Genomic DNA, 57,671 nt, shown 5'->3' on the forward strand with positions numbered 1-57,671 from the left:
GCATTAACTACTTTTAAAAGCACAAGGCCTTTTTTTGCCTTCTAACATCATTTTAGCCAAGGAGTTCAGTTTTATTTTCGTATAAACATCGTTAAGTGATACACGCACACTCGCAACACAAGACAACACAAGACAACACGCTGCTCAATTTCGGGGGAGGCGGGCTGCTATGCAATGTTGTCAGGCCAACAACAGGTAGTATCAGGTTAACATGAGGCTAACTAGCAAGTGGAGGTTTGGATTTCCCAATTAGAAGGGCAGGCCCAATCCGATGCGGCAAGTGAAAAAATTAGTTGACGGGAAATTAATAATTTTGTATGATGTTTTCAACAAAGTGAATATTTATTCACTGATATTGGTCGACCGGATCACTGGAGACTGCCGCAGCCACTTTATGCAAAGAGCTGCAGGAGTCCTTTTTTTGTTATTAAAATCCGATTTAACCTATGCGAAATATAAGATTTATAATTTATAAGGTTTATAAGATCTATAAGATTTATAAGATTAACAGGTGAATTCGGTAAAAAGGGGAATGTACGTGGAATTATTTTGGTTCATACCTACATATGGAGATGGACGCTATATCGGCACGAACATAGGCGCCAGGGCAACTACACCTGCTTATTTTCGCCAAATGGCGATGGCAGCTGATGATCTGGGTTATAGCGGGGTGCTGCTTCCCACTGGCAGATCTTGTGAGGACGCTTGGGTGACGGCTTCCACACTTATTCCGCTAACGCGCAAGCTAAAGTTTCTGGTAGCTGTAAGGCCTGGACTGATGTCGCCGACTTTGGCAGCACGGATGGCAGCGGCTTTTGACCGCAGCTCGGAAGGACGTTTGCTCGTTAACGTGGTTGCTGGAGGCGACAGGGAAGAGCTGGAGGCGGATGGCTTGTTCCTCGACCATGACAGCCGCTATGAGCTGACCGATGAGTTCATGACCATCTGGCGCAGTGTTCTGCAGCAGGAAAGTGTGAGCTTCGAGGGCAAGCACCTGCGGGTCCGTGAGGCTACTAATTTTTACGAGGCTAAGCAGAAGCCGTATCCTCCTGTTTTCTTTGGGGGTTCATCACCAGCAGCGATGAATGTGGCCGCCAAGCATACGGATGTATACCTGACCTGGGGAGAGCCGTTGGAGCAGGTTGCCGAGAAGCTGCAGGAGATGCGCAGCCGTGCTGAAAAAGAAGGCCGGTCAGTCCGCTTCGGCATTCGCCTGCATATTATAGTGCGTGAGACCACGGAGCAGGCTTGGGCCGCAGCCCATGAGTTAATTCGTCACTTGGACGATGACACGATTGCCAAAGCGACGAAAATTTATGCCCGTATGGACTCCCATGGGCAAAGAAGGATGACCGAGCTCCATCAGGGGGATCGCAGCAAGCTGGAAATCAGTCCGAATCTGTGGGCTGGCATTGGTCTGGTGCGGGGCGGGGCAGGTACAGCGCTAGTTGGAGATCCGGACACAGTGGCGATGAGAATGAAAGAGTATGAGGCACTGGGGATTGACACGTTTATTTTATCGGGGTATCCACATTTGGAAGAGGCTTACCGTGTTGCTGAGCTGCTCTTTCCCAAGCTGCCCTTACAGGCTGCCCCACAAGAAAGGCGGGATTATCAAGGAGAAATTATTGCTTATCAGCACAAACCTGAATTGAAAAGCACATAATAATAGGCACATAATACTAGGCACTAGAGCGATCAATCCATGGTCACCCTACTGCTCCAACAATTAATGAGACCACCACCAGGTTGAAGGGGGGATTAAGCATGTATACGAATAAAAATGGACTGCGGTCGCTATCTCTGCTTTCTGTATTAGCTGTCTTCCTGCTTTGGTGGATCGTTGCAGCTAATGAATGGGTCAGTCCCTTGTTTCTCCCCTCGCCTAAACAGGTGTGGTTCGCTTTTCTGGACATATGGAGCACCGGATACAAGGGAAGCTCATTAGCGCTGCACATTTCGGAGAGCTTATTCCGGTTGGGATCTGCCTTTCTTCTCGCGCTGCTGACAGCTATTCCGTTGGGCCTTATCAGCGGCTACATTCCTGCCGTACGGGCTATATTCGATCCTTTTATAGAGTTTTACAGGCCTCTGCCGCCGTTGGCTTACTACACGATGCTCGTGCTGTGGCTCGGGATAGGAGACTCCTCCAAAATTGCGCTGCTATTTCTTGCCTCCTTTGCTCCGCTCTATCTCGCTGCTGTAGCAGGGGTGTCAAGGATACCGAAGGATCGGATTCTCGGGGCACGCTCCCTCGGTTCGAGCAGATGGAAGCTGTTCGTATATGTAATCTTTCCTTCCAGCTTGCCGGAGCTGTTCACAGGTATCCGTACTGCAGTTGGTGTCACCTATACAACGTTAGTGGCTGCAGAAATGGTAGCAGCGATATCAGGAATAGGATGGATGGTACTGGATGCAAGCAAGTTTTTGCGAAGCGATATTATTTTTGTCGGCATCATAATTATGGGCTTAATTGCCATATGTGTAGATTTTATTGTTCGCTGGCTGGAGCGTAAGCTGGTGCCATGGAGTGGTAAAGAATAAAAAAGAGGAGTGGAAACGATGGTCTTAGCTTATAAAAAAAGCATACTTATGGCATTTGCCCTGATTTTAATGTTCATGTTATCCGCTTGTGCAGGCAAATCGAACGAAACGGTTAAATCTGTTGAAGCATCACAAACTCCTGCTGCCACGAAAGCGGCAGATGCGGCTAAGGCAACAGCTTCGCCTGCACCTGCCCCGGCTCAAGTGGAGCAGCCTAAAGAGGTGAAGATAGGCTTTCAAGTGATTCCGAACGCCGAGCTTCTGACCAAAGCGTTAGGGCTGGCCGAGAAGCAATTTCCTGATACGAAGATTACTTGGGTTCAGTTCGATTCGGGACGTGATGTGAATACGGCGATAGCCTCTGGCGGGATCGATTTTGGGCTGGCTGGTTCAGTTCCGGTAGCCATTGGCGTTTCCAGCAAGCTGCCGTATCAAGTGTATTTCTTGCATGATATTATCGGGGATAACGAGGCCTTGGCAGTTCGCAAGGAATCGGGTATTCAAAGCGTCAAGGATTTAGCCGGCAAAAAAATCGCCGTTCCCTTTGGCTCTACCACCCACTTCAGCCTGCTGTCGGCCTTGAGCTCTGAAGGCGTCGATGCAAGCTCTGTGACGGTGCTGGATATGCAGCCTCCGGATATTTTGGCCGCTTGGCAGCGCAAAGATATTGATGGCGCATTTGTATGGCAGCCTTCGCTGGCGAAGCTGGTTGCCGATGATGGGCAAATCATCACGACAGCTAAGAAGCTGGCAGAGAAGGGCATTGTAACAGCTGATGTAGGTGTGGTGCGGACAGCATTCGCGGATCAATACCCGGGATTTCTCAAGCAATACGTTGCCTTGCTGGACGAATCGATCAAGCTTTATCGCGACAAGCCTGGTGATGCCGCCAAGGCGCTTGCACCTTTGCTAAGTCAAACAGAAGCGGAAGCACTGTCGCAAATGAATGAGCTTGTATGGCTGCTGGCTTCAGAGCAGCGGGATGCCAAATATTTAGGCGCAGATGGTCAAGCGGGCGGCTTTTCCAAAGTCTTGAAAGAGACAGCCGAATTTCTGGTCACACAGAAAGCCATTTCCTCAGCCCCGGATGATGCCGCATTTCAGGCAGCCATTCGTACGGACGCCTTGCAGCCTTAGCCGAATAGAGGTTAGACGATGAATATGCTGTCTATTGATTTGCAGCAAGTAAGCTTGAGCTATCCTGCGCGTAATAAACGTACGGAAGTGCTGAAAGACATTCAACTGCGCGTTACAGAAGGGGAGTTTATTAGTGTTCTGGGTCCATCAGGCTGCGGGAAAACCTCATTGTTGCGGCTGATCGCCGGTTATGAGCGGCCTACCTCAGGTGAAGTGCATATTTTTGGCAGAAAGCACACCGAGCCGAATGCGGATGTAGGGGTCGTGTTCCAGCATGCGAATTTATTTCCTTGGCTGAATGTTCGATCCAATGTGGAATTTGGGCTCGTTATGCGCGGCCTAAGCAAAGCGGAGCGCAGGGCAGCCGCTGCCTATCATATCGAGCAGGTTGGGCTTACGCCATATGCATCTATGCTGCCCTATCAGCTTTCAGGCGGCATGAAACAGCGAACGGCTATAGCCCGTTCGCTGGTGATGGATCCCCGCCTGATTTTGATGGATGAGCCTTTTGCTGCATTGGATGCCATAACGCGGGAAGGACTTCAGGCACAGCTGCGCAGCATTTGGCTTCGTACCGGCAAGACGATCTTTTTTATTACGCACGATGTCGACGAAGCGCTCCTGCTTTCCTCCCGCATACTCGTGATGAATGGTTCTTCAGAAAGCGGCATCATGCTTGATTTCAACAATCCGCTTCATTCCGGCACGGAAGCTTCTTTGTCGCAGGGCTTCTCGCATATACGTAAGCATCATGATTATGCAGAGCTGAGGGAATCGCTTGTTCAGGCATTAAGAGTGCTATAAAGGTGCTATAAAGGTGCCATAAGCATAGAAGGATGATTGGGATTCGGATTATTTCGGCTCAAGTCCTTCTATGACAGCTCGGCTCCAGGGAGCAACCTTGACTCTGGCGACTAATTCCCCTACCTGATTTTCCAGCTCTTTACCTGTATTTTCTGGCACATAATATTTTTCCAAGCCATACTCTAAGCGGAGCGTGTCTCCATGGTTGAATTCGACGCGTGCCTTGATGATCGCTTCTTCCGCCGCGGCAGAAGGCTTGCTGGTATAAATGCCCACAGCATCATAAGTTCCAGCCTTATCTGATGCATTCAGTTTGAGCAGCACATAGACAGTATCTCCCCTCTCGGGAAATTCACCTTTATTTAATAGCGATGTCGGCAGAGTGCTGATTTCATAATTCAAAATCACATAATCGCCATACAGCAAGTCCCTGGGATCCACGGGCAAGGTTTGCAAGCGGATTTCTTTACCGAGCCAGCGGACCGCATATGAAGAACCGGCAGTACCTAACAGGAATAATACCTGTAAGATCACGAGTACGACCAGCAGCTTGGTGCGGTGGAGCTTCCAAAAGGTTGAGCCAGCCTGCAGATCAGTTGTTGGTTTCGTCATGATCGTTATCCTCCTTCGTTTCCTCGATAAATTGCTTCCTGCGCCGATTTAAAAACCAGCTGAGCACGAGCAGCAAAATACCGCCAAAAATGAAAAATAAAGATTTATCCATGAAATCCCAAGCGAGCTTGCCGTAAGCCGTCATCGTAATAATAAGGAATAGAATTGTGCCTAAATTTACTTTGAAGCGCCATTCCTCGATATAGCCCCTCCATAGAACGAATAAGGAGAAGAAGAACAGAATGAACAAGTAGAGCACATCTACATACAAGGTTGCGTACAGCAGGACGGGCATTACAATCCATTCAACCCCGGAGATAAGCCGTCCGGAGCGGGCCTTCAGGTATAAAGACAAGGCCAGGAAAGCGGCTGCCAGCAGTAAGAATGAGAACGGCTCCGCCAAAATATGTGCCCGGGTTTCGAGGTAGTCCATATCTCCTTGGAACAATACAAGGAATAAGTCAAATACATAGGCAGCGATCAAAGCTGCGCTTTGAATGGGGGCTGCAAAATCACGATTTCTAATCCAATCCCCCAGCGTATAGAGCAGCATGACTGGAACAAATACCCATAGAAATTCCCATTCATGAACGACAGTGAGCATAATAACCTGAATAATGAAGTTGATGCTGAACAACCAAGCCAGCAGTGTATTCTTATTTAGCCAAGTGTAGTAGCCCAAGCCTGCAACTGAAAGAATAAACGCCGCATAGCTAAATTGATTAAATTCCATCGTACTGTTCATTTGCGCAACTGCATACAGGACCAAGGTGATCAAGTACAAGTAACGGCTTTGATATAAATACGTAAGCAGCAAGCCCGCTGTTCCCCACACGATCCAAGAGGTAGCGTTATAAGCTTCCAAATGAAACATTTGGGCAATCAGGATAATACCAGCCCCGAACATAACGAGACCCAGAGAAATGAGCGCAATGCCCAGCTTGTCATGATCCTTCCTCAGCATCGTTTCCCCGGCAAAATAAAATCCGATCATTCCTCCTAAAATAACGATAAGCCGCAGCAGCTCAGGAATTGCTTGCCAGTTCGCTGCCATGAAGCTGAGAATGCCCAGCCCTACAAGAATGCTTCCGAGAATAGGAACAAGACCGATTGCACGCTTTTTTTCTGTATATAAGTTCATGATCTGAGCATACTGGGCCGACGTAATAATCCCCATCTCTGTCCAGCGATGCGCTTCCTTTTCAATGATCTTTCTGCTCATTTGGCTCACCTCTCAGGCGTTTATTAACTTTAGTATAGTCTTTCCATATTAAAAATATAGTGCTATCTTTTAATAGTACCTATGTATATATAAACACAGATCCCATTTTTACAACTTTTTTATTGCAAAAGACAGCACGAGAGGAGGAGCCTGTTTGCCGGATTGGTCCTATCGCACGATATTTCGTCCCTTGTTGTTTCGCCTTTCTGCAGAACGTGCACGTGATTTCACACTGCATGCCATGGGCCTTATTAGCAAGCTGCCCGGAGGCTCCCTACTGATTCGAACGCTCGGGCATATGGAATCGTATCCGATTTTAGAAAGCAAGATGTCTGCAGTTCATATAAAATATCCTGTTGGCGTTAGCGGAGCATTGGATATACATGGTTCTGCTCCCAGAGCTTTGGCCCAGTTTGGGCTAGGCTTTATGGAGATTGGACCTGTAACCCTACATCCGGTTTCCTCCAATATGTCTATTCGCAGAGAAGTAAGTAATGAAGCTCTTTTGTATCCAACTCCTTATGCGAACGATGGAGTGGACGTGGTAGAGGAAAGATTAAAGGATAGAAGGAACTACCCGCTCCCGCTGATGATCCGAACCCGGCACACTTCCGCCAGTACGCCAGTTGAGGCTCTTGAAGAGCAGCAGCAGCTGATCGAACGTCTGTCTCCGTATGCTGATGCGCTATATTTGGACGTGATTGATCGTGGTTGGACGCTGGAAGAAACGGTTTGCTACTGCGAAGACGCTGCGCGTATGGCACATTCTATAAATAAAGATTTCCCTGTATTTATATATGTAACCTTGGATTGCCCGCAACAATGGCTGGAGCAGTTGGCTGCAAGAGCGGATTTCCATCTGCTGCAGGGAATGGTCATCGGCGAAGCTATTCATACCGCTGACGGGGACCTTATTGGCAAGGAGGGGAAAGCTCTAAGTCTGGAGCGTGTAAGGCTTGTCCGTGAGATTGCCGGAGATTCATTGATTATCGTAGCCGCGGGTGGTGTCCATGAGCCCCTGGATGCATTAGAGCTTATGGATGCAGGAGCCAATTATGTTCAGCTGCACAGCGGACTCGTGTATTCAGGACCTGGCTTGCCTAAGCGGATTAATGAAGCCATTATTTACAAGCGGATAGAGTCAGCCGATCATGAACCTTTGCCTTTGCGCAATGGACATTTTCAGCACAGCATAGATGCAGCTGCGCTTATGAAGCTGCCCTCTTTTTGGCAAGGCTGGGGCTGGATGTGGCTGCTCGGCTTGGGGATGGTGATTGGCGGCATATTAGCTTGGATCATCGCTGCTACCAGTGTTGTTCTGCCTTACGATATCCGCTTTCTAGGCATCGGCCGTGAATCAATGGAGAACTTGAATGAGCGTTTGCTGCCTTTTATGTCGCATGACAGAGTCACATTGGCAGGGACCATGATATCCATTGGCATCCTGTATGCTCAGCTTGCCAGGTATGGTCTTGGCAAAGGGCTTCATTGGTCTAAAACAGCGCTCTTTATCTCATGCCTGGTGGGCTTCAGCAGCTTTTTCCTATATCTTGGTTACGGATATTTTGATCCTCTGCATGGACTTGTAGCGATTCTTTTGCTGCCAATGTTTATATTGTCTATGCGTACGAAAGCGAACCGGCCATCACTGGATCCGCCAAACCTTGTGAACGATCGCAGCTGGCGGCTGGCTCAATGGGGACAGCTTATGTTTGTCAGTCTTGGAAGTGCGCTTGCTGTTGGAGGCATAACAATCTCGTTCATTGGTGTGACTGATGTATTCGTAGCGACCGATCTTGCCTATCTGTGCACGACGCCAGAATTTTTGGCTATGTATAATGAACGGCTTGTTCCCCTAATTGCCCACGACCGCGCTGGCTTCGGCGGTGCTTTGTTCTCGAATGCTTTAGTCCTGCTTACAATTGCATTATGGGGGATAAATCAGGGGCAGCGGTGGCTCTGGTGGACCTTGCTCGCAGGCGGAATGCCTGGCTTTATTGCAGGCTTTAGTGTGCATGCGGTGATCGGCTACACGGATTTTTGGCATCTGCTTCCCGCTTATTTTGCCTGCGTCCTCTATGTTTTGGGCTTGATTTTTCTGTATCCATATTTGATGAGCGGCAGGAGGATAACAAGAAAAAAAGACCCTTTCGGAAGGTTGCAAGCTCCTTGAGGGGTCTTCTGAGGTTTATGAAATTGAGGATTGTGTTTTCGTATCGAGTTTCGTATCGATCGCCTGCACGTCTTCTTCCGCCTCGGAACCGAACCAGGCCGCGATGCGATTATGTGCCTTCTCCTTGACATCCTTGTCCACATACATGGCAACAGATACAAGAGCTCCTAACAAAATACTGAAATCATCGGCGTAACCGATTCCTACCATAATATCGGGGATAGCATCAATAGGGGCTATGAAATACCCCAATGCTCCAATTATTACCGCTTTTGCTTTAAGTGGAACATTCGAGCTCTGGAGCACATAATAAAGCAATAGCGCCACATAGACAACCTTCGTTCCAGCATTTTTGGCGAATTTTTGCAGCTTGCGCCAAAAGGAGCTTTCGGTATATTTTCGGGAAAAAGATAGACGGGTATTCATAATCTCACCTCTTCGGGTTCATTTTTATTTAGCAGCCTTTATTTAGTTATCGTACAGGAGCTTTAGCATATAGTCAAACATTACACAAAGGGGCGTTTAACAGTAAAAACAGCATGTAAAACAGCATGTAAAACAGCATGTAAAACAGCATGTAAAACAGCATGTAAAACCGGCTATAGCTTTCTTCGCTTGCTCATACTTTCCTTAATGTTTACTAACGTTTTCTTGTTAATATAGAATACACAGTGAACGGCTCGAACCATTTTACCCAATGAAAGGGGACAAATTGATGACAGAAGAAGCAGGATCCGTTGATCAGAACAAGACGGATAATGAGATGCTAGGGGGGCTGGCTAATATTAACTCTGCTTTGGATGAGTCTTCCATAGTGGCTGTTGTCTCTCCAGACGGGGAAATTATATATGTGAATTCGAAGCTGTGCGAACTTTCTCAATATACAGAGCAAGAGCTGTTTGATCCGAGTTCTGCCCACCCCTTCTTGCTGGACAGTGCATTTCATAATGCGGAATTTTCAGCGGAAATATGGAGAACGATTACAGGGGGAAACGTCTGGAGAGGTGAGATCAGGGGGAGGGCCAAGGACGGCAGCTCTTACTGGGTGCATACGACGATTGTCCCTTACATGGATAAAGCGAACCGGCCGGAGAGGTTTGTAGCTATTGGTCATAATATTACGCAGCTTAAGCTGGCTGAAGAGGCTCTCAAGGAAAGTGAAGAAAGGTACCGCTTCCTGGCCTATTACGATGCACTAACTGAGCTTCCTAACCGTGATTATTTCAAAAGAGAGCTTGGGGACTTTCTCGAGAAGAAACAGGGCAGGCCCTTATCTATCCTTTGTCTGGATGTGGATCGCTTTAATATTATTAACGATTCGATGGGCCAGCATTTCGGAGACACTTTATTAAAGGCAATAGGCATAAGACTGGTTCAAAGCTTAAGTGCGGGAACGCTAATCAGCAGACAGAGCGGCGATGCGTTTCTGGTTATGCTTCAGGAGAGCACAGAGAATGAAGCTTCACAAATAGCTAAATCGATCCTGCATGCCTTCTCACAGCCCTTTGATTTTGAAAAGCAAGAGGTATATATATCGCTAAGCATAGGTATCAGCACCTTTGGTGATAACAGTAAGGATTCCGACTCATTAATCAAAAGTGCTGAAATGGCGATGTATCGTGCCAAAGAGCATGGGGGCAATCATTACCGCTTTTACTCTGCAGAGATGGCGAGGCAGCTCCTGCAGGGCATGTACATGGAGTACGGAATGAGGAAAGCTTTGGAGAAAGGACAGTTTCGCGTATACTACCAGCCGAAGATCGATTTGCAAACAGGCGAAATTGTCGGCTCCGAGGCTTTGATCAGGTGGAACCACCCCGAGAAAGGGATGATTCCACCTTCTGACTTTATCCCGATTGCAGAGGAAACAGGATTGATAGTACCGATTGGCGAATGGGTGCTGCGGGAAGCCTGTTTGCAGAACAGAAAATGGATGGATCGGGGATTTACTCCCCTGCGCGTATCGGTTAATCTTTCTTTGCGGCAATTTCTGCAAGCTGATCTGGTTCAGAAGGTGGAAGGGATACTCCAAGAAACGGGGATTCATCCGGAAAATCTGATGCTTGAAATTACAGAAAGCACCGCCATGCATCATGTGGAGCAGGTTGTCTCTACTTTAATCGCGCTCAAAAAGCTGGGCCTCGGGCTGGCGCTCGATGATTTCGGAACCGGCTATTCTTCACTCAGCTATTTAAAAGCTTTTCCATTGGATATGATAAAAATTGATAAATCATTTGTCCATGATATGCTTCTGGATTCTTATGACGAATCTTTAATCGAAGCGATTATCAAGGTTGCGCATAGCCTGAATATTTCCGTACTGGCAGAAGGGGTGGAGAATAAGGAGCAATGGAAAGCACTGAAAGCTAAAAAATGCAACGAAGCGCAGGGGTATTTATTCAGTCACCCGCTGTCTCATCTGGATTTTGAATCCTATTTGAGAGGACTTGGCAGCAAAAGAATCGTTGTTGAAATTGCGTAACAACATTGCAAAAAAGCCGGCAGGATTTATAACCCTGGATGACGAAGTCCTTCTGCAGCGTATGCAAGCTAGGTGTCAGCAGGGTGAAGGAGGAAGACAATGATCAAAATATTTGTAGTGCTCGGCAGCTTGAATGCTTTTCTGGCTGTTGCTCTAGGGGCTTTCGGGGCCCATGCTTTGAAAGCAAAATTAAGTAAAGAGATGCTGGAAATTTATCAAACCGGGGTTCAGTACCATATGATTCATGCGGTCGGCTTGATTCTTATAGCACTCTTGGCAGATAAACTGGGCAACAGTACGCTCGTGAACATTTCCGGCTGGTCCATGATGATCGGAATTGTTTTGTTCTCAGGAAGCCTGTATGTGTTAAGTTTATCCGGAATTAAAATTCTGGGGGCGATCACACCACTTGGTGGTGTCGGCTTTTTGCTCGCTTGGGTGTTAATCGCTGTTGCTGTCATGAAATCATGAAATAAGGTGCCAAGGCCCATTCGGGTCACAAAGAAACAGGGTGTTCTTCCTAAGAAGAGCACCCTGTTTCTTTCGTTATCCAGTTACAAAGTCGTCAATTTCATTAAGCTTGAACAGATAAACCTTCTTCTCATCTACATGGTAAACGGTCACATTCTGGGTTTCGTTATCATAGTTGAGAATGCGGCAGGGAAGGTTTAACTTGATTCCCTTAGCTTTAATAACGGTCATTCGAATTAATAAATTATTTTGCTTGAAAAATTCCAGCTGCTCAATGATCGGTAAGTAGCTGTCCTCATAAGCGGGGGCGGGAGGTGGAGCGGACTGCTTTTTTAGTTTACTGTCTGCCTCGTTCTTTTTCTCGGATTCTTTATGTTTAGCAAGAGTCAGCTTTTCATTCTCTTGGACACTTAGATCAATCAGCTTGCCGAGCTCAATGCCGCTTTTTACTTTATAATCTTTGATGACCTCAGTATTTAGGAGGTGGAGGAGCTTTTCAAGGGCTAGTCCGTTAGTCCCATCTTCAATTAACAAATCTACTGTGAATAAGTATGATTTTGTGGGATTTTCGCTTTTATCCGATTCCATATGCCCTCCGTAACAATGTCTTTTAAGAAAACTATATGATAACTATATCATGAATGCTTACCCAAAAATAGCAAAATCTTAACACGGGAACGTAAAGAAAAGGAGAAAATGAAAAAACTTTATTCTTTTCACCCTCCGGCTTTCTGCAACATATAATGGATGGAGAACTGACAAAAGGGGAGTGACGAACATGATCCGCGTTGAACCCATTATCCTTGAAGGCCATACGGTGCTTGCGATTGAAGTTCTTTTACCCAAAACGACCTTAATTATTATTACGACAAATAAGGGATATATCATGTGTGGAGCCCTCGATGTAAATTTGTTAAATGAGCGTCTTAGCGAGCGGAATATTGTTGCTGCAAGAGCTACAGGTGTAAAGACTGTTGCCGACCTTTTGGATGCTCCTTTGGAATCAGTTACTCATACGTCTAAAGACCTAGGCATCGAGGTGGGGATGATAGGCCGTGAGGCTATACTCAAGATGATGTGAACATTCAGGGGGGAGATTATATAGAAAAAATAAACGAAACATTCATTATCAAATATTTACATATAAATGCTGCTGCAAAAGAGCAACCAAAAGATCGGATGCGGTTTTGGCCAACGGATCTTTTGGTTTTTTTGTGCGTTTGGGCTTGCTGGGGCGAGATTCTGAAAACGACAACGCACGCAGGATATGGCATTAAACTTCCTAGATCTCTGCCTGTTCATTCCCGCATGGAAATCATTCGCTGCTGCTTTGAACAGGAACAAAAGACGATATATACAAATCCTACGAATTTGCTGCAATCCGCACCCTCCTCGTCCATTGATTGGCTCGAACGAAATGTGTATGGAAGTGGCCCCGCCTATTTGGAAACCAAAGTGGATCTCGATGTGCCTGTTGAATATGTTTCTTCTATAGAAATGAAAGGCAGTGGGGCCATAAGGATAATGTATCCGCCCGTTTTTCAGTAATGCCCGGCTCGCTGCTGCTCGTAGAAGGATGGACGAAAATAACTGCAAATGCAAGCAATACTCTCGGCAGCGATTGGATTGAGCATCGGATCTTGGTTGATCACAAAGGATAAATACCGAATAACTGAGCAATGAGAAACAGAGTAACAGAGAATATTGAGAAAAGCAGCTTGAATAAGCTGCTTTTTTTGTGCTCAACCTACGGGAAGGCGCGTGCTCTGGTCTTATGTTTTTGTTTGCTCAGAAAAGCAAATATAGGATATAATTATAGAAGTGAATGTTCACGTGTGCATAAAATAAGAAGTTTTTAATACCTTAATAATACTTAGAATAATGAACCCGAGGAGATGTGCCCATGGAAATCAATACCAGCGAGCAACTTGCAGCTGTAGTTAAAAATGCTGTTCAACAACAAAAGATTACGGATATGCACACACATTTGTTTTCCCCTAATTTTGACAGCCTGCTGCACCGGGGTGTGGATGAGCTGTTAACCTACCACTATCTGGTGGCAGAGGTGATGCGTTGGAGCGACCTGCCGATTGAAATTTTTTGGCAGTTAACGAAGAGTGCGCAAGCGGATCATATTTGGCAGAAACTGTTTATCGAACATTCCCCGGTTAGCGAAGCTTGCCGGGGTGTGCTTACTACGCTGCAAGGTTTCGGCATCGATCTTCGTTCCCGCGATTTGGATGCTTTTCGTCAAATTTATGCGCAGTATGATGCTTATTCACAAGTTGACAAGGTGCTGGAGCTCGCTGGGGTTGATCATGTGGTAATGACAAACGATCCGTTCGATGAGGAAGAGCGTGGCATATGGTTAAGCGGCACAAAGCCGGATCCGCGTTTTCATGCGGCTTTGCGTCTGGACCCTCTGCTAAATGATTATGCGGCCAACAAGGACAAGCTGCACGCATGGGGCTATCAGGTGGAGGATGTGTGGGGAGAGCAGACGGTGCGTGAAATAAGCCGATTTTTGCAAGATTGGATTGTCCGGATGAACCCGCTGTATATGGCTGTCTCGCTTCCGCCCGATTTTGCGTTCCCTGAGGATTCTGATCGCAGCCGCATAATCGAACACTGCATTCTGCCTGTATCCCGGGGAAAATCGATTCCTTTTGCCATGATGATAGGTGTAACAAGGGCTGTGAACCCAGCGCTTCGCTCTGCTGGAGATTCACTCGATAAGGCAAGTCTTGAGCCGCTGGCCTATATGCTGCGAACCTACCCTCATAATAAGTTTATGACAACCTATCTTTCCCGCGAAAATCAGCATGAGCTTTGTGTGCTTGGCCGCAAGTTCCGGAATTTATTCGTTTTTGGCTGCTGGTGGTTTTTGAACAGTCCGGCGCTAATTGAAGAGGTGACTCGAATGAGGTTTGAACTGCTTGGCTTAAGCGTGACTCCCCAACACTCGGATGCCCGCGTGCTGGACCAGCTCATCTACAAATGGAAGCATTCCAAGGAGATCATTTCCATGATTTTGCTGGAGAAATATAAGGATATTTTGCGTACCGGATGGGTGCTGGACTGTACAGAAATTGAGCGCGACGTTGCGGATCTGCTGCACAATAATTTTTGGCGTTTCTTGGACAAATCTGACAGGATTCTCTCCTAGCCGATAATTGACGGAAGGGAGCCGTCCGCGCTAGAATGGAGTATGCTTTTTTTGGAAAAGGAAGTGTAGCGTGATGCGGGGAATGCCTCAACAACAGTTAGACGAACGGGCACTGGCGGTATGGAAATGGTCCGGGTTGATTTCATCTTTGATTTCTTGGATAGTTACTATTTTTTTGGTATTCGCTGCCTTTCGGTTCAATTGGCCTTGGTGGATTGCAGTAATAGCTGGCGTACTTACCTTATTGGAGACGCTGCTTCTTGTTACAGTTCTTCCCAAGCGCAGATGGCAACGCTGGCGTTATGAGATCCGTGAGAATGAAATTGATCTCCAGCACGGATTTATTTTTCAGAAGCGGACGGTTATTCCGATGGTACGGGTTCAGCATGTCGACACCAATCAAGGGCCAATTATGCGTAAATATGGCTTATCGAGCGTGACGTTCTCAACAGCTGCTGGGAATCATGAAATCCCGGCGCTTGCGAATGAGCTCGCGGATAAGGTGCGAGACCAGATAGCGGAGCTGGCGAGGGTATCCCATGAAGACATCTAATGGAAAACGGATGCACCCGGTGTCTGCGCTGCTCGCGGCACTTAAATCGATGAAAGAATTGATCCTTCCCCTACTTATCCTGATTATAAGCCGCGGCTTTAATCGGGTGGAGGATGGAACGGAGCTGTTTTGGAGATTGGCGCCAGGTGGAGCATTTTTTGTATGGACGATCGTATACGGTATTTTTTACTGGCTGATGTACCGGTATAGCATTGAAAATGGGCAGCTAAAAATCGAGCTGGGTGTGCTGGTGAAGAAAAAGCAGTTCATCCCGCTGGAACGCATTCAGACGATCGATTTGACGGAGGGGCTGCTTCACCGGTTATTTGGCGTGGTGCGGGTGCAGATCCAAACGGCAGGAGGAAAAAAACCGGAGGCGATCTTGACTGCTGTAACCAGGCAGGAAGCCGCAAGGCTGCAGGAGCTGCTGCACCCTTCTGAAGCTTTCCAGAATGAGCGAAGCAGACTGGTGGATCAATCTGGGCCAACTGTTCAGGCTGATCTAGCTGATCAGGTTGATCATTCGGAGCATTCGGGGCATTACGAACAGTCGCTGGATTCGGCACACAAACAAATATCGCAGCCTAAAGAGGAAATGGGCGCGCCAATTACAGGAAAAACGGCTCCAACCCGTCCCGCCAGCAGGTCGTATCGCCTTTCGACCGGCCGGCTCATCGCTGCTGGAATGACATTAGGCAGTATTGGAGTTGCAGTACCAATCATATTCGCGGCATTATCACAGCTGGATCAAATCATGCCAAATATGTACAGCCGAGTGTGGAATTCGCTTAATCTGGGTGCGATCCCTATGCTTATTGCCGCTGTACTGGTAATTGCCTGGCTGATTTCCATTGTTGCTTCTATCCTTAAGTTTGCTAACTTCTCGCTGACTCGTACAGGCGATGATCTGCATATTGAACGTGGGCTGCTGGAAAGGCGGAGAGTGACACTGCCGATCAAGCGTATCCAGGCAATCCGCATCGTTGAGGAAGTCTTATGGCAGCCATTCGGGTTTGCCGCGATTCATGTTGAGAGCGCAGGCTACGGGAAACAAAAAGGGGAGTCAACGCTGCTGATGCCCTTGCTGCATAAACGGGAAATCGAATCATTCCTGCGGGAAGCAGCGCCGCATTTCGCACAGCCTGTTGATTCGGAGCTTACACCACTACCTAAACAAGCCTGGGCAGGTTACCTTTTACCGGATGCGATTTTCTTTGCTGTGCTAAGTGCTGCGGTAGGCTACTTTTTCACCTGGGGCTGGTTTGGCTTACTGCTCAGTCTGATTTCATTCCTGCTTGGCATTTGGAGGTTCAGGAATGGGGGCTGGAGATTACAGGGGGAAATGCTGCTGCTACGCAGCCGGCAAATCAGCCGGACTACTGTGCTGCTGCCGAAGGGAAGGATTCAGTTCTGCCATATTGCTACGAATCCGTGGCAGCGGAGAAAAGAGCTGTCCACATTTAGTGCTTCTATTGCTTCGGGTCTTGCAGGTTCAAAATTCCACCTGAAAGGCTTGCTGCTCAAGCAAAGCGAGGAACTGCTTAATTGGTTCCATCGTGCAGGAAAGAATGTTTAGTAAGGCGTACTCTTGTAGATGTTACAGGGGTACGTTTTTTTTACAGGTATAGTTTATCGAATTACAGCGATGAAGCTTATGGCGTGAGGCGTAAAGCGAAAAGCAAAAAGCAAAAAGCAAAAAGCAAAAAGCAAAAAAGTTAAAAGTTAAAAGTTAAAAGTTAAAAGCAAAAAGCAAAAACTGGTTACCTTTTTCTAATTGAACTGCCAGTAAGTATAAGTGTTTTGGGGGAGCTTGGAGCAGTGGTAAATTGGAAGATATGACCTTCATTCACCAAGGGAAGCAGAAAGGGGAAAACAACTTCTGATGGTAGTCCGTTATCGGTTGGAGTGTGGAACATTCGGTAATTTGCTGCTGAGAGGATGGGATATGGGAGGAAGAGCGTTAGTAGTAGCCTAGTGGAAGCCCACCCATCCGCCGAAATGAGCGTGCTCCACTTAGCGATGTTTTTCATCGTTAAAGAAAGGATGTGGCGCGGATCTGATGCTTTAACGATGAAAAACATCGTTAAAGTTCGTTAAAGTAGCTGGATCCGCTCCGCCCTCTCCCAGCGTCTTTGCCTGTGGGGGAAATCTCCTCCAATCAAGAGCAAACACCCAGCTGGCTGCCGGTTTGAGGATGGTGTTCGTGAATTTGTGAGCCCGCAGCCATTCCCTCCCTCCATGCACCAATGTCACGAACACGCATATCAAGGAACGCCCAAGGTGTTTTTTTTTACTGGATGAAGGAACTTTTCTTTACTTTGCAGCTCATTCAGGAGGGGAAACAGCGGGCAGGTTTTGGATACATATTGTATAGTTTATTGCCTGCAAAAGCAGGGCTGTTTGAATTCTATATTTCTTCTTGCAAAATCATTTTATTCACGGTAATCTCTTATATAGAATACATCATATATTTCTTTTTACTATCCCTTTGGGAGGCCATGGCGATTACTATTTATGAGAAATTAGGCATGAAGAAACTGATCAATGCAGCTGATTCCTACACCATATTGGGGGGCTCCCTAATACCTCCTGAGGTATGGAAGGCGATGGAGGAAGCGAGCCAAAGCTTCGTCTGGATCGAGGAGCTGCATAACCGGGTAGGTGAACGCCTGGCGGAGCTGACCCGTAATGAAGCAGCTATGGTGACAAGCGGCGCAGCTGCCGGATTGTCCATTGCAGTAGCGGCTTGTATTACGGGAACTGAGAGGAAGAACACCCGCAAATTTCCCAAGCTTAAAGGCTTGAAGAAGGAGGTTATTCTACTCCGCTGCCAGCGCAATGGGTTTGATATGGCTATTAGCCAAATTGGCGCCCGCATCATCGAGGTTGGTGATGTGGAATCCACTTCTGCGTGGCAGCTGCAGGATGCAATTAACGCTAAGACCGCTTGTATCGTTTACTTTACTTCCACCTATTACAGCCGGGGTGCGCTTTCCCTCCAAGAAGTTCTCGACATCGCCAAGCCATTGGGCATTCCGGTTGTGATTGATGCGGCAGCACAGCTGCCACCTGTGGACAACCTATGGCTGTATACGCAAATGGGAGCCGATTTGGTCATTTTCTCCGGAGGCAAGACCCTCCGCGGCCCGCAAAGCGCAGGCTTAATTGTTGGGCGCAAAGCTTTGATCGAAGCTTGCCGGATGAATGTTGGTCCGCAGATTTCGGTCGGAAGGCCGATGAAGGTGGGCAAGGAGGAGATGGTTGGGCTGCTTGCTGCTGTAGAACGCTATGTCACATTAGATCACGGGCAGCTTAAGCTTCAATATGAATCCTTCGTGGAGATAATCCGTGAGGAGCTGTCGACTTGTGGTTATGAGGTTCGCCGGGTTTATCCGGGTCCTACTGGACAGGACTATCCCCGTGCAGCGGTCAAAACTCCGCTGCTCCAATCCGCAACTTTGAAAGAACAGTTGGAGCATTCGACTCCTTCTATTATAGTGGCTCTATCAGCAGACAATGAAGAAATTTTGATTAACCCGCTGCATCTTGAGCGAGAAGATCTCGACTTAGTGCTTCAGGTGATGAGAGATATTTCAACTACATGGGAGGCTAAACAATCATGAAACAAAAAAAACGGGTAGCTGCAATCATTACGGAATACTGGGATATTTGCCATGCGGACGTGGTTATTACGAAGATGCTGGAAGGCTTCCAACTGGATGGCCGTCACTACGATTCGACGCTCGATATTGTTTCCATGTACGTAGAAAAGTTTCCGGAAAATGATATGAGCCGGGATCTCGCGGCCAAACATGGCTTGAATATGTACGGCACCATGAGAGAGACGCTATTATGCGGCGGAACTGATTTTGATCTGGACGGTATTCTGATTATTGGTGAGCATGGGGATTATCCGGACAATGAACTTGGACAAACGTTATATCCAAGAAGAATCATGTTTGAGGAATGTCTCAATGTAATGCTTGAGTTCAACAAAATTGTTCCTGTGTATTCGGATAAAGGCTTTGCGGTTATTCAAGAAGATATCGAGTGGATGTATGAGAAGATTAATCAGCATAACATTCCGTTTATGTCGAGCTCGGTTATTCCTTATGCTTTCCCTTATCCGGAACACAGACCGTTCCCGACCGGAGCTCCACTGCACAAAATGTTTGGCTTCGCTTTCGGCGCTCTGGAGCGCTACACTTACCATGCACTTGAAATGATGCAGTCCGTAGCCGAAAACCGCGCATATGGTGAATCAGGAATAAGCAAAGTTCGCGCCTATAAAGGCAAGGAAGCTATCGACCGGATGCTGTCCGAAGATTGGGAGTATATGTACCGCAAGCTTGGAGGTTTTGTCAACTTAATCAATGTGAACAAATTTCCTCATGATCTTCCAGACCCGGTTTTCTTTGAGCTTGATTATTACGATGGTCTGAAGTCTGGTATTTTGTACATTGATAATTTAGAAGTAAGAAGATTTGTGGCGACTTATCAAGTCATGCCTGATGAAGAGCCTATCTGTCATGAATATCGCATTCAGGATCAAAAGCCATACATCCATTTCGGCAAACTAGATCTAGAGATCGAAAGATTCATTCATACTGGCCGGTCCCCACATGCGCTGGAACGCTCCATGCTTACAACGGGCGCGATGGATGCACTTATGCAGGCCTATCACTATGAGAAAGAAATTGAGACACCGCATCTAAACGTTCAATACTAACAATACTAAGCACTAAGCTTCTTATTCCTTATTGAGATTAATTTGCTTCCAACAAAAGGGCAGCTTGAATACGACATGTATTCCGGCTGTCCTTTTTAGCTGCCTAAAAATAGACAAAACAACTGAATAAACTTGGCGCAGTTTGTATGAATAGGATTAGCATGAGCTTATTACTCATAGACTTATAGCGGACAGCATGAGGACATACTTAATATTATTTGGACGTACCCGGCAAGATTGTGAGATACTAAACATATATACATAATAACTAAACACACTAGTGCACAAATATAAGGTAAAATAAAAATAAAACAATACCTAACATCATTTACCCTAAAATGGTATAATGTCTAAAATCAACCATTGTGCCCGACCATGGTCCAGTAAGAATCCCATCGCAGGTCGGTTTTGAGAATAGCTTTCTGATATTACAATAATACTAGAAGATTAAGAACAAGTTGAATTTTTAAAAAATGAATCTTAAAAACGAATCTTAAAAACGAATCTTAAAAACGAATCTTAATAAAATGAATGTTAAAAAAAGAAACGATTATAGCATATGGGGTGAGCTTTATGAAACAATTAAAAAGACAAAAAATCTTGCTGCTATCCGGAGCTCTGGGGGACGGTCACAAGCAAGCAGCGCGGGCCATTCTGGAAGCATCCAAATTGTACAGGCCGGAAGTGGAAGTGGAAGAGATTGACTTCATGGAGTGGACTCACCCCCATTTGCATTCTGTAGGCAAGTACTGCTATACCCAATGGATGAAAAAATTTCCTTCTGTTTACGGGTACTTATTTCAAAAAACAAGGGATGACAATTCGTTATCTAATTTATTTAAAAAGATGAAATCATTTAGTCTAAGCAGAATGCTCAAGCTTCTACAAGAGGTACAGCCTACGGTCGTGGTAAGTACATTTCCTTCCGCAGCAGCTGCCATGTCGATATTAAAGGCTCATGGCTTGACGGAAGTTCCCACAGTAACGGTTATAACAGACCACACGGACCATAGCTACTGGATTCATCCTTATACCGATCAATATATTGTAGGCTCAGAGCCCGTACGCCAAGCATTGCTGCGCCGCTCCATAACGGATGCGCAAATATCAGTAACCGGTATCCCTATCCGCTTAAGCTACAATCAAAGCTTTGATTGTAACAGACTGCGTGACCGGTACAGCCTTGACCGTTCACTGCCTACCGTCCTTGTGATGGGAGGGGGACTTGGCATGATCGACAAGGAATTTATTGCCCTGCTTAAGTCTGAAGAGCTTCCAGCCTCGGTCCAATTTATTATAGTATGCGGACGGAATCTTAAGCTCCAGCAACAGCTTGCCGAGGAGCTCAGATATGTGAGGCATCATATACTGATTACGGGGTTCGTCGATCATGTGCATGAATTTATGGCTTTATCCGATCTGATTATTACCAAACCAGGCGGACTTACGACTTCGGAAGCCTTAGCGCTTGAACTGCCGATGCTGCTGTTTAAGCCGCTGCCAGGTCAGGAGAAGGATAATGCAGCGTATCTTGTCAAGATAGGAGCTGCGCTAGAAGCAGCAAGTGTAGGAGAGCTGAAGGACATGCTGACCGCTGTGCTGGCCGATAGCAATCTTCTGAGGGCCATGAAGCAAAAGGCAAGTAAGTTTACGCTCAAAAGCTCCTCTCTCAGCGCACTGCACACCATTCTCGAAGCCAAATATCAATCTGTGCCGGTGTGGGAGGATTCGCTCCAGACTGTATATGCGGAAGCTTGATCATATTTTCAATGATAAGGGGTAGGCCTGATTTATGGGCCTGCCCCTTTATTTGTTGGGTCCAATTATCGTACAATGGTGAATAACGTATTTACATAGGAGGTAACTTGATGGTTGTTTCACTGATTCTCTTGTTGGTTGGTATTTTTGCCGGAGTTTCCGGTTCGATTGTGGGACTGGGAGGGGGGTTTATTGTTGTTCCTGTTCTAAGTCTGATGTTTCCTGAGATGATTCCGGCTCATATCGTAGGCACTTCCATGGCCATGCTGTTTTTCAACTCCATATCCAGCACGGTTGTATATGCAAAGCAGAAGCGCATCGATTATAATGCGGCTGTTTGGTTTGCGGTAGCAGCCATTCCAGGTTCGGTGATCGGGGCTTTTGCCTCCGTGCATATAGCGGGAAAAGTGTTCTTTACGTCATTTGGTATTTTTCTGATTCTCGTCTCGCTTTTCCTCGTATTTAAGCCAAAGAAGCAAATTCAGCTGCCCCTTAAACCAACGGTCCATCGCTCGTTCATAGATGCGTCCGGGAGCAAATTTGAATATGCCTACAACCGGACTATCGGTGTAAGCATCAGTTTCTTGGTGGGCTTTCTCTCCAGCTTGTTTGGAGTAGGCGGCGGCAGCTTAATGGTGCCAACGATGGCGCTGCTGCTCTCTTTCCCCCCGCATATCGCGATTGCAACCTCAATGTTCAATATATTTCTGTCAGCGATTGTTAGCGGCGGCACGCATTGGTTCCTGGACAACATCGATTGGATGAAGGTGCTGTTCCTCTCTCCCGGGGCTATCATCGGTGGACAAATCGGGGCGAGACTGGCCAAGAGGCTTCCCGCCAAGACTATCCTGCGAATTTTATCCATAGTCCTTATCATTGTAGCGCTGCGTCTTATTTTTCAGAATTAAATGTGCCATGGAGCTACAGTTTGGATGTTTCAGATAAGCTCCGAATTTGGTTGTCCAAGTGGGTAAAGCTTTCCATAATCTGTTGAAGCCGTGAATCCTGCTGGTCGAATCCCGCAGTAATCTCTTCTACAGAAGCCATGTTCTGTTCGGCAGCTCCTGCTACGCTGGTCATGGCATCGGCAATTTTGAGGTATGCGGCTTGCATGTCCCTAATGGCCTTCTCCATCCGTATCGATTGCTCGTCCACTTCAACTGTATTTCCACCTACTTCATGAATGAGCCCGCTAACCCTCCCCGATGCAGCCAGGCTGATTCTTACCGCTTCTTGGCCGCGCTGCACCTCATCTGAGGCTTCCTGCGTTTTATGCTGAATGGTTTCCAGAATAGAAGTAATTTCCTCTGTGGATGTTTGGGCATGCTCGGCCAGCTTGCGTACCTCGCTGGAGACGACTGCGAAGCCGCGGCCCTGCTCCCCGGCACGGGCAGCCTCAATGGCTGCATTCAAGGATAATAAGTTGGTTTGATTGGAAATTTCGCGAATCGTGACGACGATATCACTGATGCGGGCATTTTGTTCATTCAATTCATTCATCAGGTTGGAAGTCCGATCAATAATGTCGTATACCTGCGCCATCTCCTTTTCCAAGGATTGGGCTTGCAGGCTTCCTTGCTGCGTATGATTCGCTGTGTTGGCAGAGAGACTGCGCATCGCGGATGAGGCTTCAACGACCGTCCCGACAACTTGCTCAACGGATTGAATCGCATCATGGATATCGCTAACACTTCTAGTCTGACTCTCAATGCTTATGCCTACTTCATTAAATGTGGTTGTCAGCTCTCCTGAGATCGTTCCTGCCGCGCTCATATTGTTCTTAAGACCTGAGCTGAAGACATCCAGGGATTGGATGGACCGTGTCACCTCAGTGAGCAGAAGCTCAACGCGCTTCTTTTCTTTTTCGATCGATAATCGTTGATCCGCAACTTCTTTCTGCAGGTTTTGGCCAAATCGCGCTGAAGCGACCATGGAGGCCGAGACCATTATCAGAAACAAATTGAAAAAAATAATGGAGTCATCCCTCTGTGAACCGAACAGCTCAGGTGCATACCGGAAGGTATCCTGGAAGAACAAGTAGTTGGTTAACACGATGCCCAATATGGCGGAAGTCAAGGTAGCTTTGTAATTGTTGTACAGCGAGATAATGCCTAAGCTCAAATAAACCATGAGATATGTGTTGATGGATAAAGTTGAGGATATCATGAAATAAGTCAATAGCGCTAAAGAGAAGGAAATGATGTATTTAATGTAAATTTCAAGCTTTCGGGCATACGTAAGAAAAGTGATTCGCAAACAGGTAATGCCTCCAGCTATAAGCAAAATAGCGAGCGCCTGAGCCTCAGTTTCAGCCATAACCTCACCGGCAACGCCTAAGCCGAACATCCCCCATAAGATCCGAACCAGGAGTTTGTTTTTTCTGTATAATACTTCGCTGTGCATGTAAATCTCTCCCTAAATAATTTTGAATGAACTAGTTGTCGATGATCCTGCAAGAATTATACCTTCATCCCCCTATTAAATTAAAGATAAATTCTGGAAATAGGATGCAATCGGAGTAGAAAAAAATTTACGCCTATAAAAAAATAGAAAACCCCCATAAATCAAAAAACCTTACATGATAAACTATGAAATATAGCTGTGAATTCATAAACACTTGAGTAAATAAACATAAGTAAAAAAGGAGCGGGTCGTTGATGACAAAGTCAGCATGGCAGGGACAATGGATTTGGAATGAGGGGGAAGAAAGCCCCAGGAATGAATGGCGCTGCTTTCGCAAAACGTTTGAGGTACCCGCCGGAGGCTGGGATGAAGCCAATTTCCGCATTACTGCTGATTCCAGGTATGTGCTAACTATTAATGGTCACCGTTTGGGCCGGGGTCCAGTTCGCTCATGGCCATTCGAACAGTCATATGACACTTATGACGTGGCTCATTTGCTGCTGGCCGGACAATCAAACACAATATCTGTATTGGTTCAGCATTTTGGTGTCTCGACCTTTTATTATATTCGCGGCCGCGGCGGCCTTTTGGCTCAGCTTGATTTAAAGCTATCGGATAAGGCTGTCTTTACGCTGGGTACAGATGATTCCTGGTTAACCTCCAGACATTTGGGACAGCATCCCAGATCTCCGCGTATGTCCTGCCAGCAGGCATTTGCTGAATACGTAGATGCCTCCCTGTGGGACGAGGCTTGGGTATTGCCACAATACGACGATAGCTCGTGGTCGCCTGCCAAGGTGGTTGGGCCAGTAGGCACTGGGCCTTGGACCACGCTTAAAGAGCGGGATATTCCAATGCTTACTGAGGAGCAGGTGTATCCGGTTCGCGTTGAGTCTTTGCACCAAGTGAAGCCGTTTAGCTGGTCAACCGCTATTGATTTGCGTAATCATATGGCTCCCGGGAGCGAGGATCACTCCAACCTGGTAGGTTATACGGGTTATCTTGCTGTTGTCCTTCATGCGGCTGCTCCGACTTCGGCGATTCTTGGATTTCCTTATAGCTATGAAGGCTTTGGGGCATGTACGTTAAATGGACAGAGGATAGATCCGGTTCAATTTACAGGGACCCTTCCGGAGAAATATGTGGAGATTGAACTCCTGCAAGGTGACAATTTATTCGTTATGCATGTATCTGGAAAAGCGCATACAGGCAAGCTGCATATGGGTCTTTATGCGGAGACGCCTATAGAGCTCAGATTTCCTGGCTATGTGGAGGGTGCTGGATCACCATTCCTTACAATTGGCCCTTTCGATACAGCGGTTTACCTCGATCATCAGGATGGCCGGGAGCTGGATTTAGAGATTCCGCTCTATAAGGAAGTGCTGGAGAAGATTAAATCTGCAGCTGATTTGGAGCTTTACCGTACATGGCTGAAGCCGGTCGATGTTAAATTTGTCAGCGAAGCCGATGTTTTTGGTCTTTGCGTATGGAAGAAGGAAGCTATCAGGCATGATGTTCCAAGTAGTCTGCAGAACATGGTTATTGCCAATTCTGCAGCAGCAAGCATTCCTGCTTATCCTGGATACGATACAGAGTGCGTGGTGGATTTTGGCAAAGAGCTTTCCGGTTATTTGTCGTTTGAACTGGAAGCTGAGGAAGGCACGATAGTGGATTTGTACGGCTTCGAATATATGCTTGGGGACTACCGCCAGGATATGTTTGGCCTCGATAACACCTTGCGTTATGTGTGCAAGCAGGGCAGGCAGCAGTACGTGTCATCCGTGCGCAGAGGCTTGCGGTATGTCATGCTTACGGTGAGAAGTGGGGGAGCCCCGGTTAAAATATATGAAGTGAAAATGCTGCAAAGCAACTATCCGGTTGCCGAAGTCGGCCGGTTCCAATGCTCTGACCCGCTTTTAAATGATATTTGGCAAATTAGCCAGCATACGACCAAATTGTGCATGGAGGATACCTTTGTGGATTGTCCGGCCTATGAGCAAGTATTCTGGGTTGGAGATGCCCGCAATGAAGCCCTCGTAAGCAATTATTTATATGGTGTCAATGATATCGTGAAGCGCTGCTTGCGGCTGGTTCCAGGATCCAAGGTGCAGACACCACTTTATGCCGATCAGGTTCCTAGCGGTTGGAGCAGTGTTATTCCCAACTGGACCTTTTTCTGGGCGATAGCTTGTCAAGAATACTATGAACAGACCGGAGACCGTTTATTTGCCGAAGAAATGTACCCGCATATCAAATATACACTGGATCATTATTTAGCCCAGATCGACGAGAACGGCCTGTTTAATATCAAAGGCTGGAACCTTCTCGATTGGTCTCCAATTGACCAGCCAAACGAGGGGATCGTCACCCATCAAAATTGTTTTCTGATGAAAACACTATTTACTGCTGCGGAGATGGCTAGTAAGTTTGGAGATTTGCAAGGTCAAGCTTCAATGACTGAGGCGGCGGAAGCCCTGAGGACTGCGATTAACCTTCATTTGTGGAATGCAGAAGAGCAGGCTTACATTGACTGCATCCATGCGGATGGCCGGAGATCCGATATCCTTAGTATGCAGACGCAGGTCGTTGCCTATTTAACAGGAGTAGCTGAAGGGGAGAGAAAGGAGCGTATGGACCACTTCCTGATTGATACGCCTAAGCATTTTGTGCAAATTGGCAGTCCATTTATGTCATTCTTTTATTATGAAGCATTGGCTGAGTCCGGAAGGGTGTCCGAGATTGTTGCGGATATCCGCAACAATTATGGCCAAATGATAGATAGCGGAGCCACGACATGCTGGGAAATGTACCCGAACTTTGCTGAAAATAGGGCGAATCCGAATATGCTCTCCCGCAGCCACTGTCATGCCTGGTCCGCCGCTCCCGCATATTTTCTCGGTAAAGAGGTGCTTGGTATTCAAATGGCAGCACCCGGCTGGAGCGAAGTTGTTATTGCTCCAGGTCCAAGCGGCTTAGCTTGGGCAAGAGGAGCCGTACCGCTCCCTGACGCTGGCAGAATCGACGTTGACTGGAGGGTGGATGAGTCGGCTAAACGGATTCATATTACTGTACAGCATCCTAAGCATATAAAGGTTACTGTTAAGATACCTGATGGCTATCAGGGTGAAATAGTTAGAAAGACGTCATTTGGCGTCCTTTGAGGATATTGTTCGTGACGCTAGTGCTGGGGGAGGGAATAGCTGTGGGCTCCAGTCGCTGTTAAAGATTTGTTCCCTTGAATGGTATTGATTAGGAGGCAGGAGCAAATCCTTAAAGGCGGACGCTATCGCTCTTCCACCCACACCACGCTCAAACGGACAGCCACCAGACAGTCTGGTTCCTAAACAAAAGGGGTGACCTGCATATTTTTTGCTGGTCACCCCTTTTGTTAGCAATCCCGAGCAGCCGCCACCTAGAATTGAGCATCTACTTCATTTAACGATGTTATTCATTGTTAAAGTAAGGTTGTGGCGACGACTGGCGTTTTTAACGATGAAAAACATCGCTAATTACTTCTATTACTGGGCACTTTTGCTCACTGCTGGAGCCGTGTTTATTTGCTCAACCTTATCCGAGCCTGGTTTTGGCCGTTTATGAATGAAAAATGTAAGCGGCAGGGCGGCAAGTATAATAAAGGTAGCTAATAGGAATACATCATTCACGCTCATGGTGAAGGAAGCCAGCTTGATTGTTACTGGATCCACAGCTCCTCCTGCTGCCAAATCCCCTGCATGAGAGATGGACCTGGAGGCAAGCAGAGAAGTGAAAAGCGCAATGGCGAAAGATCCAAAAACATTACGAACCCAGTTGCTGATCGATGAGGCATGGCCGGAAAGCTCGCGGGATATGAGCTCCATTCCTGCATTGCTCGCTGGCATCATGGCCATAGCAACACCAATGTTCCGTACAGTCATCCAAAATATAATATAAGTATGCGATACATCCACGCTTAGCCAGCTGAGTGTTAAGGTTCCGATGGCTATAAGCGAGATGCCTGCTATCATCAAAATTTTAGGGCCGATGGTGTTATACAGCTTACCAACGAGCGGCATGCAGATGGCCATCGCGAGGGAAGCTGGCAGCAGGATCAGACCCGTATCAAGCGGTGTTACATGCTGAATATTTTGCAGGAAAATAGGTGTCAAGAATGTTCCTGAATATAAGCTCATGGTCAGGATACTACCGATAATGAGCGTTAGGGTGTACCTTGCGTTCTTGAATACTCGAATGTCAAGCAGCGGTGTGGCGGCAGTGAGCTCGCGCCATATGAAAAGGGCCAGCACAACTGCGCCTAAAGTGAATAACGATAATACTTTCCACGATGTCCAGCCCCAGGAATGCCCTTGACTAAAGGCTACCAGTAGTGACAAGCTGCTCACCATAACGGTTAGTAAGCCCAGGAAATCAAAGGAGTTAGGCACTTTAAGGCGATAGAAGGGAATTAGCCAGGCTACAAGACCTATAGCGATCAGCCCAATTGGAATATTCATTAAAAAAAGCCAGTGCCAGCTCCAATTCTGCAGCAGCCAGCCGCTGAAGGTAGGGCCGATTGCGGGGGCCAGCATGGCGGACACAGCCCATAGACTAATCGCAACAGGCTGCCTTTCCCGGGGAATAACCTGATAAATAATCGTCATCGTCGCTGGCATGATCAGACCGCTGAATACACCCTGCAAAATCCGGAAAGCGATTAGTGAAGGAGCATCCCAAGCAATAGCGCATAAGCCTGAGGCGACGGTGAACCCGATTAGTGCGATCAAATAAAGACGCTTATAGCTGAAACGTTCGCCCAAATATCCCGTAATAGGAGCGATGGTTCCTGTAGCCAGCATAAAGCCCGTGATCGTCCACTGCATCAGATTTAAATCCGCTTGAAAACGTTCTGTCAAAATCGGGATTGCGATGTTGATTGTGCTAATACTTAGAATTGAAACAAAGGACCCAATAAAAATCGCGATCATAACGGGCCAAAACTGCACTTGCTTAATATCATCTCTACTCATGAATAAGGGAGCCTCCGCAAAATAATATATAGACCCTATGTCTATAATTACATATAAATTTGAATGAAAAGAATGATACTACTTTAGGGTTTATATGTCAAGAATTACATAAGAGAGAATGAATTAGGTACGGCTTCGTGGAAATTACATAGTAGAGACATCCATGGAGCCTGTGATATGATGAGGAAGTAATGGAGGTAATAGATGAATACTTTATCTTATGGTTTATTAAGTTTGTTAAACAAAAGTCCACGCAGCGGCTATGAATTGATGCAGCAGATTCAGCTATTTTGGCCGGCCAGACACAGTCAGATTTATCCGCTGCTTGCCAAGCTGCAGGAGGCTGGATCGGTTGAATTTATCATTGTACCGCAATCGGATAAGCCTGACAAAAAGGTGTATTCGATTACGCAAGCAGGCAAAAATTTACTCAGAGAATGGATCTCACAACCGACGGCTGATCCTATAAATCGCGATGAGCTGATGATTAAGATATTCTGTATTTCTTTGACCAATCTCAATCAGGCAGAGCTGCTGCTTAGTCAAAGAGAGTGCTATTATCGAAACAAGCTGCTCTTTTTGAATGAAAAAATTGAGAGAATAAGCTTGTTAGCCGGAGCACCCTTGGAAAGCTTGTCTATGCATAATCCTTCCTTTGGCAGTTATATGCTTGTAAAAAAGGCGATTTTGAACACAGAATCTAATTTGGAGTGGTGCAAATGGGCTGCCATGATGCTGAGAAATTCATAATCAGCATAGCTTTTGCATGAGTATTTATGAATGCGCTTTCGTAAAATTCGTATGACTATGATGTCGCTTTTTCGAACCTTAATCTGTCGCTTTATTACAATTCAATAAGCTGGATGAACATGATAAAATAATTAAAAGTCACAATTTTGGAGGATGGCCATGATCAAAGTAGCAATGTTAAGCTTTTGGCACGTACATGCGAGAGACTATGCCAGACAGGCAAGCGAGCACCCGGATACACAAATTGTTGCGGTTTGGGATGAAATTCCTGAACGCGGCAGAGAAGAGGCTGAGGCCAGAGGTGCCAGGTTCTACGAAAGCTTGCAGGATTTACTGGCTGATCCGGAGATTGATGCTGTTATTGTAGATACGCCTACCCGGCTGCATAAAGAGGTAATTGTAGCAGCGGCTGAAGCCGGAAAGCATATTTTCACTGAAAAAGTAATTGCTCCTTCCTTGTTGGAGGCTAACGAAATCTTGGCGGCCGTTCGTCAGGCTGGTGTCCGGTTCACTATTTCTTTGCCACGCTTGTACACGGATTATACGGGTGCATTCCGCAAGATTGTAGAGCAGGGTTTGCTGGGACAGATCACTTTGATTAGAGCGCGTCTGTCTCATAGTGGAGGCTTGTCAACAGAACAAAATCCAGAGGGTTGGCTGCCTGATCACTTCTACAATGCAGAGCAGTGTGGCGGCGGGGCGATGATTGATCTCGGCTGCCATCCGATGTATCTGACCCGTCTGCTGCTAGGAATGCCGGAATCCGTCAGTGCTACCTATGGATATGTAACCGGTCGCGAGGTGGAAGATAACGCAGTTAGTGTTCTTCAATATAAGAACGGAGCCGTTGGTATTGTGGAGGCTGGTTTTGTCAATCCGCATTCTCCCTTTGTGCTGGAAGTTCACGGGACATCAGGAAGCTTGCTATATTCCGAGCATGATCTTAAGCTGCTCGTTCGCAGCACTTTACAGGCAGATGGCGGAGGAGCTTGGGAGCATCGCGCGAACCTGCCGACAGCCCAGCCATCCGCATTTGACCAGTGGGTGGAGCATATCCTTCAGGGCGCAGAGGAAGCACAGGGAGAACTGGAAGTGGAAAATGTGCAGCTGGCTATGGATTTAACGAGGCTTATGGAAGCCTCGAACCTATCGGCATCGAGACGGGAAGCAGTGCGAATAGATTCCTTGAAGGCCTAATAAATGCTTTGAGAGGAAAAAATCAATGAATATGGTATCTGACTCTCTGTACAGTGCTGGCGCAAAACCTTTTTATTATGAGCCTATGCTTGAGAATCCCATGGCTCTGGATCGACTGGATATTCGCTTCCGATGGGGCAGGTATGGAATTCGTGTGCTCCACTGTCATTTTAGGTCTTTCCCTCCGGGCTTCTCCGTTGACTATCATCATCATTCCGAATATGAGCTGCACTACATTCCCAGAGGAAAGGGGAAAGTGATCCTCGAGGGACAGGCATTTTCCCTTCAGGAAGGAATGCTTTATGTGACGGGTCCCGGTGTAACGCATTATCAGGAAGCAGATGCTTTTGAAGCGATGGATGAGCTATGCCTGCATGTTGACATTGTCCCGTTGGAGCCTGAGTATCAAGCGGATGAAGGAGCCAAACAGGATGGGCACGCAGAATGGGGACAGTCCACAGAAATAGCTGAGGCCGAAGCCTTTGTAGAGGAACTGGCTGCTTTGCAGGCTGTTCCGGCGATGGATGTCCAGGATGCCATGGAATGCTTCTTAACGGCATACCTGGCTTGGCGCGATAGCCGTTTGGGACAATTTGAAATCATCAAACAATCGATTTTACAAATATTGCTGCGCACTATTGCAGCGTATTCTACTAGCAAGCCCAATTTGGACCTGCCTTCCAGAGATATGAAGAGCTATCGCTATCAGCTGGCTGTACATTTTATTCAGGATAATTACCGGCGTCCTATCACATTAGAGAGTGTTTCAGAGCGCGTGAAAATTAGCCCCCGCCAGCTGCAGCGCATTTTTAAAGAGCAGGCAGGGACGACCTTCAGTGAGCATTTAGAGCGTGTACGGCTGATTCATGTTAGCGACGAGCTTAGACAAAGTGACAGAAAGCTGGAACATATAGCGGAAAGCAACGGTTTTGCATCCAGTAATTATTTGCATTATGTATTCAAAAAAACATATGGCATGACTCCAATGCAGTTTCGTACGCGTGCCAGGCTGAAGGCGGAGACTAAATGATAAGCCAATTAAGGGTAGGCGTAATCGGAGCAGGCGGAATCGCCCGAGCCAGACACATTCCTGGTTATTTGAAAAATACCGAAGGTTGCCTTAACGGCAATCGCCGATATATCGCAAACCGCACTGGACTCTGTTCAAAGTGAATTCGGCATTCCAGCAGCGTATACGGATTACCGTGAGATGTTGGATAAAGAAGAGCTTGATGCGGTCAGCATTTGTACGCCGAACAAATATCATGCACCTGCTGCTATTTATGCGCTGCAGAAAGGTGTTCATGTATTTTGTGAGAAGCCGATGGCTCTTCACGCAGCAGAAGCTCAGCTCATGCTGGAAGCTTCCAAAGCGCCTGGTAAAATCCTTTCCATCGGCTTTCACTACCGTCATATGGCCCAAGCCCAGGCTGCCAAAAGAGTTATTGCAGCCTGTGAGATTGGTCACGTGTATATGACCCGGGTACAGGCGCTTCGGCGTAGGGGAATCCCTACATGGGGTGTTTTTACGAATAAAGAGCTCCAGGGCGGGGGAGCATTAGTTGACTTTGGTGTTCACCTGCTGGATTTGGCTTTGTGGCTGATAGGAAATCCCAAGGTCATTGAGGTCCCTTTTTTTCACCCGCAAGGGCCATCCATCCTCTTTAATGATGAAAATCATCCTTAAAGTACGGAATCACTTGAAAACTCTTGTTTTAACGATGGAAAACATCGTTAAGTAAAGCACCCATTCAATTCAGGAATCAAAACAAGGAAAATTTGCCGGCTTTCATAGTGCTTAAGAGAAGTATGTACAGCGCAAAAGTACGCAGCAGCACCTCTTCTTCATGTCACCCGTACAACTTCTGCAACTTCTGCAATCATTACAACACTCAACTTCGCCACTTCTCCTAACTATACATAACAGCAATTAACGCTTTGCTTTCAAGCAGGCAGGTGAGCTCGTGCTACAACAAACAAGTCAGTCACAGCTGATCCCAAGCAGATCCCAGTAGTAAAAAAAAGAACCTCAAGCGCATTCGATTCGAATGACTTAAGGTTCTCAAGTTCTTTTTCTCTTCTATCCTTCTACGAAAAAAGGGCTGCTTAATCCTGCTCTAAGAGCCGTGATAAGTTCTCCGTGTAAGGAGCGCGGATGATGCCTTTTTCAGTAATGATGGCTGTTACATATTCATTAGGGGTTATATCGAACGCCGGATTGTATACTTTTACACCTTTGGGTGCTGTGCGTTTGCCAAATCCTTGCGTGATTTCATCCTCATGACGCTCTTCAATAGGAATATCTGCGCCCGTAGGTGTGTTTAAGTCTAATGTTGATAGGGGACATGCCACGTAGAAAGGGATGCCATGCGCTTTTGCCAGAACAGCGGCGCTGTAGGTGCCGATTTTGTTGGCTACATCGCCATTTGCGGCGACCCGGTCCGTTCCAACGATAACAGCCTGTATCCAGCCTTTAGCCATCACAGCACCTGCCATGTTGTCACATATTAACGTCACATCAATGCCTGCCTGCTGCAGCTCAAAAGCGGTCAGACGAGCGCCCTGCAGGACTGGACGAGTCTCGTCGGCGAATACCTGGATAGCCATTCCTTTTTCTTTTGCCAGATAGAAAGGGGCCAAGGCCGTTCCATATTTGGAAGTAGCTAAACCTCCCGCATTGCAATGAGTAAGAACACCGAATCCATCTTCAAAAAGTGTCAGCGCATGCTCGCCGATTAACCGGTTTGTTTCCTCATCTTCTGCTTGTATTAGAATAGCTTCTTCCGAAATTGCCTGCTTGATTTGATTCAGATTTAGCCCTGCTTTTAACAAAACTTGAGTTTTATTTGTCATGCGATCCAGGGCCCAAAACAAATTGACAGCCGTCGGGCGGGAAGTGGCCAGGTATTGCGCATGCTCAAGTACCGTTTGATACAGATTTTGGTTCGCATCTTCTTCACTTCGTCCATCCACGGTTAAATGACGCACGCCAAGATAAATACCATAGGCTGCAGCAATCCCGATCGCCGGTGCGCCGCGGACTTTAAGTTGGCGGATAGCTTCCCATACGTCTTCTGGTGTTTTCAAATCCAGATACAAAATTTCCTCTGGCAATAGGCGCTGATCGAGCAGTAAAAGCTGTTCTCCCGTCCAACGAACCGATTGAAGCGCGGCATGCTCCGTAGAAGTCTCCAAAGTTTCCAGAGTCTCAAAAATTTCCTGTGCCGAATGCTCCTGATTTATGGTCATATCGTTACCTCCTGTTCTTTGTGCAATAGGCTTATTGTGCAGATTTTACGGCAATATCTATTAAATCGTCAATTGAGGAGGCCTGCCGGTTGAATCGAATCAACGAAGCTCCTATTGCTAATGCAATACGCTGTGCACGCTCCCGTGCTGCTGGCTCCTCGATTTTATTAATATCTGCTACCTGTGCCAAGCCGTGCACACGACGCACCATTTTGGCTCCGGCGAAGCCGAAAGTATCCTGCAGCAGGTTTTGCATGTAAAGATCCTGATATCCTGGCGTATGGAAAACACGGTCTGTGCTGTGCTCATTCCAGAGAGCGCGGAATTCACGATCAAAGGTTGTCCAAATTTCTTTAATGGTCTCCAGCAGGTAGCCGCGGTAATCCTCACGCTCTGTTTCGTCAGGGCTCCAGCCTTCCTGGGCTGCGAAATTAAGCAGCAGGTTAGCAATTATGGCTCCAATATCGAAGCCCATAGGTCCATAATAAGCGAACTCAGGATCAATTACTTTAGTGGAGTCAGGCCGGATAAAGATGCTTCCCGTATGCAGATCTCCATGCAGTAAAGCTTGCGCATGGGTTAGAAATTTCTCGCGTAGTACGGCTACTTCCAGAAGAAGGTCGCTGTCCTGCCAAAGCTGCTCCACGGTGTCGCGAATACGGGGATCGATATTATTGTTGCTCGAATCATGATAAGGATCATCAAAAATTAAATCTTCGGTTATTTTGCAAAGCTCAGGATTAATAAACCGTCCGAGCTGAATTTTTTTCTGCTGCTGATTCATTCCTAAATCAGATGTGTAATATAAAGTATGAGCAAGGAAATGGGCAATATCAGCGGCAAACAAAGGGTATCGATTTCGTTCGATGAGTCCTTGGCGCATAATAACATGATCGCTTAAATCCTGCATGACTGTAAGGGCGAGATCCGAATCAAACAGGTGCACATGCGGAACGAGGTGGGGACACAAAGCTGCTTCAATCTTCAGCGTCTCGCTTTCAATTCTGGCCCGGTCAAGGGTTAAAGGCCAGGATTCACCAACGACCTTGGCGTAAGGAAGAGCTTGCTTCAGAATAATGCTTTTGCCCGAATCAGGTTCAGTAATGTGAAATACCAAATTTAAATTGCCATCGCCAATTTCACGGCTTACAAGCTTGGTATCTGATTGGAATAGGTCAGGAATGCCTTTGGCATAAAGAATGGCTTCTTCCTCAGTTAATGGATGGTAAGCAGTCAATAGGATAACCTCCTAGAATAAGTGGGAATAAGTAAAAGATGTAGAAATAATTCAATTCCAACCTTTTTACTGTGTATTATAAACCTTTTTCTAGTATAAGACAAAAAGCTTTTCCTTGAAATACCCTTAGCCTTAATTTCTTGACTCACATAATTTACAACATAATTACACATAGTAGGTTTACCCATTTTTTAATTATATAGAGGAGGATAACAAAATGGCTACTGCAACAGCGACTACTGTACAAAAGGTGTTGAACCAACAAATCGCAAATTGGGGATTATTATATGTAAAGATTCATAATTTCCATTGGTATGTAAAAGGATCACAGTTCTTCACCCTGCATATTAAATTCGAAGAGCTTTACAAGGAAGCGGATCTTCATATCGATGAACTGGCGGAGCGCTTGCTGGCGATTGGTGGTAAGCCCTTGGCTACCATGAAAGAGTATTTGGATCAGTCAACTTTGAAGGAAGCAAAAGGTAAGGAAACAGCAACACAAATGGTCGAAGCTATGGTGGAAGATTTCAGTATGATCATCGAAGAACTGGATGAAGGTATGAAAACGGCGGAAGAAGCCGAAGATGATGCTACAGCAGATTTATTGCTGGCCATCCATGCCTCTTTAGAGAAGCATCGCTGGATGCTCCAATCCATGTTGGGCTAGAGCGTGCTCTTGATAAACAATGAAGAAAGGGGTGGCCTAAGCTGCCCCTTTTCCTATTGTTCTAAGCGCAAGGAATCGAATTACTCAAAACTACATTCGGTGATGACGGTGCTCAACTAAATCGATTGCTCCCAAAACTACATGCGCTAGTCCAAAGCCGATTACGGCATTTGCGGACGTTTTATAACGGCTTCCTTTTAACGCCCATCCGGTTGCAGTTACAGCTGTACCCAAAACAGCAGGAATCAAGCCTTCTCTCATAGCAGTCACCTCTTCTGTTGAATTATAATCAGCGATGCAGTACGGTATTAGGATGGTTCTTGGGCACTTAAATATGCGAGGAAGCTTTTGCTTGCTTTTGCCTTTATTTTTTTTTTCTTTATAATAGAAACAATGAGGGAAAAAAGGGGTGATTAAGTTGAGCAGAGGATCCATTGCCTTGAAGGAATGGGCGATTGCGGTAAAAGAGTTAGTAGAAGGAACACAAATTTTCATTATGCGTAAAGGCGGGATCGAAGAGGAAACCAGAGATTTCGAAATTCATTCTCATGAATTTTATTTATATCCTACTTATGAGCATCAGAAAAAGGATTTGCTTAAAGAGCCATTCAGGAGCGGAATTGATGATACACTCGAAGGCTGGAACCCTAATGCATCCAAAATACTGATTACTGCATACGCGAAGCTTGTGGAGGATTTGGAGATTAATGACTCGGACAAGCTGGAGCAGTTGTATCCCCTGCATATATGGAATCATAATTTCACAACGGACAGGCTTCGATGGAAGCAAAAGAATCCGCTGCTTCTTATGCTGCTCCGTGTTTACAAGCTGTCAGAGCCTCTGGAAGTCGAGATTCAAGATACATATTTGGGCTGTAAATCCTGGATCCATTTGCCGGATAGCTATCCGGATGAGGCCAAAGAGAATGCTGTTGTCCCTGTAGTTAATGATGTTGATTTTGCAGCAAGGGTAAGAGAAATTAAGGATTTGCTAATAAATAAAGAGGTATAAGATTGTAAAATGTCGCTTTTTTACCTTTATGCCCTTTATTGATTGTATATAGTGAGGTATAATAGAATTATTACAATTTGAGAATCACTGATAATCATTTAATAATGATTTCTATATGCAAATAAATCTAATTAGTTGGAGGGTATTAAAAAATGTCAAATTCACTTAAATTTACCATAGACGGTCTGAAGGCGAACGTCGAAGGAAAAGAAATTCTAAAAGGTGTAAGCCTGGAAATTAAAGGTGGCGAAGTTCATGCTGTTATGGGACCTAACGGAACTGGTAAGAGCACACTTGCTTCTGCACTAATGGGACATCCCAAATATGAAGTTACTGAAGGCTCCGTCATTTTGAATGATGAAGACGTTCTGGATATGGCTGTTGATGAAAGAGCGCGTGCTGGTCTATTTCTGGCCATGCAGTATCCCAGCGAAATTACTGGCGTAACCAATGCTGACTTCCTTAGAAGCGCAATTAATGCTCGCCGCGGCGAAGGCAATGAAATTTCCTTGATCCGTTTTATTCGTCAAATGGAAGCCAAAATGAAGGATCTCGAAATGAATGCAGAATTTATGCACCGTTATTTGAATGAAGGCTTCTCCGGTGGTGAGAAGAAACGTAATGAAATTCTGCAAATGCTGCTGCTTGAGCCTAAGCTGTGTATTCTGGATGAAATCGATTCAGGACTAGATATTGATGCACTCCGTATCGTTGCTGAAGGTGTAAATGCATTACGCAGCGAAGATCGCGGTTTTCTGATTATTACCCACTACCAACGTTTGCTTAACTACATTCAGCCTGACTTTGTGCATGTTATGATGCAGGGACGTATTGTCAAATCAGGTGGACCTGAGCTTTCCCAACGTCTTGAGGCAGAAGGCTATGATTGGATTAAAGAAGAGCTGGGCATCGAGGATGAGACTGTTGGTCAGGAACCCGAAGAATTTAAAGTTCCAATGGCAACTACGGCACCGAAATATAACTAAAAGCATAGAAAGCAGGCCTTTCTAAGGAAAGGCTCTCAGGAGGAAAATTATGAGCATACAAACTATTCTTCCAATAGATCGCAATGCCGTCATCGAGCTATCCCGCAGTAAGCAGGAACCGGAATGGATGACAAATCTTCGCTCTGAAGGGTTGGCGCTTGCGGAACAATTGGAATTGCCAAAACTAGAAAAAACAAGAATCGACCGTTGGAATATTAATGCCTATGGTTCCTATAAAAAGCAAGCCAAGATAGCTTCAATTGATGAGCTGCCGGAAGCTGCCAAGGGATTATCAAATCCTGATAATTTAATCGTACAAAAAAATAGCGGCATCGTTTTCAATCAGACAGCAGAACAGCTAAAGCAGCAAGGTGTTATTTTTACTGATCTGGAAACTGCTTTGCAAGAGCATGCTGATTTGGTTCGGCCTTACTTTATGAAGGCTGTTGAAGCCAACGAGAATCAGATTACTGCCTTGCACTCTGCACTTTGGAGCGGTGGCATCTTCGTATATGTTCCGAAGAATGTGGCTGTGGATATTCCTTTACAAGCTTTGTTTATTACAGATGATGCAGAAGCGAGCTTTGTTCCTCATATTATTATCGTTGCGGAAACGAACAGCTCGGTTACTTACGTTGAGAATTTTCTTTCTGTAGGCGAGGGTGCACCTCTTGTACAAAGCAGTATTGCTGAAGTCTATGTCAAAGCAGGGGCTAAAGTAAGCTTTGCTTCTGTTCACAATATGGGAGATTCGATTACGGATGTCACTTACCGCCGCGCTATTCTTGATCAAGATAGCAAGATAGAGTGGGTAGTGGGAGAAATGAATTACGGCAACTCAATGTCAGATATTACTTCTATCTTAAAAGGAGCAGGCTCTGATTCTGATGCCAAGGTAATCTGTGTTGGAACAAATGATCAGAAGCTGAATCTGACTACTAGAGCTGTGCATTTCGGTAGAAGCACAACGAGTGATATGATTACCCGTGCTGTTATGCGAGATCAATCCACTGCTATTATTAACGGAATCACGAAGATTGAGAAGGGCGCAACTGATGCGAACGGACAGCAAACGGAGAAAGTCCTTATGCTCAGCCCTAAAGCACGCGGAGATGCGAACCCGATTCTGCTTATTGATGAAGATGAGGTTAAAGCTGGCCACGCAGCAAGCGTTGGACAAGTAAATCCTGATCAAATTCATTACTTAATGTCTCGTGGAATAACGAAATCAGAGGCTCAACGCCTTATTATATATGGTTTTCTGGCACCTGTTGTTTCGAAAATTCCAATTAGCAATATTGAAGAACAGCTTCAGCGTTTAGTAGAGAGGAAGCTGGGACAATGAAGCCTGCGGAAATACGCGAACTTTTCCCTATACTCAAGCAGGAAATGAACGGTCATCCCCTTGTTTATCTGGATAATGCGGCAACTTCCCAGAAGCCATTAGCTGTAATTGAAGCGATGCAGCATTATTATCATTGGGACAATGCTAACGTTCATCGGGGTGTTCATACTTTGGGCTCGCGTGCCACAGATGCCTATGAAGGAGCACGCGACAAGGTTGCTAAATTTATCAATGCTGCGAGTGAGCAAGAAATTGTGTTTACCCGCGGCACGACTACAGCTATTAACATCGTGGCAACGAATTATGGCAAGTTCATCCTTCGTGAGGGCGATGAAATCGTAATTACCCCGATGGAGCATCACAGCAACCTGATTCCCTGGCAGCAGGCTGCCAAGGAATCAGGCGCAACGCTCAAATATATTCCGCTGCAGCCTGACGGAACGATTTCATTAACAGATGTAGAGCAGGCGATAACGGATCGTACCAAGATCGTATCAGTTGTATATGTTTCCAATGTGCTTGGCGTGATGAACCCAATTAAGGAAATTGCTGCTATTGCTCACAAGCATGGCGCCAAGATTATGGTGGATGGCGCGCAAAGCACCCCTCATATGAAAGTGGACGTCCAGGATCTGGACTGCGATTTCTACGCTCTGTCCGCACACAAAATGTGTGGACCTACGGGAATCGGGGTACTGTATGGGAAGAAGACTTTACTGGAGAGCATGGAGCCAGTGGAATTTGGCGGGGAAATGATCGATCATGTTGATCTATATGAGTCCACCTGGAAAGAACTTCCTTGGAAATTCGAAGGAGGAACGCCGATTATAGCTGGAGCTGTGGGTCTTGGGGCGGCGATTGATTTTCTGCAGGAAGTTGGAATGGACGAAATTAACCGCCACGACTTGCAGTTAACCAATTACGCTTTGGCAAGAATGGCCGAGATTGACGATCTGACCATTTATGGACCTCTTAAGGATCGGGTAGGGCTAGTGACTTTCAATCTGGGTGATGTTCATCCTCATGATGTAGCCACTGTGCTTGATTCTGAAGGCATAGCGATACGCGCAGGACATCACTGCTGCCAGCCTCTTATGAGATGGCTGAAAGTTTCTTCAACGGCAAGAGCGAGCTTTTATTTATATAATACAGAAGACGATATAGACCGGCTTGTAGCGGCACTAATAAAAACAAAGGAGTATTTCGGTCATGCAATTGGATGATTTATACCGTAGAGTTATTATGGATCACTATAAAATTCCACGCAACCGAGGCAAATTTGAGTCCGATGAAGCCATTACTATCGATCTGAACAATCCAACCTGTGGAGATACCATATCCTTGCAGATGCAAATTGAAGACGGTAAAGTGAAGGCTGCCAAATTTCTCGGTGAAGGCTGTTCGATCAGCCTTTCTTCCGCTTCGATGATGACGGATGCTGTAAAAGGCAAAACGATTGAAGAAGCGCTCAAGCTTGCGGATAATTTCTCTGGATTAATGAAGGGTGAGCCTGTAGAATTCGAATACGAGGATATTGAGGCACTTTCGGGTGTTAATAAATTTCCGGCAAGAATTAAGTGTGCTACCCTGGCATGGAATGCCCTTCGAAAAGGTATTGAACAAAGTAAGGGTAACTAAAGGTAACTAAATTTAAAATGCTAGAGAACATATGGAATATAATAAAAATTTATAGGAGGTAACTACAATGGCTAAACAGATGCCTGATCTTGAAGATTACAAGTATGGTTTCCGGGATGAACATAAATCCATTTTCCAATCTGGTAAAGGCTTAACCCGTGAAATTGTTGCCGAAATTTCCAGTATGAAGGGCGAACCTGAGTGGATGCTTGATTTCCGCTTGAAATCACTGGAGCAATTTTTCAAAATGCCTATGCCGCGCTGGGGCGGGAATATGGATGATCTGGATTTCAACGACATCCAATATTACGTAAAGCCTTCCGAGAAGCAAGGTAAAACCTGGGAAGAGGTTCCAACAGAAATCAAAGAAACTTTTGATAAGCTGGGTATTCCAGAAGCGGAGCAAAAGTTCCTGGCAGGTGTTTCTGCTCAGTATGAATCCGAGGTTGTTTATCACAGCATGCAAAAGGAACTCGAAGATCAAGGGGTTATCTTTACGGATACTGACTCTGCACTTCGTGAATATCCTGAGCTGTTTAGAGAATATTTCGGCACCATCATTCCTCCAAGTGACAACAAGTTCGCAGCGCTAAACAGCGCCGTTTGGTCCGGAGGAAGCTTCATCTATGTACCGAAGGGTGTTAAATGTGAAGTTCCGCTGCAAGCGTACTTCCGTATTAATTCCGAGAACATGGGTCAATTTGAGCGTACTTTAATCATTACAGATGAGGACAGCTTCGTTCACTATGTTGAGGGCTGTACGGCTCCAATTTACAGCACAAACTCCTTGCACAGCGCGGTTGTTGAAATTATTTGTAAGAAAAATTCCCGTGCCCGCTATACCACGATTCAGAACTGGGCTCCTAACATTTACAATCTGGTTACTAAGCGTGCAGTGGCTGAGGAAAATGCAACCATGGAGTGGGTAGATGGAAATATCGGCTCTAAGCTGACCATGAAATACCCGGCAGTAGTCCTTAAAGGCCGTGGAGCCAAAGGAATGGTGCTTTCCATTGCAGTTGCAGGCAAAGGCCAGCATCAGGATGCTGGAGCGAAAATGACGCATCTGGCTCCAGATACGACATCAACGATCGTCTCCAAATCTATATCGAAGCATGGCGGCAAAGTGACCTATCGCGGATTGGCTTCCTTCGGGCGTAATTCTCAAGGATCAAAAGCTAACATTAAATGTGATACGCTGATCATGGATAAACAATCAACATCCGATACTATTCCTTACAATGAAATTATGAATGATAATATTACTTTGGAGCATGAAGCAACGGTTTCTAACGTATCTGAGGACCAATTGTTTTATCTGATGAGCCGCGGACTGACCGATGCAGAAGCTACCCAAATGATCGTAATGGGCTTCATCGAGCCATTCACGAAAGAGCTTCCGATGGAATATGCTGTAGAGATGAATCGTCTGATCAAATTCGAGATGGAAGGCAGCATCGGGTAAGATTTACTAAAGTTTATAAAGTAATCACTTACTAATGTAATCTTACTGCTGTTTTTTCACCGTAACATATAGAAACGTGTTTGTCATGACTGTCACGCTTGCGTGTAAAGTTATGGCGAACACGTTTTTTTATTATCAATTAGACGCACTACAGTTTTACAGCAGTGAAGGGTTGTGATTTTGAAATGTTTGGGTAATGAAATCTATACGATGCTGGTAGTCCGTTTGGGTGTGACACGTTCGGCACTGTGTAGCTGAGTCGGAATGGCTGTGGAAGGAAGAATGTCAGTAGCAGCTAAATAGCAGTTTTAGTAGCAAGTCCGTCGTCCGCCGAAATGAGCGTATGCTCCACTTAACAATGTATTTCATCGTTAAAGCAAGGCTTCCAGGTCAATCCGTCAAGTTAACGATGATTTTCATCGTTAAAAGAGGACGAATGGCCTCTCAGGGTGGTTAAAAGGGATTTTAACGATGTTTTTCATCGTTAAAACTGGATGTGGAGAGGACCTGATGCTTTTAACGATGAAAAACATCGTTAAAGTATCAGGTCCTCCTCAGCTGTGCGGGCTCTTCTTCCCTAGCCCCTTTGAACGCCAGGAGATCATTTACCAACCATGAAAAAACCTTGCTAGCTGTCCGTTTGAGCTTGGTGTTTCTGCGATTCGTGCAATTGTAGCTAAAGAGAGGGAATGGATGTGGGCGGAAGAGCGATAGCGTCCGCATTTAAAGATTTGTTTCTACCTTCTCATTCATTCCATTCAAGGGAACAAATCTTTAACAGCGGCTGGAGCCCACAGCTATTCCCTCCGTACGCACCCAAGCTGGGAACACGTACATCAAAGGACGCAGCAAGGTGTTTTTCTTAGAACATGCCGTCATTTGGAATATTTGGGGCTACCCGCACAAGTATATTTAGGGGCTTCTTGTCTCAACCTATACAAGGCATCTAAACTAAATGGACCAAAGGAGCAGGAATCCCATGCGGAAAGTGTTTAAACAAGCAGCTATAACAGCAGGCGTTGTTGCTTTAGTAATGACATCAGCATGCAGCAGCCAAAACGTGCAGCCCAAAGGAAATATGGAATCCAAAACAGCACCACAAAAAGAAAATTTAATACACATGCAAAGTAATAGCGAAGGAACTGTGGAACTGACCAAGATTGGCAATGATGAGTATGTATCTGCCCAGAAGCTGATTGAAATTCTTGGTTATAACAGCAAATGGAAAAGTCCGCAGAAAGTATTACAGCTTGGTGATAATGATGCAAATTATGAACTGAGCGTAGACTCGACGAAAGCAAGCAAAGGCGGCAATACGATTGATATCAGCAAACCAATTGTGCTTCAGGGGGAAGAGGCGTACATACCTGTGTCCGCTTTAAAAGATTTGTTCCAAGAGGATATGTCCTTTGATGTGAACGGAGGCCAGCTGCGTCTTCATCCATCCCTGAAGAGCGTTTCGGCAGATATTGGAGAAGAGAAATCAAGTCAAACAGACAGAGTCGAATTAAAATTCAGTGATGATCCTGCTGATCCCGCCAAAAAATCAGGAGCAGCAGCTTCAAAAAAGACAAGTGCTGCTCTTGAATCCATTCCTGCACTGAAAAATGTAGATAATAATGAGCTTATTCGTCAAGCAGAACAATATATAGGTGTTAAATATGAATTTGGTACAGGAGCTTATCCGCAATCAGGTAATTTTGACTGTTCTACCTTTACCCAGTACATTTATGGGAAGCACGGAATTGAACTGCCGAGACTTGCCCGTCAGCAAGCTCAGTCAGGTGTTGAAATCAGCCGAAAAAATTTACGTGTTGGAGACTTGCTGTTTTTCTATGTACCAGGCCGCTTTAAAACGAATCAAACGGTTGGACATGTTGGCATATATATGGGAGATATGAAGATGATCCATGCTTCTCCCAAGCCAAAGGACGGTGTGCAGATTACTAATATCGGGAAGCCTTACTGGGAAGAGACGTTCTTACGGGCCAAAAGGGTAGCAGATTAATCTGCTTACATGGCAATCAGTTCAATCTCTAAATGAGCCTCCTCCGATAAATTAATGAAATCTTCTCCAATTTGAACTAGCGGCTTAAAGTAATCGGAAGGATTCGTCATGACAATAATACCTTTTCTTCCGTCTGACAATACAACCTTTTTCCCTATAAAATTAGGAATCATATGCTGGATGAAAACCTGAGTAGCCCGCGGATCAAGCTCTCCAAAGCTCATCCGGTGCAGTTCCTTAAGTACGAAAAGAAGGTCCTTTTTTTCCTGATAAACACGGTTTGAAATCATTGCACTATATATATCGGCAACGGCTACGATTTTGGCATAAGGATGAATGTCAGGGCCCTTAATACCGTGTGGATAGCCTTTCCCGTCAAGACGTTCATGATGCTGTAGAGCGGTTAAAGAAAGACATTCTTCATGAAACGACTGCTGGATGATTTCAAATCCGTAAGTTGTATGCTTTTTAATTTCATTGTACTCACTCTCAGTTAACCGGCCGGGTTTCTTCAAGATAGTATTATCAATCCTGCACTTGCCAATATCGTGAAGATACCCGGCTTTACCAATAAGCAAGGCCTCTTCTTCTGATTTATGGAGCCATTTGGCTATATAATAGGAGAGCATGCCAACTTGAACACTATGCTGATACGTATAGTCATCTTTGCTGTTCAATGATAATAATAACGAAACCACATCCTTCTGCTGCTGAAAGCTATGAATCAAGGGGTTAAAGGAGGCCTCTACAATCTCTTGGCGAATCACACCCTCTAGATCGGCGCTTCGAAATAAATCCTTGATGCCAGTAATAGCATCCGCAAAAGTCATTTCCTGTTCTAATTGATTTTGATTAAGGATTATAGCGCTTTCAATTTCAAAGGTGTGCGTGGCACCTCTTGGAGAGATATCCACGTATTCAATATCATGGAGAATCAGCTTTTGAATGTCTGCTGGTTCTATGAACGTCCCGGCAGAAAGAACGTTTAATCCTACTGAGTTAAAAGTGTCACTGATCAGACGGTCAGCAGCTTGAAGCTGCAACACATGAATCCTCATATAGAATCCCCTTTTAAAATCTAGATGTTGGTTATTGGTTACAATTACCTAAATTTTATCAGGTTGCTATAAAGTTGGCAATATTTGTTTACATGCCAATATAACGGGCGTATAGATTCTTAGCTTTTATCACATCACTAGTTCCTTGAATAAGCACTCTGCCGTTGGGAAAAAGCACTAATGCTAGGTTCGGTTTGGCTTGAAACCTTAAGAGAAAACGATTTCTCTGAACTGGCCCCAGCGCTGCTAACCGGGCTTCCCATGCCTCCAGGGAGAAGTTTTGTTCTTGTAAAGGCAGGATTTGCACGGTATCACGGCCGCATAAGGTTTGGATGGTCTCACTTTCATGCTGCGCATGTAAATATTCGAATTGCTGGAGCGCGCATGCCGGACAATCTTCTTTGCGGGCTGAAGCAACCTTGATCGAGGAGCTTTGATTAAACCAGAGATCCCATTGCTGCATGTTTAAATTTAAATGATCGGTATCCCCGACCAGCAGTTTTAAAGCTTCAGTAGCTTGAAATGACGCTACGACATGGATAATGCCGCCTATAACTCCAGCCGTATCGCATGTATCCATGGTGCCAGCGGCAGGGGCCTGGGGAAACAGACAGCGGAGGCAGGGGGTCTGTCCTGGGACTATAGTTAGAGCTACTCCTCTTGATGCGACTGCGCCACCATATATCCAGGGAACACAAAGCTTGGTGCAGGTGTCATTTATTAAAAAGCGTACAGAAAAGTTATCGGTGCCATCCAGCACCAGATCGACACCGTCAAGCAGCTTTTCCGCATTTGTGCTGTTTAGGTCCGTTACATGGGCCTCGATAGTGATGAGTGAATTCACAGCACGAAGCCTCTCCGCGGCCGCTTCCGCTTTTGGAGCGTTGTTGTAAGCGTCCTGCTCATCATAAAGCATCTGCCGCTGCAAATTGCTCGTTTCTACAAAGTCACGATCAATCAAACGGACATATCCTACACCTGCGCGTACGATATGATTGGCAAGTACAGTTCCTAGAGCACCCATGCCTACGATAGCTACCTTGGCCGACCCAAGCTTACGCTGCCCACTTTCGCCGATAGGTGAGAATAATGTCTGTCTGGAGTATCGCTTATCTATTTGCTGCTCTTGCTGCTCATGCTTTTCTTGCTTTGTTTCCATAACCTATGAGCTCACTCCTTAATTTCCTTAATTTCCTTAATTTCATTGATTTAATGATTCAGTCGGATTCCAGGGGCCGCTTTGGCTTCCTTTCCATTCGGAGCCGTCTTCCCAAACTTCTTTTTTCCAAATCGGAACGATTTGTTTCAGTCTTTCAATGGCATAGCGGCTCGCCTCGTAGCAATCTGCCCGGTGGGGAGAAGAAATGGCGATGACAACGCTCGTCTCTCCAATACCGACTTGTCCAAGCCGATGAGCGATAGCACATAGCACTCCAGGCCATTTCTGTTCGGCTTCCCCGCCGATTTGTTCCATCATTTTCAATGCCATAGGAACATAAGCTTCATACTCCAGCAGCAGTGTTCGTTGTCCATATGTGAATTCCCGGGTAGTTCCCACGAATGCAAGTGTAGCTCCGTTATTTGGAATAATAACTTTGCTTGTTATGGTTTCGATCTGGATAGGCTCATAAGTAATCGTGTATCTAGGCATTAATGCAGTCGGGGGATCCTCTGTACAGCTATCTTTAGCGGAAGCACCTTGCCCTCCTGATACAGGTGGGATCAAGGCGATTTCATCGGATTCCGAAATGATCTCGGCCTCATTCGCATATGCTTGATTAACGGCAAAGAAACACGAGCTAAGCAGGCCGGAGGCAGCAGGGAATTGTTCAATAAGAGCTTTCTTCAGGTCGGAGACTGTTAAGGCTGTATCCTGATCGATATCCATAGTAAGTACCGAAGCACCCATAAGCTCAACAAGGCCTGCGAAGAGTTGAATTTGAATCTTCATAGCTACTATCCTTTCCAAGCATTAATGATGTTGATTTCACATCAGCATATCATATTTTAGGGAGGAAATGGTATAATGTTTGGATAGCATACAGGAAGGATTGTTAAGATGAATATACAAGGAAACATACAAGTGAACATACAAGTGACAGATTCGAAAATAGAAAATGAAGTGTTCAGCCTGGAACAATTCACGGCTTCAGCCCCTCTGCATATATCAGCATCGGAGAGGGTGCCAGGTGTTCAGGGTGATGCGATAGATGTGAAAGCCTGGTACAAGGCCTGGAAGTACAAGCATGGGGCAGAGAATGTCCCTGACCCTACTCATCTGAAGGTGGAGGGGACGGATCAGTTTCAAGCGATTGTGCCATGGGCTGAGCTCGACTTGGCCTTTCTGTTATATGCTCAGGACGGCCATGCCTTAGAAAAGGGATACCCTATTCGGTTATATGTGCCAGACGGGAGCAGTGAATGCTTGAATGTAAAAAGTGTCATCAAGTTGTGGTTTCTTCATGAAGCGTCGTTAGGTGCTAAAGCTGCTTACGGATTTAAAAATACGATGACTGTCGATGAGCTTAAGCTAAATAAATAAATACCAAATAAATAAATAGAGAGAGATTTATATCAGGGGTCCATGTTAATAAACACGGAGGTGGCACTGGTGCCGGATAAGCTGCAGAGACTGGTTGTTTTGCATACGAACGATTTACATAGTCATTTTGAACAAATGCCTAAGGTGGCGGCTTATTTTAACCAGGTTAGGGAGAGAGAAACCTTGGATTGTACGCTTACGCTAGATATAGGAGATCATATGGATCGCGGACGTCCTGAAACCGAAGGCACTGGGGGGATCGCCAATCTGGAAATTATGAATGCTACCGGCTATGAAGCTATGGTTTTCGGTAACAATGAAGGCCTGACATTTACGCCTGAATCTCTAGGTGAAACGGTCCGTGAGTATGCCAGTTTTCCCGTTATAGGTAGCAATTTGCTAGATAAAAAGACGGAGATTACTCCGGATTTCATGGTCCCTTATCATATTATCCACAAGTCCGGGCTGCGCATTGGTTTAATTGGAGTTACGGCTGCCTTTGCGGAATATTATCATTTATTAGGCTGGCAGGTTACGGATCCCCTGCAGGCTGTTGCACATTATACAGGTCTGCTGCGTCCTGATGTGGAGGTGCTGATCGTGTTGTCTCATCTGGGTTTAAGGATGGATGAGCAGATGGCCAATGAGATAGAGGGCATCGATCTCATTCTAGGTGCTCATACGCATCATTTGCTGGAAGAGCCGCTATTTCTCAGCGGCACCTATGTATGCGCGGCCGGCAAATTCGGCCAATATGCCGGCCATATCGAGCTCGCCTACGATCCGGCTGAAGGCCGGATCCGCGAGCTCGAGGGCCGCGTCGTAGACCTCGCGGCCCAAGACAACGACAGCAGCGTATCCGCGCTGCTGCAGCATTATCAGGCGTCCGCCAGCGCAGCGCTGGACGTGGAGGTCACGAGGCTGCGGCAGCCGCTCAGCATCGATTGGTACGGCGAATCCCCACTGGGCAACCTCGTTGCCGCGGGGCTTCGCCGTTGGACCAGCGCCGACATCGGCCTGGTCAACAGCGGGCAGCTCCTTCAGGGGCTGAAGGAGGGAAGGATCACGCGCGGGCAGCTGCTGGACATCTGCCCGGGCCCGATCAATCCCTGCCGATTCCTGCTGAGCGGCAGGGATCTGTTGCAGGCGCTCGAGGAGTCGCTGCTCGAGGAGTTCCGCACCAAGCGGATCCGCGGCTTGGGCTTTCGCGGGGAGGTGCTTGGCGCTATCAGTCTCGACGGCATGCACGTTGAGTTTGATCCAGCACGGGAACCGTATCATCAGATCGTCTCCGTTAGGGTAGGTGACAGCCCGCTTGAAACGAATCGTGATTATCTCGTTGGCACGATCGATATGTTTGCGTTTGGCTCCGGCTATCTTTCACTGAAGCTGGGTAAACAGGTCGAATATCTCCTGCCTGAATTTCTGCGTGACGTCCTTGCTGCGGAGCTTCAGAATGAGCAATCGATCCATACAAGTCTGACCTCCCGTCATTGGACGATGAGCAGTTAGACCTTTGAGGGCATTTTTTGCAGAAGTTGTCAGCGTGGTATGAATGGGAGTAGAATAATATAGGCTTGTATGAAATATTGTTTATAATATGCTATGAAATGTTGTAAGAAATAAGCTAAGGAGGCATTATGTACGATTATTGGGTTGCAATTATTATCGGCATTGTGGAAGGCTTAACGGAATTTTTACCGGTTTCCTCGACCGGACATATGATTCTTACGCAGAAGCTGCTGGGCATTTCTGAATCAGATGCGATGCTGAACACCTTCAAGATCGTCATTCAGCTGGGAGCGATCCTTGCCGTACTGATCATTTATTGGAAGCGGGTGTTGTCCTTATTTGGCCTTGTGAAGCTTCCGAAACGTGGAGGGGGAGGAGCTTCAGGGACGCAGGGCCCGCAAGGCACCTCTAAGCTTAGTCTCATTCACATTCTGATTGGAATTGTTCCGGTTATGCTGCTGGCGTTTCTGCTCGATGATTTTATTGAACAGCATCTTTTTGCCCCGTCCACTGTAATTATCGGTCTTGTTATTGGCGGTATTCTGATGATAGCAGCGGAAAAGCAGAAGGATAAGCCGACTGCGGAGGATGTGGATCACATCACCTATCGTCAGGCGCTATACATAGGCTTATGGCAAATTCTTTCGCTCTGGCCCGGATTCTCGCGTTCTGGTGCGACTATAGCGGGGGGCATGCTGTCCGGCGTGAATCGTGGCGCTTCGGCTGATTTTACCTTTATCATGGCTATTCCGATCATGTTTGCAGCTACCGGGTACTCCTTGCTTAAGAGCTATAAATCCTTTTCTTCTGACGATATTACATTTTTTATCATCGGTTTTGTCATTTCTTTTATTGTCGCTTTGCTTGCCGTCGTTTCTTTCATCAAATTTGTACAAAAAATGAAGCTGACTTATTTTGCATACTATCGTTTTGCTTTGGCTGCGGCGTTTGCCCTGTATCTCTGGCTATCCTAGCTAGCTAGCTAGCTATCTAGCTATCCTAGGACCATGTGCTTGACTTAACGATGTTTTTGATCGTTAAGGGAGTGTTGCTGGGTCAATCCGTCACGTTAATGATGATTTTCATCGTTAAATGAGGGCGGATGGTCTCAGCGGGTGGTTAAAAGGGATTTTAATGATGTTTTTCATTGTTAAAGTAAGGTTGTGGAGCCGACCTGGTGCTTTTAGCGATGAAAAACATCCTTAAAGTGAATGGCTATTGATTATTATTTTTCATTATTTTTTCACTATTTCTTTCATTATTTATTCGAGTCATACGGTTGCTTACAGGGACTTCAGTCGAATCGTGTCGAAAGATACGGTTTTTCTATTGCTCTTTTTTGGTAAATCCGCTACATTTAAACTTATAGCATCACCCGAAAATTGCAGCTTCCGCCGGGGGTTAAATAATGCGCTTATTGCCGATCAGCATGTGTCGTCCAGGAATGAAACTGGGCAAAAGCATTTATAATGAAGAGGGAACCGTTTTGCTGGCTGTAAATGTTGAACTAACACAGCGGCTGCTGGGTCGACTTAATGAGTTTGGGATTGATTATTTACACATCTTAGACTCAAGAACTGAGGACATCGTAGTAGAGGAAATTGTTTCAGAATCAACGAGGGTTAGGGGCGTAACGGAAATTCGCAGCACCTTCCGCAAGCTTATGGAGGACTCTAATAGAAGGGGGGCTATTCATTATTATGACCTTGGCCGCAAATTCCGCGAGCTGATGTCAACGATTATTGACGATATAAGCGGTCATTCTGATGCTATGGTCATGCTTACCAATATCAATGTTTCAGATAGTTATTTGTTTCAGCATTCTCTGAATGTATGCATTTATTCAACGATGCTAGGCCTTAGCTTTGGCTACAGCCGGGAAGAGCTGATGACGCTAGGACTTGGAGCATTGCTGCATGATATAGGCAAGACGAAGATTCCATATGACATCTTGAGCAAGCCCAAGCAGCTTACACCGCAGGAATTTGAGGAGATGAAGAATCACGCGACCTACGGCTTCCAGATTCTGAAGGACGAGCCTAACATTCCGCTGATTGCGGCTCACTGCGCCTTTCAGCATCATGAGCGAATTAACGGAAGCGGCTATCCCCGGGGAATTGAGGGGACCGAGATTCATGATTTTGCCCGGTGGATCGGTCTTGTCGATTCTTATGACGCCATGACGACAACGAGGGTTTACCGGAATCCGATGCTTCCTCATCAAGCTATGGAGCAGCTCTTTACAGGTTCGGGCACGCTGTACGATCAACATAAAATAGCCATGTTTCGCGATAAAATTGCCATTTATCCACTGGGTATGCCAGTCACGTTGAATACAGGCGAACGCGGTATTATTTCGCATTTGAACATGTCTGTGCCGCATCGTCCTGTTGTTCGAATTTTGCAAGATGAAGCGGGACAAGAGCTGAAGAGTCCTTATGAAGTGGATTTGTCCTCAAGGCTTTCTGTGCTCATAACGGCAGTAGGCGAGAAGACGATTCATGGGGGAATTTAGAAAAAGAGCATAGTGAGCCCATATTGAGTTACAATAGATGCAGGCAGTGATGAACCTAGTGAGCTAGGTTCTTTTTGCAAGAATGGGGGAAACAACATTGAAGGAGACGTCAAAAAGAGGACGTTTTTGGTCGTTAGGACGTTCGATGTACCGCTACCGCAAGCTTGTAGTCATCCTTTGGGTACTGGCTTTCATCGGCTTTGCGCTGCTGGCGCAAAAAACGCCTGGAATGCTCAAGGATAATGGCTTCACCCCCAAAGGCAGCGATTCGGAGAAAGGACTTGCCCTGCTGCAGCAGGAGCTTGATCTGCCAGCCGCTCTTTTGAATCTGGTCTATGTCGGACAAGGGATGGATCTCACTGTAGATAGCTCCAAGCAAGCGATTATGGATTCTCTGAGCGAATTGAAGCAACTGCCATACGTACAAAGCCTGGTATTCTCCGATACGCCCCGCAATGAAGGCTTTAATCATGTCCAGACTGTAATCGTTGGATTGAATCTGGAAACCGATGTTACCCTGGAGAAATTTCCTGAAATCAAAAAGACAGTGAAGCAGCCAAATGGGATGGATGTGTATGTCAGCGGTGGGCCAGCTATTCTTTATGATATGCAGCAGGCCAGCAAGAGCGATATCGTTAAAGCAGAGGTTATCGGGCTGCCCATTGCCTTAATCGTACTTCTTATTGTTTTTGGTACGTTGGTCGGGGCCTTTTTGCCGATGGTTGTTGGGCTTATGAGTGTTACAACTACACTGGGCATTACTTATTTAATTGCGCAGCAGGTTTCCTTATCGAATTTTCTTCCTAATATGGTTACAATGCTCGGTCTTGCCGTTGGTATCGATTATGCGCTGTTCCTGGTCAGTCGTTTTCGTGAGGAGCTTAGAAAGCAGCCTAGTGTCGAAGCAGCGGTTGCGATGACATGTCAGACGGCAGGAAAGTCGATCTTTTTTTCTGGGGCGGCTGTATTGATTGGTCTGTTGGGTATGTTTTTCGTGGAGCTTAATTTCTTTCGTTCTTTAGGGCTTGGGGGGATTATCGTCGTTACGATGTCTGTCCTTGTCGCAAATACGCTGCTGCTTTCCCTGCTCGGAATGTTGGGAGAGAAGATTAATTCACTCCATGTCATTCCGAAGTCCTTGAGAAATCAGGGGCCTTCACGCTTTTGGGAGCTGATCGCATATGGTGTCATGAAGCGTCCTTTGCTGCTTGTCATTGTTGTGGGCTGCGGGCTGCTGTATATGATGTCGCCGCTTACGGGCATGAAGCTGGGTGTTCCTAACGCTGAAGTACTGCCACCGAGCTATGAATCCAGATATGGTTCAGATTTGATGAAAGAGGTTTATGATCCTAAAGAGCTTAACCCTGTTCAAATACGCATTCATGCTGAGCAGGAGGTCTGGGAAGAAGAGACAATCCGGCAGGTTCGTAAATATGCGGAGCTTGTAGCGGCAGCTGATGGTGTTGAAGAGGTGAGGAGCTATGTGGGCGCCTTAGGAGCATTAACGGATTCGCAGATGGCCGCTGCCTTGCAGCAGTCATCCGCAAGAGAGCAGCTTGAGAATCTCAAGCTGGCGAAGAGCAACACGGCGATACTGATCGTAGTTCCTGGGCAGGATCCCGATAATGCTGAAACCGACGAGCTAGTGCGCAGTCTTCGTAAGCTGGATTCAGGAGGCTTGGATGTACTTGTGACCGGAGGTCCCGCTTATCGCCTGGATATTATTGACCGTATTCAGGACCGCATCCCGGAGGTGCTTGCCTTTGTAATTGGCATCACGTATCTTATTTTGCTGTTCGCTTTCCGGTCTGTTTTGATTCCACTGAAGGCTGTGTTAATGAATGTTTTGAGTCTTGGGGCGAGTATGGGGATCGTTGTGCTTATTTTCCAGCATGGCTTTCTCGCAGATGTTTTGCAAATTACTTCTACGGGTTACGTCAGTGCCACGCTGCCGATCATTATTTTCTGTGTGGTATTCGGCATCTCCATGGATTACGAGGTCTTCCTGATTTCGCGTATTGCTGAGGAACACGAGTTGACGGGGGATAATGAACGAAGCACGGCAGAAGGTTTGAAAAAAACAGGGAGCTTGATCACCAGTGCAGCTTTTATTCTGATCGTGGTTGTAGGTTCATTTATTTTTACGGACATTGAGATTATGAAGGCTCTTGGGCTGGGACTGGGGCTCGCCGTTCTGATTGATGCGACAATTATTCGCGTGATGCTTGTACCGGCTCTTATGAAGCTTCTGGGAGAAGCGAATTGGTGGGCACCGAAATGGCTGCGTGGAGATTCTTCGAAAAGTTCATCAGAAGGATAAATGAAGGAAACGAGCGTCTGACAGGAATTCTTGTAGGGCTCGTTTTCTTTTTTATCAGGCATCAGGTACAATATAAAACATAGGATTTAGTGCTATAAGTAAAAATAAACGTCAGGTGTGAATGTCTTCATGAATATAAACTCAATTCAATCTTTGCTTCCCGGGCTTCCCGAACTTTCCCCCCACAATGATCCGTGGGATCCGATTGGCTCTTTAAGGAAATATGGCAAGCATGTGGTTACCAGTGTGGAATTAACGGTTACCAATCTTTGTAATATGCGGTGCGAGCATTGTGCCGTAGGCGATTCGTTAACCATGAAGGAAGGTCCGAGATTACCGCTGCCGCTTTTGCTAAAGCGTCTGGATGAGGTCGAGCATCTGGAGACGATCAGTATTACCGGAGGAGAGCCCTCCTATCACGAGAAAACGATGAAGGAATACATTCTCCCGATCTTGCAATATGCACGTGATCGCGGCATTCGCTCGCAGATGAATTCTAATGTAACCTTGGATTTAGCCCGCTACGAGCTAATTGCCCCTTTCCTGGATGTTATGCATATTTCATTTAATTATTTACATGCAGATGATTTTCATCAGGTCGGTTTCGTAAATTCGAACCGCCCTGTAAGTCGTGATATTGCTGCCCGTATGTACGAACGGATGGTGGAAAACACAGTTGCGCTTAGCCGCGGCGGACTTTTCGTATCCGCAGAGTCGATGATCAACATGCGTACTCACGAAAAGCTGGCCGATATTCATAAGCTGATAGATGAGATGGGCTGCAAAAGACATGAAGTGCATCCTATGTATCCAAGCTCCTTTGCGGCTCATCTGCCGCTGCTGTCGCTAGACCAAATCCGCATCGCTATTGAGCGATTATTGGATAGCCGCAATCCGCAGCTGTGGATGCTGTTCGGAACGCTGCCCTTCTATGCATGTAACGAAGGGGAAGCTGAGCAAAAGCTGCTGAGCAGGCTTCGCAGCGAGCCGAATGTGACTGTCCGCAATGATCCCGATGGGCGCAACCGGCTTAATGTCAGCTTGTTCACCGGTGATGTGTATGTAACTGATTTTGCCAATGAGCCTCCGCTCGGCAATGTGAAGGCGGATGGATTTGATGATATTTTTGCCCGCTGGGCGAACCACCCGCTCAATCTTCGTGTCAACTGCTTTTGTAGTGAGGCCAATTGCTGCGGACCTAATCTTCTTGTTGCTGATTCTTACTATCCACAGGTGGATTTTACGAAACGTCAAGCTATTCGATAAGCTGCTAAAAGCTGAAGGAGAAATCATTCACTTATGCATACAACATTTGAATGGGACCAGATTATTATAAATACGCTTTTGGTGTTGTTTCTTGTTCTTCTCAACGGTTTTTTCGTTGCCGCCGAATTCTCGCTGGTGAAGGTCCGGCAATCGCGGATCCAGCAGCTTGTAAATGAAGGCAGCGGCAAAGCGAAATTCGCCTTGACGGTGACCAAAAAACTGGACACCTATTTATCTGCGACACAGCTGGGGATTACATTAGCCTCGCTGGGTTTGGGATGGGTGGGAGAGCCGGCAATCTCAACGCTGATCGTTGAACCTATATTTCATTCTCTGCATATAGAATCAACGGTGTTTACGCATTCTCTGGCGTTTATCATCTCTTTTGCGGTCATTACTTTCTTGCATATCGTACTAGGGGAGCTGGCTCCCAAATCGTTCGCTATCCAGAAGCCGGAGGTGGCCTCTTTATGGCTATCTGCACCGCTGCTTTTTTTCTACCGTTTGTTCAAGCCGATTATATGGGTGTTGAATGCAGCCGCAAACACGTTTCTGCGATGGATAGGCGTTGAGCCTGCAAGTGAACACGAAGCCGCCCACACCGAAGAAGAGCTTCGTATTCTTATGGATGAAAGTGTCCGAGGCGGACATATCAACAAGGATGAGATGCAGCTTTTTGATAACATATTTGAATTTTCTGACCGTATCGCCCGTGAAGTGATGCTGCCGCGAACGGATATGGATTGCCTGTTCCTCGATCTGTCCTTTGCAGAGAATTTGCAGATGGTATACGAAACGAAGCATACCCGCTACCCGGTTGGCGTAGAAGATAAAGATCAAATTATTGGTTTCGTTCATATTGCTGACCTGCTCACAGCGGATCCTGACGAAGAACAGAACCTTCAGACGTTCATCAGACCCATTCTCAATGTTCCGGAATCGATGGAAATTAGTCTCGTCCTCAAGCAGATGCAGAAGAAGCATTCGCAGCTGGCCATCGTCGTTGATGAATACGGAGGCACAGCGGGAATGGTTACTCTGGGAGAAATACTGGAGGAGATCGTTGGTGAGCTTCACGATGAATTCGATCAGAATGAAAGGTCCAGCATTGAAAAGAAAGAGGATTACTACTCTGTAGATGGGCGAATGCTTATAGAGGAACTTAACGACATGCTCGGGTTAGGCATTGAAGATGATGATGTCGATTCGATTGGCGGCTGGCTGTTTAAGAAGCTGGAGGGACCTCCCCTAAAAGGCAAAAAAGTAACCTACGAAGACCATCTGTTCGAGATCACAGAAATCGACAGGCTGCGTGTTCTGCGTGTTCATATTAAGAAGATAGCCAGGGAGCAAACCGGAGAATAACTAAAATAAACCGGCATAAAGAAAATCACCATAAAGCAATCTGCAATAAAGCAACCAGCAAAAAGAAAACTTCAAGGAGGTCTATTGAACCTTTCTGCACTCATATAATGAATTAATATGCTTGATGCTTGATTCATTTTTGTGAGAAGGAGGACCTGCCTTGTATAAGCAAGTAAGAGTGTACTTCCCATATGTCAGTCCCTGTGATCCTTGCCCACCTATACGGGAAAAAGCTTACCTGGTACCGCCACAGCTATTTATGAGCTTCCAGCCGCCTGGACTTCCTCAATTTAGCCCGTATGAAGCGTTGAAGCGCGGCACCTTATGGCCTGCTCTGTTTAGTCCTTATGAGTCCCGAATGCTCGAAGGGAGACCTAGCCATGAATAGCCCGAGCAGACCCGTGCCTGAGCATTACCACAAGGCTCTTCATGATCTACAGGCGGTTGATTTTGTTCTTGTGGAGCTTACTCTTTACCTGGAT

51 protein-coding genes (1 of these 51 running past the window's edge) are annotated in these 57,671 nt (G+C 46.1%); 39 read left to right on the plus strand and 12 right to left on the minus strand.

What is annotated here, in order from left to right; genetic code table 11:
- Positions 1-271 precede the first annotated feature (271 nt).
- The 5 genes from J2Z66_RS36025 to J2Z66_RS36045 all read left to right on the plus strand — a co-directional run bounded on the left by J2Z66_RS36025 (position 272) and on the right by J2Z66_RS36045 (position 4,485).
- Positions 272-475, plus strand: coding sequence for a hypothetical protein (locus J2Z66_RS36025; protein WP_209977748.1), 204 nt, complete (start codon positions 272-274; stop codon positions 473-475).
- A 63-nt stretch (positions 476-538) separates the two neighbouring features.
- Positions 539-1,666, plus strand: a complete 1,128-nt coding sequence (gene ssuD / locus J2Z66_RS36030) for an FMNH2-dependent alkanesulfonate monooxygenase (RefSeq protein WP_209977750.1) — start codon at positions 539-541, stop codon at positions 1,664-1,666.
- Between the two features lie 101 nt (positions 1,667-1,767).
- Positions 1,768-2,544, plus strand: coding sequence for an ABC transporter permease subunit (locus J2Z66_RS36035; protein WP_209977752.1), 777 nt, complete (start codon positions 1,768-1,770; stop codon positions 2,542-2,544).
- A gap of 18 nt (positions 2,545-2,562) precedes the next feature.
- Positions 2,563-3,681 carry a taurine ABC transporter substrate-binding protein gene (locus J2Z66_RS36040; RefSeq protein WP_209977754.1) on the plus strand — a complete coding sequence of 373 codons (1,119 nt, stop codon included), beginning with the start codon at positions 2,563-2,565 and terminating at the stop codon, positions 3,679-3,681.
- Between the two features lie 18 nt (positions 3,682-3,699).
- Complete coding sequence (locus J2Z66_RS36045) at positions 3,700-4,485, plus strand: ABC transporter ATP-binding protein (protein WP_209977757.1); 786 nt, start codon at positions 3,700-3,702, stop codon at positions 4,483-4,485.
- Between the two features lie 48 nt (positions 4,486-4,533).
- Here J2Z66_RS36045 and J2Z66_RS36050 read toward each other — a convergent pair whose 3' ends face one another.
- Positions 4,534-5,097 carry a GDYXXLXY domain-containing protein gene (locus J2Z66_RS36050; protein ID WP_209977759.1) on the minus strand — a complete coding sequence of 188 codons (564 nt, stop codon included), beginning with the start codon at positions 5,095-5,097 and terminating at the stop codon, positions 4,534-4,536.
- Entirely contained in the window at positions 5,078-6,319 is a 1,242-nt protein-coding gene (locus J2Z66_RS36055; RefSeq protein ID WP_209977762.1) for a DUF2157 domain-containing protein, read from the minus strand. The genes J2Z66_RS36050 and J2Z66_RS36055 overlap by 20 nt, the downstream gene beginning before the upstream one ends.
- Before the next feature lie 154 nt (positions 6,320-6,473).
- On the opposite strand from J2Z66_RS36055, the gene J2Z66_RS36060 reads away from it, so the two are divergent.
- Entirely contained in the window at positions 6,474-8,492 is a 2,019-nt protein-coding gene (locus tag J2Z66_RS36060) for a beta/alpha barrel domain-containing protein (protein ID WP_209977764.1), read from the plus strand.
- 15 nt (positions 8,493-8,507) lie between these two features.
- On the opposite strand, the gene J2Z66_RS36065 is transcribed toward J2Z66_RS36060, so the two are convergent.
- Positions 8,508-8,918 (minus strand): YkvA family protein, encoded by a 411-nt coding sequence (locus J2Z66_RS36065; RefSeq protein ID WP_209977765.1) that lies wholly within the window; start codon positions 8,916-8,918, stop codon positions 8,508-8,510.
- Positions 8,919-9,207: 289 nt separating this feature from the next.
- Here J2Z66_RS36065 and J2Z66_RS36070 point away from each other — a divergent pair, with 289 nt between their 5' ends.
- A complete protein-coding gene (locus tag J2Z66_RS36070) occupies positions 9,208-10,974 on the plus strand; it encodes a sensor domain-containing protein (protein WP_209977767.1) in 1,767 nt (588 codons plus the stop codon).
- A 102-nt stretch (positions 10,975-11,076) separates the two neighbouring features.
- Complete coding sequence (locus J2Z66_RS36075; protein ID WP_209977872.1) at positions 11,077-11,445, plus strand: DUF423 domain-containing protein; 369 nt, start codon at positions 11,077-11,079, stop codon at positions 11,443-11,445.
- A 75-nt stretch (positions 11,446-11,520) separates the two neighbouring features.
- Here J2Z66_RS36075 and J2Z66_RS36080 read toward each other — a convergent pair whose 3' ends face one another.
- Positions 11,521-12,033 carry a hypothetical protein gene (locus J2Z66_RS36080; protein WP_209977769.1) on the minus strand — a complete coding sequence of 171 codons (513 nt, stop codon included), beginning with the start codon at positions 12,031-12,033 and terminating at the stop codon, positions 11,521-11,523.
- Between the two features lie 190 nt (positions 12,034-12,223).
- On the opposite strand from J2Z66_RS36080, the gene J2Z66_RS36085 reads away from it, so the two are divergent.
- The 9 genes from J2Z66_RS36085 to J2Z66_RS36125 all read left to right on the plus strand — a co-directional run bounded on the left by J2Z66_RS36085 (position 12,224) and on the right by J2Z66_RS36125 (position 22,559).
- Positions 12,224-12,526, plus strand: coding sequence for a YunC family protein (locus J2Z66_RS36085; protein ID WP_209977770.1), 303 nt, complete (start codon positions 12,224-12,226; stop codon positions 12,524-12,526).
- A complete protein-coding gene (locus J2Z66_RS36090) occupies positions 12,523-12,993 on the plus strand; it encodes a hypothetical protein (protein ID WP_209977772.1) in 471 nt (156 codons plus the stop codon). The genes J2Z66_RS36085 and J2Z66_RS36090 overlap by 4 nt, the downstream gene beginning before the upstream one ends.
- Before the next feature lie 355 nt (positions 12,994-13,348).
- Positions 13,349-14,611, plus strand: a complete 1,263-nt coding sequence (locus J2Z66_RS36095) for a glucuronate isomerase (RefSeq protein ID WP_209977774.1) — start codon at positions 13,349-13,351, stop codon at positions 14,609-14,611.
- A 73-nt stretch (positions 14,612-14,684) separates the two neighbouring features.
- Positions 14,685-15,164, plus strand: a complete 480-nt coding sequence (locus J2Z66_RS36100; RefSeq protein ID WP_209977777.1) for a PH domain-containing protein — start codon at positions 14,685-14,687, stop codon at positions 15,162-15,164.
- Positions 15,151-16,740 carry a PH domain-containing protein gene (locus J2Z66_RS36105; RefSeq protein ID WP_209977779.1) on the plus strand — a complete coding sequence of 530 codons (1,590 nt, stop codon included), beginning with the start codon at positions 15,151-15,153 and terminating at the stop codon, positions 16,738-16,740. Before J2Z66_RS36100 ends, J2Z66_RS36105 begins: the two co-directional genes overlap by 14 nt.
- 922 nt (positions 16,741-17,662) lie before the next feature.
- Complete coding sequence (locus J2Z66_RS36110; RefSeq protein ID WP_209977782.1) at positions 17,663-18,787, plus strand: aminotransferase class V-fold PLP-dependent enzyme; 1,125 nt, start codon at positions 17,663-17,665, stop codon at positions 18,785-18,787.
- Positions 18,784-19,893 (plus strand): hypothetical protein, encoded by a 1,110-nt coding sequence (locus tag J2Z66_RS36115; RefSeq protein WP_209977784.1) that lies wholly within the window; start codon positions 18,784-18,786, stop codon positions 19,891-19,893. Before J2Z66_RS36110 ends, J2Z66_RS36115 begins: the two co-directional genes overlap by 4 nt.
- A gap of 573 nt (positions 19,894-20,466) precedes the next feature.
- Complete coding sequence (locus J2Z66_RS36120; RefSeq protein WP_209977786.1) at positions 20,467-21,651, plus strand: MGDG synthase family glycosyltransferase; 1,185 nt, start codon at positions 20,467-20,469, stop codon at positions 21,649-21,651.
- Positions 21,652-21,761: 110 nt separating this feature from the next.
- Complete coding sequence (locus tag J2Z66_RS36125; protein ID WP_209977789.1) at positions 21,762-22,559, plus strand: sulfite exporter TauE/SafE family protein; 798 nt, start codon at positions 21,762-21,764, stop codon at positions 22,557-22,559.
- Positions 22,560-22,572: 13 nt separating this feature from the next.
- Here the strand turns inward: J2Z66_RS36125 and J2Z66_RS36130 are convergent, their stop codons facing one another.
- Complete coding sequence (locus J2Z66_RS36130) at positions 22,573-24,054, minus strand: methyl-accepting chemotaxis protein (RefSeq protein ID WP_209977791.1); 1,482 nt, start codon at positions 24,052-24,054, stop codon at positions 22,573-22,575.
- Positions 24,055-24,308: 254 nt separating this feature from the next.
- On the opposite strand from J2Z66_RS36130, the gene J2Z66_RS36135 reads away from it, so the two are divergent.
- On the plus strand, positions 24,309-27,215 hold the full coding sequence (locus J2Z66_RS36135) for a family 78 glycoside hydrolase catalytic domain (RefSeq protein ID WP_209977793.1): 2,907 nt from the start codon (positions 24,309-24,311) through the stop codon (positions 27,213-27,215).
- Between the two features lie 357 nt (positions 27,216-27,572).
- On the opposite strand, the gene J2Z66_RS36140 is transcribed toward J2Z66_RS36135, so the two are convergent.
- Complete coding sequence (locus J2Z66_RS36140) at positions 27,573-29,057, minus strand: DHA2 family efflux MFS transporter permease subunit (protein WP_209977795.1); 1,485 nt, start codon at positions 29,055-29,057, stop codon at positions 27,573-27,575.
- Between the two features lie 204 nt (positions 29,058-29,261).
- Here J2Z66_RS36140 and J2Z66_RS36145 point away from each other — a divergent pair, with 204 nt between their 5' ends.
- The 4 genes from J2Z66_RS36145 to J2Z66_RS43925 all read left to right on the plus strand — a co-directional run bounded on the left by J2Z66_RS36145 (position 29,262) and on the right by J2Z66_RS43925 (position 32,691).
- The gene (locus J2Z66_RS36145; RefSeq protein ID WP_209977797.1) at positions 29,262-29,807 is read left to right on the plus strand and encodes a PadR family transcriptional regulator; all 546 of its coding nucleotides are present in this window, start codon (positions 29,262-29,264) and stop codon (positions 29,805-29,807) included.
- A gap of 159 nt (positions 29,808-29,966) precedes the next feature.
- Positions 29,967-31,004, plus strand: coding sequence for a Gfo/Idh/MocA family protein (locus J2Z66_RS36150; RefSeq protein ID WP_209977799.1), 1,038 nt, complete (start codon positions 29,967-29,969; stop codon positions 31,002-31,004).
- Positions 31,005-31,029: 25 nt separating this feature from the next.
- A complete protein-coding gene (locus J2Z66_RS36155) occupies positions 31,030-32,034 on the plus strand; it encodes an AraC family transcriptional regulator (protein WP_245376110.1) in 1,005 nt (334 codons plus the stop codon).
- Positions 32,035-32,109: 75 nt separating this feature from the next.
- Positions 32,110-32,691: a Gfo/Idh/MocA family protein gene (locus J2Z66_RS43925; RefSeq protein WP_376774544.1), complete on the plus strand. Its 582-nt coding sequence runs from the start codon at positions 32,110-32,112 to the stop codon at positions 32,689-32,691.
- Positions 32,692-33,110: 419 nt separating this feature from the next.
- Here the strand turns inward: J2Z66_RS43925 and mtnA are convergent, their stop codons facing one another.
- Positions 33,111-34,253 carry an S-methyl-5-thioribose-1-phosphate isomerase gene (gene mtnA, locus J2Z66_RS36165; protein WP_209977804.1) on the minus strand — a complete coding sequence of 381 codons (1,143 nt, stop codon included), beginning with the start codon at positions 34,251-34,253 and terminating at the stop codon, positions 33,111-33,113.
- A gap of 31 nt (positions 34,254-34,284) precedes the next feature.
- Positions 34,285-35,490, minus strand: a complete 1,206-nt coding sequence (gene mtnK / locus J2Z66_RS36170; protein WP_209977806.1) for an S-methyl-5-thioribose kinase — start codon at positions 35,488-35,490, stop codon at positions 34,285-34,287.
- A 217-nt stretch (positions 35,491-35,707) separates the two neighbouring features.
- Between mtnK and J2Z66_RS36175 the strand changes: the two genes are divergently transcribed.
- A complete protein-coding gene (locus J2Z66_RS36175; RefSeq protein ID WP_209977808.1) occupies positions 35,708-36,157 on the plus strand; it encodes a Dps family protein in 450 nt (149 codons plus the stop codon).
- 90 nt (positions 36,158-36,247) lie between these two features.
- Here the strand turns inward: J2Z66_RS36175 and J2Z66_RS36180 are convergent, their stop codons facing one another.
- A complete protein-coding gene (locus J2Z66_RS36180) occupies positions 36,248-36,418 on the minus strand; it encodes an asparagine synthase (protein WP_209977810.1) in 171 nt (56 codons plus the stop codon).
- 157 nt (positions 36,419-36,575) lie between these two features.
- Here J2Z66_RS36180 and J2Z66_RS36185 point away from each other — a divergent pair, with 157 nt between their 5' ends.
- The 7 genes from J2Z66_RS36185 to J2Z66_RS36215 all read left to right on the plus strand — a co-directional run bounded on the left by J2Z66_RS36185 (position 36,576) and on the right by J2Z66_RS36215 (position 44,611).
- Complete coding sequence (locus tag J2Z66_RS36185; protein WP_209977812.1) at positions 36,576-37,169, plus strand: DUF1802 family protein; 594 nt, start codon at positions 36,576-36,578, stop codon at positions 37,167-37,169.
- Positions 37,170-37,321: 152 nt separating this feature from the next.
- On the plus strand, positions 37,322-38,155 hold the full coding sequence (sufC, locus tag J2Z66_RS36190) for a Fe-S cluster assembly ATPase SufC (RefSeq protein WP_209977814.1): 834 nt from the start codon (positions 37,322-37,324) through the stop codon (positions 38,153-38,155).
- Positions 38,156-38,204: 49 nt separating this feature from the next.
- Positions 38,205-39,500, plus strand: a complete 1,296-nt coding sequence (sufD, locus tag J2Z66_RS36195; protein WP_209977816.1) for a Fe-S cluster assembly protein SufD — start codon at positions 38,205-38,207, stop codon at positions 39,498-39,500.
- The gene (locus J2Z66_RS36200) at positions 39,497-40,723 is read left to right on the plus strand and encodes a cysteine desulfurase (protein ID WP_209977818.1); all 1,227 of its coding nucleotides are present in this window, start codon (positions 39,497-39,499) and stop codon (positions 40,721-40,723) included. The genes sufD and J2Z66_RS36200 overlap by 4 nt, the downstream gene beginning before the upstream one ends.
- Complete coding sequence (sufU, locus tag J2Z66_RS36205) at positions 40,710-41,138, plus strand: Fe-S cluster assembly sulfur transfer protein SufU (protein ID WP_209977820.1); 429 nt, start codon at positions 40,710-40,712, stop codon at positions 41,136-41,138. Before J2Z66_RS36200 ends, sufU begins: the two co-directional genes overlap by 14 nt.
- Before the next feature lie 67 nt (positions 41,139-41,205).
- Positions 41,206-42,603, plus strand: coding sequence for a Fe-S cluster assembly protein SufB (gene sufB / locus J2Z66_RS36210; protein ID WP_209977822.1), 1,398 nt, complete (start codon positions 41,206-41,208; stop codon positions 42,601-42,603).
- A gap of 979 nt (positions 42,604-43,582) precedes the next feature.
- The gene (locus tag J2Z66_RS36215; protein WP_209977824.1) at positions 43,583-44,611 is read left to right on the plus strand and encodes a C40 family peptidase; all 1,029 of its coding nucleotides are present in this window, start codon (positions 43,583-43,585) and stop codon (positions 44,609-44,611) included.
- A 5-nt stretch (positions 44,612-44,616) separates the two neighbouring features.
- Here the strand turns inward: J2Z66_RS36215 and J2Z66_RS36220 are convergent, their stop codons facing one another.
- The 3 genes from J2Z66_RS36220 to J2Z66_RS43635 all read right to left on the minus strand — a co-directional run bounded on the left by J2Z66_RS36220 (position 44,617) and on the right by J2Z66_RS43635 (position 47,620).
- Positions 44,617-45,669 (minus strand): HD-GYP domain-containing protein, encoded by a 1,053-nt coding sequence (locus J2Z66_RS36220; protein ID WP_209977826.1) that lies wholly within the window; start codon positions 45,667-45,669, stop codon positions 44,617-44,619.
- An 88-nt stretch (positions 45,670-45,757) separates the two neighbouring features.
- On the minus strand, positions 45,758-46,828 hold the full coding sequence (locus J2Z66_RS36225; RefSeq protein ID WP_209977827.1) for a ThiF family adenylyltransferase: 1,071 nt from the start codon (positions 46,826-46,828) through the stop codon (positions 45,758-45,760).
- Between the two features lie 42 nt (positions 46,829-46,870).
- Complete coding sequence (locus J2Z66_RS43635; protein ID WP_209977829.1) at positions 46,871-47,620, minus strand: molybdenum cofactor biosynthesis protein; 750 nt, start codon at positions 47,618-47,620, stop codon at positions 46,871-46,873.
- 108 nt (positions 47,621-47,728) lie between these two features.
- On the opposite strand from J2Z66_RS43635, the gene J2Z66_RS36235 reads away from it, so the two are divergent.
- From J2Z66_RS36235 to J2Z66_RS36275, 9 genes are all read left to right on the plus strand, one after another.
- On the plus strand, positions 47,729-48,211 hold the full coding sequence (locus tag J2Z66_RS36235; RefSeq protein WP_245376111.1) for a molybdopterin-binding protein: 483 nt from the start codon (positions 47,729-47,731) through the stop codon (positions 48,209-48,211).
- A 42-nt stretch (positions 48,212-48,253) separates the two neighbouring features.
- Positions 48,254-49,723, plus strand: coding sequence for a bifunctional metallophosphatase/5'-nucleotidase (locus J2Z66_RS36240; protein ID WP_209977831.1), 1,470 nt, complete (start codon positions 48,254-48,256; stop codon positions 49,721-49,723).
- Between the two features lie 128 nt (positions 49,724-49,851).
- Positions 49,852-50,697, plus strand: a complete 846-nt coding sequence (locus tag J2Z66_RS36245; RefSeq protein WP_209977833.1) for an undecaprenyl-diphosphate phosphatase — start codon at positions 49,852-49,854, stop codon at positions 50,695-50,697.
- Positions 50,698-51,131: 434 nt separating this feature from the next.
- Positions 51,132-52,238 carry an HD-GYP domain-containing protein gene (locus J2Z66_RS36250; RefSeq protein WP_209977836.1) on the plus strand — a complete coding sequence of 369 codons (1,107 nt, stop codon included), beginning with the start codon at positions 51,132-51,134 and terminating at the stop codon, positions 52,236-52,238.
- 97 nt (positions 52,239-52,335) lie between these two features.
- Positions 52,336-54,558, plus strand: coding sequence for an MMPL family transporter (locus tag J2Z66_RS36255; protein WP_245376112.1), 2,223 nt, complete (start codon positions 52,336-52,338; stop codon positions 54,556-54,558).
- Between the two features lie 129 nt (positions 54,559-54,687).
- Positions 54,688-55,824, plus strand: coding sequence for a radical SAM/CxCxxxxC motif protein YfkAB (gene yfkAB / locus J2Z66_RS36260; RefSeq protein WP_209977840.1), 1,137 nt, complete (start codon positions 54,688-54,690; stop codon positions 55,822-55,824).
- 33 nt (positions 55,825-55,857) lie between these two features.
- Positions 55,858-57,189, plus strand: a complete 1,332-nt coding sequence (locus tag J2Z66_RS36265; RefSeq protein ID WP_209977842.1) for a hemolysin family protein — start codon at positions 55,858-55,860, stop codon at positions 57,187-57,189.
- A gap of 160 nt (positions 57,190-57,349) precedes the next feature.
- On the plus strand, positions 57,350-57,577 hold the full coding sequence (locus tag J2Z66_RS36270; RefSeq protein WP_209977844.1) for a spore coat associated protein CotJA: 228 nt from the start codon (positions 57,350-57,352) through the stop codon (positions 57,575-57,577).
- Positions 57,570-57,671, plus strand: the 5' end (the start) of a protein-coding gene (locus tag J2Z66_RS36275; RefSeq protein ID WP_209977846.1) for a spore coat protein CotJB. Its footprint extends 171 nt past the window's final position; only the first 102 of its 273 coding nucleotides appear in the window; its start codon is at positions 57,570-57,572; the stop codon falls past the right edge of the window. Before J2Z66_RS36270 ends, J2Z66_RS36275 begins: the two co-directional genes overlap by 8 nt.

The sequence above is a fragment of the Paenibacillus eucommiae genome, assembly GCF_017874215.1.
Lineage (GTDB): Bacteria > Bacillota > Bacilli > Paenibacillales > NBRC-103111 > Paenibacillus_AI > Paenibacillus_AI eucommiae.

Bases quoted from the DNA above. Each gene is read 5' to 3' on its own strand.
- J2Z66_RS36245 (WP_209977833.1), top strand. From the start codon at position 49,852: ATGTACGATTATTGGGTTGCAATTATTATCGGCATTGTGGAAGGCTTA.
- J2Z66_RS36175 (WP_209977808.1), top strand. From the start codon at position 35,708: ATGGCTACTGCAACAGCGACTACTGTACAAAAGGTGTTGAACCAACAA.
- J2Z66_RS36235 (WP_245376111.1), top strand. From the start codon at position 47,729: ATGAATATACAAGGAAACATACAAGTGAACATACAAGTGACAGATTCG.
- J2Z66_RS36265 (WP_209977842.1), top strand. From the start codon at position 55,858: ATGCATACAACATTTGAATGGGACCAGATTATTATAAATACGCTTTTG.
- sufB (WP_209977822.1), top strand. From the start codon at position 41,206: ATGGCTAAACAGATGCCTGATCTTGAAGATTACAAGTATGGTTTCCGG.
- mtnA (WP_209977804.1), bottom strand. From the start codon at position 34,253: ATGACCATAAATCAGGAGCATTCGGCACAGGAAATTTTTGAGACTCTG.
- J2Z66_RS36240 (WP_209977831.1), top strand. From the start codon at position 48,254: ATGTTAATAAACACGGAGGTGGCACTGGTGCCGGATAAGCTGCAGAGA.
- J2Z66_RS36055 (WP_209977762.1), bottom strand. From the start codon at position 6,319: ATGAGCAGAAAGATCATTGAAAAGGAAGCGCATCGCTGGACAGAGATG.
- J2Z66_RS36155 (WP_245376110.1), top strand. From the start codon at position 31,030: ATGAATATGGTATCTGACTCTCTGTACAGTGCTGGCGCAAAACCTTTT.
- J2Z66_RS36140 (WP_209977795.1), bottom strand. From the start codon at position 29,057: ATGAGTAGAGATGATATTAAGCAAGTGCAGTTTTGGCCCGTTATGATC.
- J2Z66_RS36035 (WP_209977752.1), top strand. From the start codon at position 1,768: ATGTATACGAATAAAAATGGACTGCGGTCGCTATCTCTGCTTTCTGTA.
- J2Z66_RS36150 (WP_209977799.1), top strand. From the start codon at position 29,967: ATGATCAAAGTAGCAATGTTAAGCTTTTGGCACGTACATGCGAGAGAC.
- J2Z66_RS36130 (WP_209977791.1), bottom strand. From the start codon at position 24,054: ATGCACAGCGAAGTATTATACAGAAAAAACAAACTCCTGGTTCGGATC.
- J2Z66_RS36045 (WP_209977757.1), top strand. From the start codon at position 3,700: ATGAATATGCTGTCTATTGATTTGCAGCAAGTAAGCTTGAGCTATCCT.
- J2Z66_RS36120 (WP_209977786.1), top strand. From the start codon at position 20,467: ATGAAACAATTAAAAAGACAAAAAATCTTGCTGCTATCCGGAGCTCTG.
- J2Z66_RS36050 (WP_209977759.1), bottom strand. From the start codon at position 5,097: ATGACGAAACCAACAACTGATCTGCAGGCTGGCTCAACCTTTTGGAAG.
- J2Z66_RS36220 (WP_209977826.1), bottom strand. From the start codon at position 45,669: ATGAGGATTCATGTGTTGCAGCTTCAAGCTGCTGACCGTCTGATCAGT.
- J2Z66_RS36110 (WP_209977782.1), top strand. From the start codon at position 17,663: ATGGCGATTACTATTTATGAGAAATTAGGCATGAAGAAACTGATCAAT.
- J2Z66_RS36200 (WP_209977818.1), top strand. From the start codon at position 39,497: ATGAAGCCTGCGGAAATACGCGAACTTTTCCCTATACTCAAGCAGGAA.
- J2Z66_RS36070 (WP_209977767.1), top strand. From the start codon at position 9,208: ATGACAGAAGAAGCAGGATCCGTTGATCAGAACAAGACGGATAATGAG.
- J2Z66_RS36040 (WP_209977754.1), top strand. From the start codon at position 2,563: ATGGTCTTAGCTTATAAAAAAAGCATACTTATGGCATTTGCCCTGATT.
- J2Z66_RS36135 (WP_209977793.1), top strand. From the start codon at position 24,309: ATGACAAAGTCAGCATGGCAGGGACAATGGATTTGGAATGAGGGGGAA.
- J2Z66_RS36100 (WP_209977777.1), top strand. From the start codon at position 14,685: ATGCGGGGAATGCCTCAACAACAGTTAGACGAACGGGCACTGGCGGTA.
- J2Z66_RS36115 (WP_209977784.1), top strand. From the start codon at position 18,784: ATGAAACAAAAAAAACGGGTAGCTGCAATCATTACGGAATACTGGGAT.
- J2Z66_RS36065 (WP_209977765.1), bottom strand. From the start codon at position 8,918: ATGAATACCCGTCTATCTTTTTCCCGAAAATATACCGAAAGCTCCTTT.
- J2Z66_RS36085 (WP_209977770.1), top strand. From the start codon at position 12,224: ATGATCCGCGTTGAACCCATTATCCTTGAAGGCCATACGGTGCTTGCG.
- J2Z66_RS36125 (WP_209977789.1), top strand. From the start codon at position 21,762: ATGGTTGTTTCACTGATTCTCTTGTTGGTTGGTATTTTTGCCGGAGTT.
- J2Z66_RS36250 (WP_209977836.1), top strand. From the start codon at position 51,132: ATGCGCTTATTGCCGATCAGCATGTGTCGTCCAGGAATGAAACTGGGC.
- J2Z66_RS36145 (WP_209977797.1), top strand. From the start codon at position 29,262: ATGAATACTTTATCTTATGGTTTATTAAGTTTGTTAAACAAAAGTCCA.
- J2Z66_RS36105 (WP_209977779.1), top strand. From the start codon at position 15,151: ATGAAGACATCTAATGGAAAACGGATGCACCCGGTGTCTGCGCTGCTC.
- J2Z66_RS43635 (WP_209977829.1), bottom strand. From the start codon at position 47,620: ATGAAGATTCAAATTCAACTCTTCGCAGGCCTTGTTGAGCTTATGGGT.
- sufC (WP_209977814.1), top strand. From the start codon at position 37,322: ATGTCAAATTCACTTAAATTTACCATAGACGGTCTGAAGGCGAACGTC.
- J2Z66_RS36095 (WP_209977774.1), top strand. From the start codon at position 13,349: ATGGAAATCAATACCAGCGAGCAACTTGCAGCTGTAGTTAAAAATGCT.
- sufD (WP_209977816.1), top strand. From the start codon at position 38,205: ATGAGCATACAAACTATTCTTCCAATAGATCGCAATGCCGTCATCGAG.
- J2Z66_RS36225 (WP_209977827.1), bottom strand. From the start codon at position 46,828: ATGGAAACAAAGCAAGAAAAGCATGAGCAGCAAGAGCAGCAAATAGAT.
- yfkAB (WP_209977840.1), top strand. From the start codon at position 54,688: ATGAATATAAACTCAATTCAATCTTTGCTTCCCGGGCTTCCCGAACTT.
- J2Z66_RS36215 (WP_209977824.1), top strand. From the start codon at position 43,583: ATGCGGAAAGTGTTTAAACAAGCAGCTATAACAGCAGGCGTTGTTGCT.
- J2Z66_RS36080 (WP_209977769.1), bottom strand. From the start codon at position 12,033: ATGGAATCGGATAAAAGCGAAAATCCCACAAAATCATACTTATTCACA.
- J2Z66_RS36025 (WP_209977748.1), top strand. From the start codon at position 272: ATGCGGCAAGTGAAAAAATTAGTTGACGGGAAATTAATAATTTTGTAT.
- J2Z66_RS36180 (WP_209977810.1), bottom strand. From the start codon at position 36,418: ATGAGAGAAGGCTTGATTCCTGCTGTTTTGGGTACAGCTGTAACTGCA.
- sufU (WP_209977820.1), top strand. From the start codon at position 40,710: ATGCAATTGGATGATTTATACCGTAGAGTTATTATGGATCACTATAAA.